This window comes from Nocardioides conyzicola, from assembly GCF_039543825.1.
Classification (GTDB): domain Bacteria; phylum Actinomycetota; class Actinomycetes; order Propionibacteriales; family Nocardioidaceae; genus Nocardioides; species Nocardioides conyzicola.
Map to the genome: position 1 here is coordinate 2706729 of NZ_BAABKM010000002.1, position 57671 is coordinate 2764399.

Genomic DNA, 57671 nt, shown 5'->3' on the forward strand with positions numbered 1-57671 from the left:
ACATCGCCGGTGTCGGTGGCGAGGCGACCAGCACGTCGCTCGCCGTCGCCCCGACCAGCCCGGCGGTCGGTGACACCGCGACCCTGAGCGCGACCGTCTCGCCGGCCGTCCCCGGCACCGTCCAGTTCAAGGACGGCGCGACCACCCTCGGTGCGCCGGTGGCCGTGAGCTCGGGTGCGGCGTCGACGACGACCGTCATCGCCAAGGCCGGCGCCCACACGTACTCCGCCGTCTTCACGCCGACCGACACCGACACCTACGCCGGCTCGACCGGCGACGCGTCGGTGACGGTCGCCAAGGCGACGTCCACGACGACCGCGACCTGGCCGTCGTCCGCGAAGTACGGGACGGCCGCCTCGGCCAAGGTCACCGTCGCCGCCTCGGCGGGCTCGCCGACCGGCTCCGTGACGATCAAGAGCGGCAGCACCACGGTCGGCACCGGCACCCTGAGCGGTGGTGTCGCGACCGTCAAGCTCAGCGCCACCGCCCTCAAGCCCGGCAGCCACTCGCTGACGGCGACGTACGCCGGCAACGCTGACGTGGCCGGCTCCACCTCCACCGCGGGCACGCTGAAGGTCGCCAAGGCCACCGGCAAGCTGACCAACAAGCTGTCGGCGTCAAAGATCAAGGCGTCGGCCAAGGGCAAGCTCACCGTCAAGGCCACCGCGACGGGCACCGTTCCGGCCGGGACCGTCACCATCTACGACGGCAAGAAGAAGATCGGCACGGCCAAGCTCAAGGCCGGCAAGGTCGTCTTCACGCTGCCGAAGCTGAAGAAGGGCACGCACAAGATCCACGCCGTCTACGCGGGCTCCTCGCTGGTGTCGGCGGCAACGGCGTCGACCGTGACGCTCAAGGTCGTCAAGTGAGCTCGACGCTCACCGGCGACCAGACGATGGTCATCGACGCGGTGACGCCGGCGGCGCCGGCGTCACCACGGACGACGCACGGTCTCGAGGCCGACTCGGTATCGGCCTGGTTCGGGCGGCGCAAGGTGCTGGACCGGGTCTCGCTCGACATGCCGGCCGGGCAGGTCACGGCGCTGATCGGCCCGTCCGGCTGCGGCAAGTCGACGTTCCTGCGGATCCTCAACCGGATGCACGAGCTGGTGCCGGGGGCCTCGCTCGCCGGTGAGGTGCGTCTCGACGGCGTGGACATCTACGACCCCGAGCGACGGCTGACCGACGCCCGCAAGTCGATCGGGATGGTCTTCCAGAAGCCCAACCCGTTCCCGGCGATGTCGATCGAGGACAACGTGATGGCCGGCCTCAAGCTGACCGGCACCCGGATCTCCCGCACGGACCGCGAGGCGCTGGTGGAGGAGAGCCTGCGGCGTGCCGGTCTGTGGGAAGAGGTCAAGGACCGGCTCAAGCAGCCGGGGTCGGCCCTGTCCGGCGGTCAGCAGCAGCGCCTGTGCATCGCGCGGTCGCTGGCGGTCCGCCCGGACGTGCTGCTCATGGACGAGCCGTGCTCGGCGCTCGACCCCACCTCGACGCGCGTGGTCGAGGACACGATCCAGGAGATCGCGCGCGACGTCACCATCATCATCGTCACCCACAACATGCAGCAGGCGCGTCGTGTCTCGGACCGCTGCGCCTTCTTCCTGGCCGCCCACGGCACGCCCGGCGTGATCGTGGAGCACGGGGAGACCCGGGCGATGTTCGACGACCCGATCGACTCGCGCACGGCCGACTACGTGAACGGGCGCTTCGGATAACCCGTTGAGGCCGGACGACGGCTGCACCAGGCTGCTGGGATGACCGCCTTCATCTCGCACGTGACCGTCGACTGCGGCAACGCCTACGAGCTCTCCGAGTGGTGGAAGCCCGTGCTCGGGTACGTCGACATCGACGGCGACCCCAACCTCCCCGGGCACGAGGAGTGCATGATCCGCGACCCCGAGACCGGCCAGCAGCTGCTCTTCATCGAGGTCCCGGAAGGCAGGTCGGTGAAGAACCGGCTGCACCTCGACCTGCGTCCCCGCGCGGCGACCCGGGACGAGGAGCTCGCGACGCTCGTGGCCCACGGAGCCACGGAGGTCGCCGACCACCGGGGGATCCACGGCCCCGGCAGCGGCTGGGTCGTGCTCGCCGACCCCGAAGGCAACGAGTTCTGCATCCTGCGGTCGCTCGCCGAGGTGGCGGAGGGGAGGTGGTCTCACCGACCACCGCGCCGCCGTACGAACGGGAGTTGAACGGCCAGCGCGCCGTTCCCATGGCCTGGTTGGCACCCTCGAACCCGTTCGTCTGACCCGTTCGGACTACGGGAAAACGTGCCGCCGGCGAAGTTGGCGAAAGCAGTCGTCGCTGTTCGCCTCTCGTTCACCGTTCGCCGACCGTTCGTTTCGGTGATCTCCCGACACTTCTGGCGTTCCGATGCCTCGCTCGGGCGAGGACGACCAGGTCGCGCTCCGTGCGCGGTCCCCGAATTCCCGAAGAAAGCGTCTGGTGACGACCCACTCCGTGCACGAGGCCCCACCCGGGCCTCTGCCTCGCAAGATCTCGCGAAAGCCCACCGGCGTCGACGCGGTCTTCGTCCACAGCTTTCGCGCGATCGGTGCCTCGGTCCTCGTCATCACCGGCGGCATCGGCGCCTTCCTCGCCTACCAGTCGATCCCGACGCTGCGGCACTACGGCTTCAGCTTCTTCACCGAGACGCAGTGGCAGCCCGACCAGGACACCATCGGCATCGCCGCGGTCCTGCTCGGCACCCTCGAGGTGGCGGTCGTCGCGATGTGCATCGCCTTCCCGCTCTCGCTCGCGACGGCGTTGTACATCTCCGAGTACGCCCCGCCTCGGCTCAAGGGCACGCTCGTGTCGATGGTCGACCTGATGGCTGCCGTGCCGTCGATCGTCTACGGCCTCTGGGGCTTCTTCCTGATCCAGCCGCACGCGAGCGAGTTCGCGCACTGGCTGCACCAGCACTTCGGCTGGGTGCCGTTCTTCCAGGTCAACGCCGACGCGGACGCGGCGGCGTGGGACCGGATCCAGTACACCGCCAGCGCGTTCATCGCCGGCATCGCCGTGTCGATGATGGTGATGCCGATGGCCTGCGCGGTGATGCGCCAGGTGTTCTCCCAGACGCCGCCGGGCGAGAAGGAGGCCGCGCTCGCGCTGGGCTCGAGCCGCTGGGGCATGGTCCGCACCGTCGTCATCCCCTTCGGCCGCGGCGGCATCATCGGCGGCACCATGCTCGGGCTGGGCCGGGCGCTCGGCGAGACCATCGCCGTGCTCCTCATCATCAGTCCCGAGTTCGTGATCAAGGGACGTCCGCTCGAGATCGGCACGGAGACCGTGTCGGCCCTGATCGCGGGCCGCTTCGGTGAGTCCACCGGCATCCAGCTCTCGGCACTGCTCACCGCCGGCTTCGTCCTCTTCGGCATCACGCTGGTCGTCAACACGATGGCCGCGGTCGTCGTCAACCGCAGCCGGTCGGGGGCGGAGACCGGATGACCGTCGTCGTCGATCGTCCGCAGACCACCCAGGTCCCGGGGGGTGCGACCGTCCTTCCCCGGACGGACCCGGACGCCCCGCCGCCGCAGCCCCGCACCGGGCTCGGGCAGGTCCCTGCCGAGAGCCTCCTGGTCGTCTGGGGCTCCCGCGTGGGCGCCCTCTGCCTGGCCTGGATCATCTGCCAGCGCCTCCTGCCGCTCGAGGGCATCGCGTGGTTCGTCGTGGTGTTCGGCATCAGCAACCTGGTGCTGCTCGCGACCACGACCGCCGTGACGGACGGCCTCGTGGAGGTCCGCGACCGGGTCGCCCAGTGGCTGATCTCGGCCGGGGCGCTGCTCGTCTTCGCGACCTTGTTCTCCGTGGTGATCTACGTCTTCTACCGCGGCTGGGACGCCCTCAGCCACATCAACTTCTTCACCGACGACATGACCGGAGTCGGGCCGGACGACCCGCTCGACCAGGGCGGCATCCTGCACGCGATCCTCGGCACGTTGGTCGAGCTGTCGATCGCGATCGCGATCACGCTGCCGCTCGGCATCGGCACGGCGATCTTCATGACCGAGATCGGCGGAGCCTTCGCGCGAGTGGTGCGGACCGTCGTCGAGGCGATGACCGCCCTCCCGTCGATCGTCGCCGGACTCTTCATCTACACGACCTGGATCATCGTGCTCGGCAACCCGCGCTCGGGTCTCGCCGGCGCGCTCGCCATCTCGGTGATGATGCTGCCGATCATCGCCCGCGCCTCCGACGTCGTGCTGCGGGTGGTGCCCGGCAACCTGCGCGAGGCCTCCCTGGCGCTGGGGTCCAGCCGGTGGAAGACCGTCTGGCACGTCGTCCTCCCCACCGCCCGGCCGGGCCTGGCGACAGCCCTGATCCTCGGTGTCGCCCGGGGAGTCGGAGAGACCTCGCCGGTGCTGATCACGTCCGGCTACGCGTCGTTCGTGCACCTCAACCCGACCAGCGGCGTGATGACCTCGCTGCCGCTGTCGGTCTACGTCAACGTCCGCAGCGGGCAGGAGCTGATGATCGCCCGCGGCTTCGGCACCGCCGCGGTGCTGCTCATGCTCGTGCTGATCCTCTTCATCACGGCCCGCCTCCTCGCCCGCCCCGCGGGCAGCAAGCCCCGCTTCGGCACCCGCGTGATGCGCGCGATGCCGCGCGCCACCTGGCGCCCGGTCCGCACGCCCGAGCCGGGCGCGGACGCCGAGACCCGCACCGACGACAAGGAAGAGGTCGCTTCGTGACCGCCCGACTCAGCCTGCACCGCCTGCTCCTGATGGCGCTGCTCTGCTGCCTGGTGACCCTGGCGATGACCGTCCGCCTGGCCGGACCCGCCCAGGCGGTCTCGTACACCTCGATCGAGGGCTCGGGATCGACCTGGTCGCAGGTGATCCTGCAGCAGTGGATCGCGGACGTCTCGTCCAGCGGCATGCAGATCACCTACAACGGCTCGGGCTCGTCGCAGGGCCGCAAGGACTTCGCCAACGGCGTCACCGACTTCGGCATCTCCGAGATCCCCTACCAGGGCGTCGACCCGGTCTCCGGGCAGGCAGACAGCAGCTCGCGGCCCTACGCGTACTTGCCGATCGTCGCGGGCGGCACGGCGTTCACCTACCACGTCGAGGTCGGCGGCAAGCTGGTCAAGACGCTGCGCCTGTCGGGCGAGACGATCGCCAAGATCTTCACCAACAAGATCACCAACTGGAACGACGCGGCGATCACCGCCGACAACAACGGCCACGCGCTGCCCTCGCTGCCGATCCACCCGGTCGTCCGGTCCGACGGCTCCGGCACCACGGCCCAGTTCACCCGCTACCTGGCGACGATGTACCCCTCGATCTGGGGGCCGTTCAACGGCGGCAAGGCGGTGCTCACCTCGCAGTTCCCGCGCCAGGGTGCGCAGGTGGCTGCGTCCGGCTCGGACCAGGTCATGAACACGATCAGCAGCGCGGCCGGCAACGGGACGATCGGGTACGTCGAGTACTCCTACCCGGTCAACGCCCACTACCCGGTGGTCAAGGTCGAGAACAAGGCCGGCTACTTCGTCGAGCCGACGCAGTACAACGTGGCCGTGGCCCTGACGAAGGCCAAGATCAACCAGGACAAGAGCTCGAAGGACTACCTGACCCAGATCCTCGACGGGGTCTACTCCCACCCGGACCCGCGTGCGTACCCGCTGTCGTCGTACTCCTACATGATCATCCCGACGGGCGCCAGCGACCAGCGGATGACGACGTCGAAGCGCCAGACCCTGGCCGACTTCCTGACGTACTCGATCTGTGCGGGGCAGTCGAAGGCCGGTCCGTACGGGTACTCGCCGCTGCCCCTCAACCTCGTCCAGGCGGGCTTCTCCCAGATCAACAAGCTGAAGAAGGCGGACTCCGCCGTCGACCTCACCAACCACGACGTCACGAAGTGCGACAACCCGACCTTCGTGAAGGGCAACCTCCAGGCCAACCACCTGGCGGACATCGCGCCGAAGCCGGCGTCCTGCGACAAGGCGGGCGCGGGGCCGTGCGGCACCGAGACCGGCACCAACACGCCGTCGACCGAGGGTGGCAAGGGCGGCGGTGGCGGCGGCGCCTCGAACACCCCGGGTGGCACGACGCCGGGCGGCACCGCCGGCGGCGGCGCAGGGAACACCCCGGGCGGCGTCGACCCGGTCACCGGCCTGCCGACCGACACCGGCGGGACCGGTACGACGACGGGCGGCGGCGACGTGGTCGCCAACCCGGTCGAGCTGAGCGCCCAGCGCACCGGCGACGACAAGGTCTTCAGCGGGGTCGCGGTGCTGGAGCTGCTCGCGATCATCCTGCTCCCGGGCCTCTACGTCGCCATCGCGCGGCGGCGTCGGGAGGTGTCGCGATGACGATCTCCCTCCGACGGCGTCCCCGCGCCGCGCTCGCCGTCCTCGGCGCCCTCGCCGTCATCGCCGGCGGCCTGGCCCTGACGGCCCCCGCGACGGAGGCCGTACCGACCCCGCTGCCGCGGGCGTCGAGCACCGACGACTCCGTGTCCACCACCAAGACCGTGACCCGGGACTACTACCCGTCGACGTCGAGCACCGAGCCGGTGACGTCGAGCAACAAGGTGACCGTCAAGGTCGACCGCCACACCGACCTGCAGTCCCGCGAGCGGTTGGCCGTGAGCTGGTCCGGCGCACACCCGACCGGGGGCCGCGCCGGCAACCCGTACGGCGAGAAGGGCATCGACCAGGAGTACCCGGTCGCGATCTTCGAGTGCCGCGGCGTCGACGACCCCGACGCCCCCGCGGCGGACCGGATCTCGCCGGACACCTGCTGGACCAACACCATCCAGGAGCGCAGCCAGAGCGACGACGCCGACCGGTCGATCTGGCGTGACGACCGGTACGCCGACCCGGCCGACACCGGCCAGGTCTCGGGCGTCGACGAAGACGACCTGCCGGACAGCTGCCCGACCCGCCAGGACAGCACGGCGTACCACTACACGCCGTTCCGGGCCGCCAACGGCACCTTCTACGCCGCCTGCGACGCCGAGCACCTGCCGCCCGAGGCGGCGGTCGGCTCGGTGGACCCGCCCAACGAGGTCTTCGCCTACACCGGCGTCGACGGCAAGGGCACCGCGCAGTTCGAGGTCCGCACGAAGTCCGAGAACGAGTCGCTCGGTTGCTCCGACAAGGTCGCCTGCACCCTCGTGGTCGTCCCGATCATGGGACTGAGCTGCGTCGACGCCACCGCGTCGTGCAACAAGACCGGTGCCTACCCGCCGGGCTCGCGCAACGACGGCACGACGGGTGCCCAGCAGGCGGTGTCGGGCTCGCTGTGGTGGTCGGCCTCCAACTGGCGCAACCGGATCAGCATCCCGCTGGACTTCGCGCTCCCGCCCAACACCTGCACGCTCCTCGGACAGGGTGCTCCCGTGCCGTTCTACGGCTCCGAGCTGCTCAGCCAGGCCGCGCTGCAGTGGTCGCCGGCCTACTGCCTCAACAAGTCGCGCTTCAACTGGCAGAGCAACGCCATGCCCGACGAGGCCGCGTTCGGCCTGATGACCGCCGGCACGGCCGCGGCGGCCGAGGTGACCGAGCGCCAGGACGCTGACACCGGCGTCGGGTACGCGCCGACCGCGGTCTCCGGCTTCGGCATCGCCTACAGCGTCGATGACCCCTCGACGGGCCTGCAGTACGGCTCGCTGAAGCTCAACGCCCGCCTGCTGGCCAAGCTGCTCACGGAGTCGTACGGCGGGGACGCGGTCGGCGCCAAGCGGCCCGGTATCCAGGACAACCCGTGGGGCCTGCAGACCGACCCCGAGTTCATCAAGCTCAACCCCGACCTCGAGCTGGCCTTCGGCCGGACTCCCTCGGTGGCCGGCGCGGCACTGCTGGCACTGTCCACGGGGTCGGGCGTGATCGACCAGCTGACGTCCTACATCGCGCACGACGCGGACGCGATGGCCTTCATCGACGGCAAGGCCGACCCGTGGGGGATGAAGGTCAACCCGGCGTACAAGAAGGTCGCCGTGCCGGTCAGCACCTGGCCGCTGCTGGACACCTGGGTGCCGTCGAACACGGGCTCGGAGTGCCTCGACCAGAACAAGGCGCCGTACCTGCCGAAGGTCGCGGCTCCCGTCAGCAGCCTGCGGCTGATCGCCCAGGCGATGCTCTTCAACTGGCCCAACGTGCAGACCTCCTGCGAGAAGGACGTCACCACCGGCCTGTGGAAGCTCGGGCGTATCGGGGTCCAGGAGGTCGGGCAGCGCTTCATGCTGGGCCTGGTCACCCTGGGTGATGCCGCGCGCTACGGCCTGCCGGTGGCCGCCCTGCAGGCCAAGAAGGGCAGCTACGTCGAGCCCACTGACAAGAGCATGTCCGCCGCGCTCAAGCTGTCGAAGCAGTCGACGAAGCTCAAGCCGTTCGAGCTCGACCAGGCTGACATCCGCACGAGCCCGATCGCCTACCCCGGCACGATGGTGGTGTACACGGCGGCCAAGACCTACGGCCTCGACCAGGCGTCCGCCGGGCGCGTCGCGCAGTTCATCCAGGTGTCGTCGACCGAGGGCCAGACCGCAGGGCGTGGCAACGGCAAGCTGCCGGACGGCTACCTGCCCATCGCGGCCACGGGTGCGACCGCTCCGTTGTACCGATCTGCTCAGGAGGTCCGCACCGCGGTCCTCGCGCAGAAGAAGCCGAGCACGCCGGCATCGCCGAGCCCGACGGACGGTGCCAGCGCGGGCCCCGGGGGAAGCGGCGGTCCCATCGAGCCTCCGTCCACGCTGCCGACGGCACCCGTCCCCTCGGCGTCGACCTCCGCTTCGCCGACGGCCCCGCCGACCTCCACCGGCCCGATCACGACCGCCGACACCGCGCGGGTCAGCTCCTCCATGGGCGGCGGGCTGCTGCCCTTCCTCCTGGTCGGGGCCGTGCTCGCCGGCGTCGTCGCCGTCGTCACCCGGTTGATGCTCGGGCTCAGGGGTGTGCGATGAGCGTGGCCACCGCAGAGTCGGGAGCACCGGCGCCGACCCAGCCGCCCGAGCCGTCGACGCCGGTCTCGCGCCGGGCTCGGCGGCAGCGTCCGCCTCGCCGGACGCGTCCGACCCGACCGGTCCGGGCCGGGGAGCCGGAGGAGGCGCTGTCGATCCTCTCGTCGGCTCTCACGGTCATCGCCCTCGGGTGCGCGTGGATGCTGCTGCAGCTGCTCGTCCTCGGCGGGCTGTCCCAGGCCCGCAGCCAGGACCTCCTCTACAACGAGTACCGCCAGCAGGTCGCGGCGGCGACCGCACCGACCGGGTCGGTCGACATCGACGGCCACCCGCTCGCCGCGGGCGCGCCGGTCGCGGTGCTCACGATCCCCTCGCTCGGGCTGTCGCAGGTGGTGGTGTCCGGCACCTCGTCCGGTGACCTCCTCGCCGGACCGGGACACCAGCGCACGACGCCGCTGCCCGGGCAGGCCGGCATCTCCGTGGTCATGGGGCGAGCCGCGACGTACGGCGCGCCCTTCGGCGACATCGGGTCCCTCCGGGCCGGCGACGAGATCACGGTCCAGAACGCCCAGGGCGTGGTGACCTACCAGGTCGAGGACGTACGCCGGGCAGGGGACCCGGTGCCGCAGCCCCTCACGGGCAAGCAGTCCCGTCTCATCCTGGTGACCGCCGAGGGCAGTGGCGCACTGTCCGCGCTGCGCGCCCAGAACGCCCTCTTCGTGGACGCGATCACGACCAAGGCCTTGCCCGCGGGCCCGCTGGCCGGGAGCGCGCTCCCCCTGTCCGAGCAGCCGATGGCACGCGACTCCAGCGCGCTGCCGATGCTCGTCCTCCTGCTCGCCGGACTCGCGCTGCTGGTGCTCGTCGTCAGCATCGCGCGCCGGCGGTTCCGGGCCGCGCTGGTGTGGGTTCTCGCCACTCCCTGCGTGATCGCCCTCGCCTGGGCCACGACCGACCAGGTCATGCGCCTCCTACCGAACTTGATGTGACAGCCACATCGAGACAACAAGATCGAGAGATCGGGAGCAACTGATGTCCGTACGCAAGATCTGCGCTGCACTCGGAGTGACCGCAGTGGTCACCTCCGGGCTTGCGCTCGCCGCCACGGCCCCGGCCAGCGCGGACCCTGCCAGCACGCCCGCCGCCGACGCCTACGTCGGCGTCGGCTCCGACACGACCCAGTTCGTGATGACCGACCTGATCAACGGCGCGACGGTGAACGGCACCCCCGTCGCCGGCTACAACGCGGGTGTCACGAGCGGGAACCCGCTGATGGCCTCGTTCGACGCGTGCACCGTCCCGGTGGGCGCGATGTTCCCCTGCACCCCCGGCACCGCCGACTCCAGCACCTTCATCACCCTGCGCGCCGGAACCGCTCCGGTCCAGCGGCCGAACGGCTCGGGCGACGGCAAGAAGCGGCTGTACGGCTCCTCGGACAACCCGGACGTGACGTTCGCACGGTCCTCGGGCGGCCTCAACGACGCCGAGGTGACGGCACAGCTCAAGGCCTACCCGTTCGCCGTCGACACGCTCGTGATGGTGACCGGTCCCCACTCCAACGCTCCGGCCACGCTGACGCCGCAGCAGGTGCTCGGCATCTACAACGGCACCATCACCAACTGGAGCGCGGTCGGCGGCACCGCCGGCGAGATCAACGCACTCAAGCCCCAGTCCGGCTCGGGCACGCTGTCGTTCTTCCAGACCCAGCTCAACACGATCAACGGCGGGACGGCCGTGTCGATGCAGGGCAAGGACATCGAGCTCGCCGACACCACGACCCACCAGCCGTGCGCGACCGAGTCGAGCACCTGCGTCAAGACCAAGGTGCAGGAGCACGACCCGACGCTGATCACCAACGACCCGAACGCGATCGCCCCGTTCTCCCTCGGTCGCGCCAACCTGGCCGGCGTCGACTCGGTGAAGGTCGTCAAGGGCTGGAGCGCCCGCCGTGCGCTCTTCAACGTGCTGCGCAGCAAGGACGCCGGCAACTCCGGCAAGACCGACAACTCCGCCTGGTTCGCCGGCACGCCGGCCATGGACGCCATCTTCGGCAAGAGCGGGTTCCTCTGCTCCGAGGCCGCTCGCCCGCTGATCGAGAACGCCGGCTTCAAGCAGCTGCTCTCCTTCAACGACGGTGGCTCCTGTGGCGCCCAGGTCTCCACGACCGCGGCTCCGGACCTCTCGGTCTACGACGCCGACGGTGTGAACCCGATCGTCTCGGCCACGGCCAGCGGCACCAAGTACGGCGCTGCGCACTCGATCGCCGTCACGGTCTCCGGCGCGGGTGGCACCCCGACCGGCGACGTGAAGGTCAACCTCGGCAGCTGGACCGGCACCGGCACCCTGTCGGCCGGCAAGGCCACCATCACCGCTCCGGCCACCCTGGCCGCGGGCAAGTACGACGCGGCCGTCACCTACCTCGGTGACGACAACTTCACCGACGCCTCCACCGACGTCCCGCTCACGGTCGCCAAGGCGAAGTCCGCGGTGACCGAGGGCTTCGCGGCGAAGATCGCCAAGAAGGCCAAGAAGGTGGCCGGCACCGTCAAGGTGACGATCAGCGGCTCGAAGATCAAGGGCACCGGCCCGGTGACCGTGAGCCTCGGCAAGAAGATCCTCGCCCGCGGCACGGCCAAGGCCGGTTCGGTCAAGCTGAGCCTCTCGGCGAAGCAGCTCAAGAAGGGCAAGAACAAGCTCGTGGTCAAGTACGCCGGCAACAGCAACGTGGCGGCGTCCTCCAAGAGCTTCACCATCACCAAGAAGTGACCGACGGTGGTGGGCCGGACCCTGCGTCCGGCCCACCACCTCGTCCGGATCGGGGACGCGACCCGTCCCCGACCCGGACCGGCACCACCACCCCGCACCAGACCAGAGAGACTTGATGTCATGAGCACCACCCAGCCCACCGAGGTGATCCCCCGCGTGGACCCGGCGCCCGCTGGTCCGGCTCCGACGACCGCGTCGGGAGAGCCAGCCCGTCTCGCCGAGCTGCGGGCCCACGAGATCTCCTGCTGGTTCGGCGACCACATGGTGCTCGACCGGGTGTCGCTGACCATGCGCGCCGGCGGCATCACCGCGCTCATCGGCCCCTCGGGCTGCGGCAAGTCGACGTTCCTGCGCACCCTCAACCGGATGCACGAGCTGGTGCCCTCGGCCAAGCTGGCCGGCGAGGTCCTGCTGGACGGCGAGGACATCTACGCGCCGGACAAGAAGCTCACCGACGCGCGCCGTCACATCGGCATGGTCTTCCAGAAGCCCAACCCGTTCCCCGCGATGTCGATCCGGGAGAACGTCATCGCCGGCCTGAAGCTCACCGGCACCAAGGCGTCCCGTTCCGACAAGGAAGCACTCATCGAGCGCTGCCTGCGCCTGGCGGGTCTGTGGAACGAGGTCAAGGACCGCCTCGAGGCACCCGGCGGTGGCCTGTCGGGCGGTCAGCAGCAGCGGCTCTGCATCGCCCGCTCGATGGCGATCCAGCCGCGCGTCCTGCTCATGGACGAGCCCTGCTCGGCCCTGGACCCGACGTCGACGCGGGTCATCGAGGAGACGATGAAGGAGCTGGCACAGGAGGTGACGATCGTGATCGTCACCCACAACATGCAGCAGGCCGCACGGGTCTCCGACCAGTGCGCCTTCTTCCTCGCCGCCCACGGCACCCCCGGCGTCATCGTCGAGCACGGGGATACTTCTGCCATGTTCCAGAACCCGCAGGACCAGCGCACCAGCGACTACGTCCAGGGCCGCTTCGGCTGATCGGCAGATGTCCCCTCTTCGCATCATCTCGACGCTGGCCAGCGCCCTGGCGATCGTGGCCGGCCTCGGCTTCGTCCTCTCCCAGACCCTGCTCGCGCCCGCGCCGCTGGTCGTCTCGCAGCAGCAGCCGCAGTACGTCCAGGCGCCCAGCCCCGACACCAAGCTGGCGAAGCAGCCGGACGCCCCCGCCGCGCCGACGAAGGTCGACCCCGCGTGGGTGACGAAGATGGCGGGCAGGGCCGGGATCCCGGCGCCCGCCGTACGCGCCTATGCCAACGCGCAGCTCGCCGAGCGGCGCGGCTGCGAGGTCGGCTGGACCACGCTCGCCGGCATCGGCTGGGTGGAGTCGCAGCACGGCACCATCGGCGGCCGCACGCTCGGCGAGGACGGGCACTCGTCCACGCCGGTGCTCGGCCCGGCGCTCGACGGCAAGGACTTCGCCGCGATCCGGGCCACCCCGGAGAGCACCGCCTGGCACGGCGACCCGACCTGGGACCACGCCGTCGGCCCGCTGCAGTTCATCCCGTCGACCTGGGAGACCTGGGGCTCCGACGGTGACGGTGACGGCGTCGCCGACCCCAACGACCTCGACGACGCGGCGTTCGCCGCCGCCCGCTACCTCTGCGCGGACGGTCACGACCTGACCACCGGCGCCGGCTGGGCCGACGCGGTCTTCGGCTACAACCACGCCCAGTCCTACGTCGACGCGGTCTACGCCGCCGCCTCGGCGTACGCCGACCGGACGAGCTAGCCGCCTTCGCCCGTACGGCGATTCGCCACCCGGCACGGGCAGCGGTCGACCCGGCTACCTCTCCGCGACCGCCGCGGTCTCCGCACGCGCCGGCACGCGGCTCCCGGAGCTGAGCGTGATGGCTACCTCCGGGGAGGAGCCACCTCAGATCGAGTGCAACGAGGACGCGGCCTCGGGCGAGGAGGACGACTGACCCCCTCGGGTGGTGTCCGTCCTCTTGCTGGGCGGAGACCATCCGTACTCGTGGGCGAGATTGACGGCACCCAGCCACGACGCGACCTGCAGCTTGTGCAGCGCCGAGTTCACCAGGCCGTGCACGACTCCCGGTGACCGAACCGGGGGTGTCCGGGCGATGTCGTGCACGAGCTCGCCCGCCATCAGCCGGCCGAGCACCCACGCCTCGTCAGGGGAGAGCAGGGCGAACCGGGCCTCGAGCTCGCGCTCGCGGCGAGCACGGTCGTCGACCTCGCGCTGCAGCTCGGAGCGCTGGGTCTCCGTCATCACCGGTTCGCCGGCAGCCAGCCGACTGACGGCGGCGACGACGTCGGAGAGCGGAAGCGTCTTCTGGACCACGCCGATGGCGCCCAGCTCCAGGCACCTCGCCCACTCGAGGTGGTCGTCGGAGGCGGTCAGCACCGCGACGCGTACTCCTTGTCCGACCAGCTGCTCGAGCAGGTCGAGAGCAGACCGGCGGTGGGTGAGGTCCAGGTCGAGGACGGCCGCGCTCGGCGCCGCACGGTCCCCGACGACCCAGGGCATCCCGGCCCGGGTCGCCTCGTCCGCCGGCAGCCAGTCGACGCTGTGGCCCGCCAAGGAAAGAGCGGTGCGCAGCGACTCGGCGAACAACGTGGGGTCGTCGACGATGACGAGGTCAGTGGGCAAGGAGCGCCGCTTCCTGGGGGAGGCCCGGCTGGTCGACGGTGCTGAGCCTGATCACGAAGGCGGCGCCGGGGGCGTGCTCGGGGTCGAGCTCCAAGGAGATGCCGCGCCGGGCCAGCACCTCGTGGGCCATCGCCAGGCCGACTCCCTGGCCGGACGAGCCCGGTTGGCTGTAGCCCCAGTCGAAGATCCGGGTGCGCAGCTCCTCGGGGATGCCGGGGCCGGCGTCGGCGACGACGAGATCGACCGTGCCTCCGTCGCGCCGGGTGAAGATCCGGACCGGCGAACCCGGCGCGTGCTCGGCGGCGTTGTGCAGGAGGATGTTCAAGACCTCGGTCAGCTCGTCCGCGTCGGCCGCCACCCGGAGGTCGCACGGCTCCCACTTCACCTGCTGCCCCTGGACGGTGTGCGTCATCAGCAGGGGGCGCAGGATCTGGTCGAGGTCGACGGTCTGCGTGGACTGCCTCGGACCGGCGTGCACGAGCCGCTGGAGCCGGGCCGTCTCCTGGGCGAGCATCTCGGCGAGGTACTCCCGGTGCTGACGGGTGAGGCGGTCCTCGTGCCGGATCAGGTCGGTGGCGGAGGCGATGCCCGCGATCGTGCCCTTGACCTCGTGGAGCTGCTCCACCCCCTCCCGGGCGTGGTCGCGAAGGGTGCGCAGCTGGTGCTGGAGCTCGACGACGGCGTCGTGGTCGTCACGGACCGCCTGCCAGAGGAGGTCGAGGGACGTGGACATCACCAGCACGCAGGTGGTCAGCGCGGCGACGATCGCGATGACCGACCAGCCGGCGCTGTCGGTCAGTCCCATCGCCCCTACGACGCCGGCGACCGACCACAGGACGACCGCGGGCGCGAGCCGCCGTCGGGCCGAGGTGGGCAGGCAGGACTGCCGCCAGACGGCGACGGCGAGCACGATGCCGATCAGCAGCAGCACCGCGCTCCCGAACCGGATCGCCGGTGCGGCGAGCTGCAACGTCCCGGGCAGGGCCTCCTCGGCCTCCCGGAGCACGATCAGCGCGATCCCGAACCCGACGCCCAGCGGGAAGGGAGAGATCGTGACCTGGTGTGCGTCGGCGATGCTGACGAGCAGCAGCATCGCCGCGCCGAGAGCGATCGCCGACCACAGCAGCATCGGGTCCGACATCCCCTTGGTGCCGGGCGTCACGATTACGGGAAAGCCCTGGGTCCCGACCATCGTCATGGCGGCCGCGAACCAGGCGACGCCGGTCCGGTGGTAGATGCGGCACGCGACGCAGAGGAAGACCGCACTCGCGAGCGCGGCCGGGATCAGGAACTGGCTCGCGGCGGTCGCAGCCTGGCTCCAGGTCCGCGCACCGGCGCCGGCACCGGCACCGGTCAGCATGATGCTCGCGTACGTCGCCGTCACCAGCAGACCCACCAACCCGGCGCTTCCCGTTGCTGGTCGCCCTGCCCAGAGTGGTCTGTCCATCCCCGGTCCCCGATCCCCGATCCCCGTCTCGGGGAGAGTGCTCGCCCCCGAGTGTCTCCACCCGCTGACCCGATCGCGGGTGCGGGATGCCGTAAGTCCGTCGGCTCCCTACCACCTTCCTAGCCCGCGGTCCTGACGAGGGCGAGCGATGACGGAAACCATGCCGAATTTTGGGGATACGGACGCAAATGTCGACGTCACACGTCCGATTCGGCCCGAACTTCTCCCGCGCACGAGGGGGGCTCACCAGCCGCAGTCACCCACCTGATGCCGAGTCGTGAGCGACAACTCAAAGAGAGGACGGCGACGACCATGTGGGGGAACATGGCACCGCCGAGTGGGGCTCTCCCTCCCAGTGCTGCGGCTGGTGAGCAGCACAGCTCCCACCTGCTCGTCCAGCATCCGCCATGTCCGCACGTCTGTGCATCATCAAATTGAAGCAACGACGGTGAGCAACGACGGTGAGGTGCCGGCGCGGCGCCGCCGTGTCGGTGCCCCGCCGTAGACTTGATGGACCACCCCCTGCCACTCGCTGGCCGGGGGCTCTCGTGTTGTCCGCACCACCGTTCCCGCACCACCGATGGAGTCCCTGTGCACCTGTCCGGCCACCTCGCGGGCATCGCCGACGCCGTCCTCGCCGACCCGACCCTCGCCCAGGCGATGGCGGACGCGCGCGATGGCGCCGTCCCCACCCTCGACCTCACGGGACCCGAGGCGATGCGGCCGTACGTCGTCGCCGGGCTGGTCCGCGAGGGCCGCTCGGTGCTGGCGGTGACCGCCACCGCCCGCGAGGCCGAGGACCTGGTCGCGGCGCTGGGTGACCTGGTCGACCCGGCGCTGGTCGGCTACTACCCGAGCTGGGAGACGCTCCCGCACGAGCGGCTCAGCCCGCGCAGCGACACGGTCGGTCGCCGGCTGGCGGTGCTGCGGCGGCTCCGGCACCCCGGGACCGACGCGTCCAACGGCCCGCTCCGGGTCGTCGTGGCGCCCGTCCGGTCGGTGCTGCAGCCCCAGGTGAAGGGGCTGGCCGACCTCGAGCCGGTCGAGCTGGTGTCGGGCGACACGGCCCCGCTCGAGGACGTCGTACGCCGGCTCTCGGCCGCGGCGTACTCGCGTGTCGACCTGGTGGAGAAGCGGGGCGAGTTCGCCGTGCGTGGCGGGATCGTCGACGTGTTCCCGCCGACCGACGAGCACCCGCTGCGGGTGGAGTTCTGGGGCGACGACGTCGAGGAGATCCGCACGTTCTCGGTGGCCGACCAGCGCACCCTCGAGAAGGTCGATCGGCTCTGGGCACCGCCCTGCCGCGAGCTGCTGCTCACCGACGAGGTGCGTGAGCGGGCGGCCGAGCTCGGGCGCCAGCACCCGCAGCTGCTCGAGCTCACCGACAAGATCGCGGCGGGCATCGCGGTCGAGGGCATGGAGTCGCTCGCGCCCGTGCTCGTCGACGAGATGGAGCTGCTCGTCGACCTGATGCCCGACGACACCCACGTCCTCGTGCTCGACCCCGAGCGCGCACGCAGCCGGGCGCACGACCTGGTGGCCACCAGCGAGGAGTTCCTCGGCGCGAGCTGGGCGGCCGCCGCGGGGGGCGGCACCGCACCGATCGATCTCGGCGCGGCGTCGTACCGCGCGATCGCCGACGTCCGCGAGCACACGCTGGCGCAGGGCAAGGCGTGGTGGTCGGTGAGCCCCTTCGGCCTCGACACGGACGAGACCGACGTCGACGTCATCGCCGGTGCCGTGGTCAGCCGCGGACTGTCCGCCAAGCCGGCCGAGGCCTACCGCGGCGAGATGGAGCGCGCGGTCGCCGACATCGCGGGCTGGCGGCGCGACGGCTACCGGGTCGTCGTGGTGCACGCCGGACACGGCCCGGCCGAGCGGATGCGCGAGGTGCTCGCCGAGCACGACCAGGCTGCCCGGGTCGTGGAGCAGGTCGCCGCGGCGGCCGACCTGACCGACGCCGTCGTCACGGTCACCTGCGGCGCGGCGGTGCACGGCTTCGTCGACGACGACAACCGGCTGGCGGTGCTCACCGGCGAGGACCTGTCGGGGCAGAAGGCCTCGACCCGCGACATGCGGCGGATGCCCGCCCGGCGCAAGAAGCAGATCGACCCGCTGGAGCTGAGCGCCGGCGACTACGTCGTCCACGAGCAGCACGGCGTCGGCCGCTTCGTCGAGATGAAGCAGCGCGAGGTCGGGGGAGCGGTGCGCGAGTACCTCGTCCTCGAGTACGGCTCCTCCAAGCGCGGCGGCCCGCCCGACCGCCTCTACGTCCCCGCGGACGCGCTCGACCAGGTGACCCGCTACGTCGGCGGCGAGTCGCCGTCGCTCGACCGGCTCGGCGGCGCCGACTGGTCCAAGCGCAAGAACCGCGCCCGCAAGGCCGTCCGCGAGATCGCCGCCGAGCTGATCAAGCTGTACGCCGCCCGCCAGGCCACGAAGGGCTATGCGTTCGGCCCCGACACCCCGTGGCAGGGCGAGCTCGAGGACGCGTTCCCCTTCCAGGAGACGCCCGACCAGCTGAGCACGGTCGACGAGGTCAAGGGCGACATGATGCGGACGGTCCCGATGGACCGGCTCGTCTGCGGCGACGTCGGCTACGGCAAGACCGAGATCGCCGTCCGGGCGGCCTTCAAGGCCGTGCAGGACGGCAAGCAGGTCGCGGTGCTCGTGCCGACGACGCTGCTGGTGACCCAGCACCTGAGCACGTTCAGCGAGCGGATGAGCGGCTTCCCCGTCGTGCTCAAGGGGCTGAGCAGGTTCCAGACCGACGCCGAGGCGCGCGAGGTGATCGCCGGCCTTGCGGAGGGCTCGATCGACATCGTGGTCGGCACCCACCGGCTGCTCAACCCGGACATCCGGATGAAGGACCTCGGGCTGATCATCGTCGACGAGGAGCAGCGCTTCGGCGTCGAGCACAAGGAGCAGATGAAGCGGCTCCGCACGTCGGTCGACGTCCTGAGCATGAGCGCGACGCCGATCCCGCGCACGCTCGAGATGGCCATCACCGGCATCCGCGAGATGTCCACGATCACCACCCCGCCGGAGGAGCGGCACCCGGTGCTGACCTACGTCGGCGCCTACGAGGACCGGCAGATCGTCGCCGCCGTACGCCGTGAGCTCCTCCGCGAGGGTCAGGTCTTCTACATCCACAACCGGGTCAACTCGATCGAGAAGGCCGCCTCCCGGATCACCGAGCTGGTACCCGAGGCCCGGGTCGCGGTCGCCCACGGCCAGATGGGCGAGCACCAGCTCGAGCAGGTGATGCTGGACTTCTGGGAGAAGCGCTTCGACGTGCTGGTGTGCACCACGATCGTCGAGTCGGGCCTGGACGTCTCCAACGCCAACACGATGATCATCGAGCGCTCCGACACCCTCGGCCTCTCCCAGCTGCACCAGCTGCGCGGCCGCGTCGGCCGCTCCCGGGAGCGCGCCTACGCCTACTTCCTCTACCCGCCGGAGAAGCCGCTGACCGAGACGGCCCACGAGCGGCTCGCGACGCTCGCGCAGCACTCCGACCTCGGCGGCGGCATGGCGATCGCGATGAAGGACCTCGAGATCCGCGGCGCCGGCAACCTGCTCGGCGGCGAGCAGTCCGGGCACATCGCCGACGTCGGGTTCGACCTCTACGTGCGGCTGGTCGGCGAGGCGGTCGCGGAGTTCAAGGGCGACGGCGGCGAGCCCGAGCTCAACGAGGTCCGTGTCGAGCTGCCCGTCGACGCGCACCTGCCGCACGCCTACATCACGAGCGAGCGGCTCCGGCTGGAGATGTACAAGCGCCTCGCCGAGGTGCGCACCGACGAGGACGTCGACCGGATCAACGAGGAGATGCTGGACCGGTACGGCGAGCCGCCGGTCGAGGTCGTCTCGCTGCTGCTGGTCGCCCGGTTCCGGGCCCGGGCCCGGCAGGCGGGCATCGGGGAGATCACGATCGCGGGCCGCAACGTGCGGTTCGCGCCCGTGGACCTGCCCGACTCGCGGGTGGTCCGGCTCAATCGCCTCTACCCGAAGTCCATCGTCAAGGCGCCGGTCAGCACGATCCTGGTGCCGCGACCGGTGACGTCGGGCATCGGGGGTCAGCCGATCTCCGGCATCGCCCTGCTTGAATGGGCCCGGCAGGTGATCGACTCCGTGATCGACCCCCAGGAGAAGAAGTGACGCGCGTGTCCCCCCGACTGTGCACCGGTGCCGTCCTCGCGGCCGCCTCCGCGGTGCTGCTGACCGGCTGCGGCGCCGTACCCGACCTCAACCCGGGCGTGGCCGTCAGCGTCGGCGACGACACCGTGACGACGCGCCACGTCGCCGACCTCGCGGCGGACTACTGCAAGGCCGCCGCACCCCAGCTCCAGGGGCAGGCGCTGTCGCGGCACTACCTCAACGGGCGGGTCGCGGGCAGCCTCGCGGTGCGGTCGGCAGCCGACCAGATGCTGGCCGACCACGACGTCGAGGTCGACGCGTCGTACGCCGCCGCGGTCAAGCAGGCCGAGGCGCAGCTCAAGGACATGACCGGCGCCCAGCGCGACGCGATCGTCGAGGTGCAGGGCAGCTCGGTGTACGTCGCAGCCGCGGAGATCGCCGTCGGCAAGGCGGTGCTGGGCTCGTCGGCGTCGGACGACGAGGTGAAGGCCGCGGGCCAGAAGGAGTTCCTCGCCTGGCTCGACGACCACGACGTCCGGATCGACCCGCGCTACGGCGTCGCGATCGAGAAGGGCGAGGCGGTCCTCAAGGACACCAGCCTCTCCCACGCGGTGAGCGGGACGGCCAAGCAGGCCGACGCCACGACGCCCGACAGCACGTACGCCGCGACGCTGCCGCCGACCCAGCGCTGCGGATGAGCCCGGCCGCAGGCGAGCCGCTCCTCGAGTTCCTCGAGGTGATGCGTCGCCTGCGCGCGGAGTGCGCCTGGAAGGCCGGTCAGACGCACCGGTCGCTGGCGCGCTACCTGCTCGAGGAGACCCACGAGACGCTCGAGGCGATCGACACCGGTGACGCCGCGCTGCTCCGGGAGGAGCTCGGCGACCTGCTGCTCCAGGTCTACTTCCACGCGGTGATCGCCGAGGAGACCGGCGAGTTCACGCTCGACGACGTGGCGGGCGACATCATCACCAAGATGCGCCGCCGCAACCCCCACGTCTTCGCCGACGCACCCGGCGGCACTCCCGGCGAGATCAACGAGGCCTGGGAGGCGATCAAGGCCACCGAGAAGCAGCGCGACTCCGTGACCGACGGCATCCCGCCCACGCTCCCGGCGCTGCTCTACGCCGACAAGGTGCTGGACCGGCTCGCCCGTGCCGGTGCGGAGGCCCCGTCGCCCGGCGACGACCTGGGCGACCGTCTGCTCGCGCTGGTGGCCGAGGCGCGCGTGTCGGGGACCGATCCGGAACAGGCTCTGCGCGACGCCGTCCGTCGGCTGCTGTAGGGCCGACGGGTGGCCTAGGGTCGTCGACATGTCACGGGTACTGATCGTCGAGGACGACGTCGACGTGCGCGACTGGATCGCGCACTGCATGCTCCACGACGGCGACGAGATCCGTGGCGTGACCGACGGCCGGCGGCTGCGAGCGCTGCACGAGGAGGAGGCGGACTACCGGCCGGACCTCGTGCTGATGGACTACGCCCTGCCGGACACCAACGGGGTCGACCTGCTGGCCGAGCTCCGGGGCTTCTGGCCGGACGTGCCGGCGGTCTTCGTGACGGTGCAGTGGACCGGCGAGATCATCGACCGCATCGCCCGGACCGGGTCTGAGCGCATCGCGAAGCCCTTCAACCCCGATGACCTCCGGGCGGCGGCGCGCCGGGCGCTCGCGACCGGGAGGACCTCGGAGTGAACCGGGTACGCCTGCTCGACCTCGGAGCGTTCGCAGGCTACTTCGTCCTTGCGGCCTACCTGGGTCGGCAGGCGGTCGTCGAGGGGAGCGGCCTCGCGCTCGTCTGGCCGGCGGCCGGCGTCGCGGCGGCCTGGCTGGCGGTGACCGGCTGGCGACGCTGGGTCGTCGTGGACTCCCTCGGGGTCCTCGTGCTGACGTGGGGCGTGTACGTCGCGACCGGGACCTCGGCCGGCATCGCGATCGCCCTCGCGATCGCCATGGTGGTGCAGGCCCTGGTGTTCGGGCTGCTGGTCAGCCGGTGGTGCCCGGCCTGGTGGGGCTTCGGTGCGGAGCCGCCCCCCGGCGTCCAACGGCTGCGCGAGCTCGGCGTGCTGCTGGCGGCGGCGTTCGCGTCGGCGGTCGTCTCCGCCCTGGTCGGGCCGGTCGCCGTGATCGTCCTCGTGGCCGACGCCGACTGGTCGGTGCTCGTCTCGTGGGTCATCCGCAACTCGATCGGGATCGTCGCGATCTTCCCGCTCTCGCTGCTGGCCCGCAACGCCGCCCGGGCCAGCTCCCCGGGCCGGAACCCCGCACCCTTCGGGCCCCACCGGGGCAGCACGGTCGAGTTCGTCGCGCTGGTCGTCGGCAGCCTCACCGTGGGGTGGCTGATCTTCTGGGTCAACGACAGCCTCCCGATCCCGTTCCTGCTGCTGGCGACGTCGGTCTGGGCCGGCACCCGCTTCTCGCCGTGGGTCGCCGACGTCCACGCCCTGCTGATCGCCGCCGGGGTGGTGGTCTCCACGGTGCTGGACGAGGGACCGTTCGCGGCGATCTCCGACCCGGTCTCCGAGGTGCTCGCCGTCCAGGCGTACGTCGGCCTCGCGGTCGTGCTCACCCTGGCCTTGTCCGTCGGCCGGCGGGAGAGCGTCGCCCTCGTCCAGCGGATCGCCGCCTCCGAGCGCACGGCGATCGAGCAGGCCGCGACGATGCGCACGATCCTCGACACCATGGCCGACGGCGTCAGCGTCGTCGACGACGCCGGCGAGATCGTCCTGCGCAATCCCGCCGCCGACCGCCTGGTGGGCGAGGTGCGCCGTACCGAGGCCGGCGAGCTGGACCTGGCGGCCTACGACATGCGGCACCCCGACGGCACGGCGGTGACCGCCGAGGACTCGCCGGTCACCCGCGCACTCGCGGGCGAGCTGGTCGACCCCATCGACGTCGTCCTCCGCAACGCCGTGGCACCCGACGGTCGGATGGTGCAGCTCACGGCCCGCCCGATCCCCGACAGCGACCCCCCGCTCGTCGTCATCGTCTTCCACGACGTCACCGCCGACCGCCGCGAGCGCGACGAGCTGGCGTCGTTCGCGGGAGTCGTCGCGCACGACCTGCTCAACCCCCTCACGGTCGTGGAGGGATGGTCGGAGACGCTCCTCGAGACGGCCCAGGCCGGGGTCGTCGTGCCCCCGGAGAAGCAGGTCGTCCAGCTCGAGCGCATCCGGCGCGCGGCGCAGCGCATGCAGAACCTCATCAGCGACCTGCTCGCCTACACGACCGCGCGCGACCTGCGGATCACCCCCGTGCGCGTCGACCTCGCCGCGATGGCCCTGGACGTCGCCCGCTCCCGGGTCGAGGCGAGCCGGGTGAGCGACCAGCCGCCACCGGTGATCACCGTGGACCCGGCGCTGCCCGACGTGCTCGCCGAGCCGGTGCTGCTGCGCCAGGTGATCGACAACCTGGTCGGCAACGCGGTCAAGTACGTCGCGCCGGGCGTCTGCCCGGAGATCGAGGTGCGGGGTCGCCTGGTCGACGGCGACGACGGGCCGTTGGTGCTGGTCGAGGTCGTCGACAACGGGATCGGCATCCCGGCCGGGCAGCACACGCGCGTCTTCGACACCTTCCACCGCGAGCACCGCGAGGGCTACCGCGGCACCGGCCTCGGGCTGTCGATCGTCAAGCGGATCGTCGAGCGCCACGGCGGTACGGCGTCGGCGCGGGACAACGGCGCCGGCGGGGGGACCACGATGACGGTCACCTTCCCGGCGGCCGACGTCGGCTGACGGACCTGTCCTGCTGGGACTGCCCGACCGGCACTAGGCTGGCCGCATGGCATCCATCGAAGCTGTCGGCGCCCGCGAGATCCTCGACTCACGAGGCAACCCCACCGTCGAGGTCGAGGTGCTCCTCGACGACGGCTCGTTCGCGCGGGCCATGGTGCCCAGCGGCGCCTCCACCGGCGCCTTCGAGGCGGTCGAGCTGCGTGACGGCGGCGACCGCTACGGCGGCAAGGGCGTCACCAAGGCCGTCGACGCCGTGATCCACACGATCGCCCCGGCGATCGAGGGCATCGCCGCCGACGACCAGCGCCTCGTCGACCAGACGATGCTCCAGCTCGACGGCACGCCCAACAAGGCCAACCTCGGCGCCAACGCCATCCTGGGCGTCTCGCTGGCGGTCGCCCGCGCGGCCGCGGACTCGGCCGGGCTCCCGCTCTACCGCTACGTCGGCGGACCCAACGCCCACCTGCTGCCGGTGCCGATGATGAACATCCTCAACGGCGGCTCGCACGCCGACTCCAACGTGGACGTGCAGGAGTTCATGATCGCGCCGATCGGCGCCCCCACCTTCCGGGAGGCGCTGCGCTCCGGCGCGGAGGTCTACCACGCTCTCAAGTCCGTGCTGAAGCAGAAGGGCCTCTCCACGGGCCTCGGCGACGAGGGCGGCTTCGCCCCCAACCTCGACAGCAACCGGGCCGCGCTCGACCTGATCGCCGAGGCCGTCGCGGCCACCGGCCTCACCCTGGGCACGGACATCGCGCTGGCGATGGACGTCGCGGCCTCCGAGTTCTTCAAGGACGGCTCCTATGCGTTCGAGGGCGGCTCCAAGTCCGCCGAGGAGATGACGGCCTACTACGCCGACCTGGTCGCGTCGTACCCAATCGTCTCCATCGAGGACCCGCTGGACGAGGACGACTGGGACGGCTGGAAGGCGATCACCGACCAGATCGGGTCGAAGACCCAGATCGTCGGCGACGACCTCTTCGTCACCAACGTCGAGCGGCTCCAGCGCGGCATCGACGGCGGCCAGGCCAACGCCCTGCTGGTGAAGGTCAACCAGATCGGGTCGCTGACCGAGACCCTCGACTCCGTCGAGCTCGCGCACCGCAACGGCTACCGCTGCATGATGAGCCACCGCTCCGGCGAGACCGAGGACACCACGATCGCCGACCTCGCGGTCGCCGTGAACTGCGGGCAGATCAAGACCGGTGCCCCGGCCCGCTCGGACCGCGTCGCCAAGTACAACCAGCTGCTCCGGATCGAGGACGAGCTCGGAGATGCAGCGCGCTACTCCGGCGCGTCGGCGTTCTCCCGCTACGCCGGCTGAGCGACCCTAGGAGCATGCCCGAGTCTCGTCGTACGCCGTCGCGCGCCCCGCGCCCCGGCGGCCGCACCGGACCCGGTCGGGTGGGCGCCCGCCCGGGCACGCGTTCGGGGACCGGCGAGCTCCCGGCCGTGGGCGCCGCGGCCGTCCGGCGGCGCCCGCGCCTGACCGGGCGCGCGACCGTGCTGGTGCTGGTCCTCTCCCTGCTCACGATCTCCTACGCGTCGTCGCTGCGGGCCTACCTGGACCAGCGCTCGCACATCGGCGACCTCAAGAGCCAGATCGCGCTCCGCGAGGCCCGGATCAGCGACCTCGAGCGCGAGAAGCGGCGCTGGGACGACCCGGCGTTCGTCCGCCAGCAGGCCCGCGACCTCAACTACGTGATGCCCGGCGAGACGGCGTACGTCGTGCTCGACGAGGACGGCAAGCCGCTCGACAGCGACGCCGAGCTCTCCGACCCGGCCACGATCGCGCCGAAGCAGCCGACCGCCTGGTGGTCGACGGCGTGGAAGTCGGTGGAGCTCGCCGGTCACCCGCCGAAGGTGGACAAGCAGAAGCCGGCGACCAAGATCGACGAGACGCCCTGAGAAGATGGGGCCGTGATCGACCCCTCCGACGTCTCCGCCATCGAAGCCCAGCTCGGCCGGGAGCCGCGTGCCATCCACGAGGTCGGCCACCGGTGCCCGTGCGGCAACCCCGACGTCGTCACGACGGAGCCGCGGCTGCCCAACGGGACGCCCTTCCCCACGACGTACTACCTGACCTGCCCCCGCGCGGCCTCGCGGATCGGCACCCTCGAGGGCTCGGGCCTGATGAAGGAGATGCAGGACCGGCTCGCTGATGACCCGAACCTGGCCGCGGCGTACCGCGCGGCGCACGAGCGCTACCTGGCGGCGCGGGCGGAGCTCGGTGACGTCCCCGAGATCGAGGGCATCTCGGCCGGCGGCATGCCCGACCGCGTGAAGTGCCTGCACGTCCTCGCCGGGCAGTCGCTGGCGCAGGGTCGCGGGGTGAACCCGTTGGGCGACGAGGTGCTCGACGAGCTCGGCGAGTGGTGGAAGTCCGGTCCCTGCGTTGGGTGACCACGTCGCCGCCATCGACTGCGGCACCAACACGATCAAGCTGCTGATCGGCGCGCTGCCCGCCGTCGACGTCCGCGAGATGCGGATGGTCCGGCTCGGGCAGGACCTCGACCGCACCGGGCGGATCTCCGACGAGGCGCTGGTGCGGGCGTTCGCCGCGATCGACGAGTACGCCGGGCTGATCCGGTCGTACGGCGTCCCTCCTGAGCGGGTGCGCTTCGTGGCGACCTCGGCGTCGCGGGACGCGTCGAACGCCGACGTCTTCGTGGCCGGCGTGCGCTCCCGGCTCGGCGTCGAGCCCGAGGTGGTGTCGGGTGACGTGGAGGCGGGGCTGTCGTTCGACGGGGCGGTGCGCAACCTGCGGGTGCCGCCCGCGACCCCGGCGCTGGTCGTCGACATCGGCGGCGGCTCGACCGAGCTGATCCTCGGCTCGACCGCCCCCGACTCGTCGTACTCGATGGACATCGGCTCGGTGCGCCTCCACGAGCGGCACCTGCACTCCGACCCGCCGACCGCCGCGGAGATCGCCGCGTGCGTGGCCGACATCGACGCCCACCTCGACGCCTGCCCGGTCTCGCCCGCGGACGCCGCGACCGTGGTCGGCGTCGCCGGCACGGTGACCCAGCTCGCCGCCGTGGCGCTCGACCTGCCGGCGTACTCCCGCTCCGACGTGGACCAGCTCGTGCTGCCGGTCGAGCAGGTCGTCGCCACCGTCGAGCGCCTGCTGGCGATGACCGTCGCCGAGAGGCTCGCCCTCCCTGCCATGCACCCCGGCCGCGCCGACGTCATCGGGGCCGGCGTGCTGATCCTCGACCGGGTCCTGCGCCGTACCCACGTCCCGTCCCTGGTCGTCTCGGACTCCGACATCCTCGACGGGATCGCGTGGTCGATCGGCTGACGGCCGGCGGCATACCCACGGTCGAGTTGGTCGTGGTGAGGCCCCTGAGACAACCAACTCGTCCGTGGCTATCGGTCCGTGGCGGGTTTGACCTCCACCCACCCGGGCACCGGAAGCCCATGAGCAAAAGCAGCCTGTTGATCGGTGTCGCCATCGGCTACGTCCTCGGGTCCCGTGCGGGCCACGAGCGGTACGAGCAGATCAAGTCCGGCGCGAGCAAGGTCGCGCAGAACCCGAAGGTGCAGGCCGCCGCCGGCCGCGCCCAGGAGGCCGTGGGCCAGCAGGCCGCCGCCGTCGCTGACGTCGCCAAGGAGAAGGCCAAGGAGAAGGTCGCCTCCGCGACCCACCGGTCCTAGCCTCATCATGAGGCCGTGACCCACGTCCCTCCCGGCACCGGCTGGCCCGGCGACCCCGCGACGCCCGAGACCCCGGTGGCGAGCACGAGAGCGCAGGTAAGCCGGCTCGCGCGCACCGATGACCTCTCCGAGCTCGACGCCCGGGTCTCCGTGTGCCGCGCCTGCCCCCGGTTGGTCCGGTGGCGCGAGGACGTCGCGCGGGACAAGCGCGCGGCGTTCCGCGACGAGACCTACTGGGGCCGCCCCATCCCCGGCTGGGGCTCGCCCACCCCGCGCATCCTCATCGTGGGACTCGCCCCGGCCGCGCACGGCGCCAACCGCACGGGCCGGGTGTTCACCGGTGACCGCAGCGGCGACTGGCTCTTCGCGAGCCTGCACCGGGTCGGCCTGGCCCGCCTCCCGACCAGTACCTACGCCGACGACGGCCAGGAGCTGGTCGACACCCGGATGGTCGCCACCGTCCGCTGCGCCCCGCCGCAGAACAAGCCGACCGTCACCGAGCGCGACACCTGCGCCCCCTGGATCGAGGCCGAGCTCGGCCTCCTCGTCGAGCACGTCCGCGTCGTCGTGGCCCTCGGCGGCTACGGCTGGGACGCCACGCTGCGGTCGTACGCCGCGATCGGCTGGGACGTGGTCCGCCCGAAGCCCCGGTTCGGCCACGGCGCCGAGGCCCGCCTCGTGAGCGGCGACCGGGAGGTCCTCCTGCTCGGCTGCTACCACCCCAGCCAGCAGAACACCTTCACCGGTCGACTCACCGAGTCGATGACGGACGCCGTCCTCAGCCGCGCGGCGGCGTACGGCTTATAGGCTCCCCGCCACCGCCCCTGTATCCCAACCGGTAGAGGAAGCCGCCTTAAAAGCGGTTCAGTCTGGGTTCGAACCCCAGCGGGGGCACCCGAGGCGTCACGCCTCGCGCAGGTCGAGCTCCTGCGCGCGTCGCCAGGCGTACACCGGCTGGTAGCGGTCGTGCAGCGTGGTCATCAGGCTGATCAGGCAGAGGAAGAAGAACGTCGTCCAGCCGTGGCCGCTGCGGCCGAGGGTGAAGTCGATCAGCCCCACCATCGCGACGTTGATCCCGATCCGGACCAGGACGGCCAGCGCCGCCGACTCGATCGACCAGTCACGGCGCGAGAAGAGCAGCGTGACCACGGCGTTGAGGGCCACGAGCGTGCCGATGGAGACGAACAGGTCCTGGGTCGACAGGGAGACGGTCGGCAGGAACAGCCCGTAGATGGCGGACACCAGGCCGACGAGGACGATCTTCTCGAGCGTCATCCACGACACGACCCACCCGCCCGCGACGTGGATGGCCGCGAGCTTGGCGCTGGTGTCGACCGCGTCGGGGACCGGGTCCGACACGATCCGGAAGGAGTGCTCGGGCCGGGGCAGACGCGGGCGTACGCCGAACCACAGGATCGCGGCCAGCAGCACCAGCAGGCCGATCAGCAGCGGCCACGCCCACCAGTAGTCGTGCAGAGTGTCGGTCACGTCGAGCTCTGCGACGTGCAGCCAGTACTCCTGCGGCAGCTTGACGAAGACCCAGATGCAGGCCGCCGTGAGGATCCAGGCGCGCTGGGTGACCGGCCGCGTGCTCCAGCGGGTCCGCCACAGCTCGTAGGCGATGAAGAAGTACTCGAAGGTGTTCGGGAAGACCAGCAGGACCCAGCGCTCGTGGGTGACCTCGAAGGTGAACGCGCCGACCAGCCGGTAGTAGAAGAGGAACCGCGCGACCGCGAACGCGTGCAGGTTGTCCCAGTTGCGCATCGCCGCGAGGTAGGCGATGGACAGGTAGAAGATGTCCATCGCCTTGTCGTAGCTCTGGTAGCCCGGCGGGTCGAAGCCGAAGGCCTGGAAGATCGTCTGGTCCGCGGCGTCGAGCACCAGGCACGCGATGATCGCGGGCAGCGGGAAGCGGGGGATCAGCAGCGGCAACAGGAACCGACCGGCCACGACCGCGGCGAACACCACATGCTCCACGCGCTGATTGTTGCCTATCGGGGCAGTACGTCGTCCCGTGTCGTGACCAGGTCGTCCGGGGCGGTCAGCCGCCAGGCCTCGAAGACCAGCTCCGCGAGCTCGTCGCGGTCGACGCCCTCGAGGTGGACCACCACCCACCCGAAGCCCCAGGCGGTGAACTGCGGCTCGAACACCTCCGGCCGCTCGGCCACCAGCGCGATCTGCTCGGCGATGGTCTGCTTGAGCCCGACGGTGCGCGTCGGCTCCCACAGGTAGGCGAAGACCCGGCGGCGTACGTCGAAGCGCCAGTAGCGGTCGTGGTCGGAGGGCTGGACCTCCGGCAGCTGGTGGACCAGCTCGAGGAAGTCCGATATCTGCGTGCCGGCCACGGGTGCAGTGTGGCGGACGCCGCCGACACTCCACCGGCGATCGGGAACGTTGGGGGTGCATCCGGCGTTGAACCCAGTGAGCCCGCCTAGGATGGGCTTGTTGAGGTGACCCGTCACAGCGACGACACCCCCGGCCTCGAGGAGAGACCAATGCAGAGCAACAACCCGGTGTTCCGCCGATCCGAAGAGTTCAACCCCGCTGGCGCGCGCCAGACCGGTTACACCGACCCGTCGAGCTGGGGCACGGGCACGCCCGGCCAGCCCGGGCTGCAGACCCCGGTCGCCACCGGCGGCCCCATGACGATCGACTCGGTCGTCCAGAAGACCGCGATCGCCCTCGGCGTGGTCATCCTGACCGCCGCCGCGACCTGGATCCTGAGCCCCGGCATCGACGCCGACACGACCCCGTCGGACATCAGCGGCCTCATCGCCGCCGCCACCGTCGGCTCGCTGCTCGCGTTCGTGCTGTCGCTGGTCAACTCGTTCAAGCGGGTGATCAGCCCGGCGCTCGTGCTGCTCTTCTGTGCCGCTGAGGGCGTCGCGCTCGGCGCGATCAGCAAGGTGTTCGAGATCCAGTTCCCCGGCATCGTGATGAGCGCCGTCCTCGGCACGTTCGGCGCCTTCGCCGGCACGCTCGCCGTCTACAAGTTCTTCAACATCAAGGTTACCGACAAGTTCCGCCGGATGGTCTTCGCGGCCGTGCTCGGTGTCGTCGCGATCAGCCTGATCGAGGTCGTGCTGAGCCTCTTCGGCGCCGAGATCGGCCTGTTCGGCGACGGCAAGCTGGGCCTGATCTTCGCGGTCCTCGGCCTCGCGCTCGGTGTGTTCATGCTGGTGCTCGACTTCGACTTCGTCGAGCAGGGTGTCGCCAACCGCATCCCGGACCGGGAGGGCTGGCGCGCCGCGTTCGCCATGACCGTCAGCCTGGTGTGGATCTACACCAACCTGCTGCGCATCCTCGCGATCATGCGGGACTGACCAGACGTACGACGACGAAGGCCCCGGAGAGATCCGGGGCCTTCGTGCATTTCGGCCCTCAGCCGGCGCCGTCCAGCCAGGCGAGAACGGCGAGCACGCGGCGGTTGTCGTCCGGGGCCACGGGCAGGTCGAGCTTGGTGAAGATCGCGGCAGTGTGCTTGCCCACTGCCTTCTCGGAGACGAAGAGGCGGGCGGCGACGGCGGCGTTGGAGCGGCCCTCCGCCATCAGGCTCAGCACCTCGCGCTCCCGCGGGGTGAGCCGCTCGAGCGGCTGCTCGCGGCCCGCGCCGGAGACCAGGCCGGCCACCACCTCGGGGTCGAGCACCGTGCCGCCGGCGGCGACCTGGCGCATCGAGGCGACGAACCCGTCGACGTCGGCCACTCGGTCCTTGAGCAGGTAGCCGACCGCCCCCTCGCCACTGGCGAGCAGCTCGCGGGCGTAGAGCGGCTCGACGTACTGGCTCAGCACCAGCACCGGGAAGCCCGGCCGGGCCCGGCGTGCCTCGATGGCGGCGACGAGGCCCTCGGTGGAGTACGACGGCGGCATGCGGACGTCGACCACGGCGACGTCGATCGTCGGATCGGCGAGTGCCCGGGTCAGCGAGGGTGCGTTGTCGACCGCCTCGACCACGGTGAAGCCGCTCGCCTCGAGGATCCGGGTCAGCCCGACCCGCAGCAGTGCCTGGTCCTCGGCCACGACCGTCCTCAGCGGCTGGTCCGGCACGGCACCTCCAGGGTCATCACGGTCGGCCCCCCGACCGGGCTGACGACGTCGAGTGTGCCGTCGAACGCCGCCAGCCGGCGGGCCACGCCGGACAACCCGTGCCCCGTCGGGTCGGCGCCGCCGCGGCCGTCGTCACCGACGACCAGGCGGAGCACGTCGTCACGCATGCCACCTGTGACCCAGGCGCGCGCGGCCGCGGCGTGCTTGACGGTGTTGGTGAGCAGCTCGGCGACGGCGAAGTACGCCGCGGACTCGACCGGCTCGGGCAGGCCCCCCGGCAGGTCCACCGACACGGTCACCGGCAGCGGGATCGGCAGCGCGAGCGCCTCGATCCCACCAGCGAGGCCGCGGTCGGCGAGCGCCGGAGGGTGGATGCCGCGCACCACCGACCGGAGGTCCTCGAGGGCCGAGACCGTGGTCTGGCGAGCCTCGCGGAGCAGCTCGGCGGCCGCCTCGGGGTCGGTGGCGATCAGCTTCTCGGCGAGGCCGACGTTCATGCCCACCGCGGCGATCCGGGCCTGGGCGCCGTCGTGGAGGTCGCGCTCGATCCGGCGTACCTCGGCGGCGCTGTGGTCGAGGGTCTCGGCCCGGGTGGCCGCGATCGCCTGCACCCGGCGTTCGAGCTGCTCGACGCGGGAGTGGCCGAGGATGTTGCGCTCGGCGACGGCGCGACCGCGGACCAGCGCCGGGGTGGCGCACCACCAGGCCACCAGCAGCGGGCCGTCGAGCAGCACCAGCAGCCACCAGAACGCGCCGCCGTCGACCACCACCCCGATCAGGTGGATGACCGGCGAGACGAGGAACGCGACCGGCAGCAGCGACATCACGAACCCACCCGTGGCCGAGAACCACAGGAACCCGACGTCGCGCCACCGCGCCTTGTCCGTCAGCCAGCGCACCGGCCGGGTGACCACGTTGGTGCCGGTCGTGTCGGCGTACTCGGTCGTGATCGTCTCGCCCAGCAGACCACCGCTGACCCGACGGTGCACCGCGGTGAGCGCCGCCGTCGCCGGGACGACGGCGAGCGCGAGCACGAAGCCGACGACGACCAGGCCCAGAGGCACGCACAGGATCGACAGGATCGCGAGCGCCAACGACGGGGCCATCGACAGCGCGTAGCCGATCGACACGGCGGTCAGCCGGAGCCGCTCGACGAGGGCGTCCCCGTCGACGGGTGCGGGCCGGAGGCTCCGGATCGGCTGGAGTGGCATGACGGCCCAGTCTGTCATCGGACGGCGCCGGTCAGGGGTCCCAGACGCCGTACGGCGGAGCGTGCCGACAGCAGGGTGAGCGCGACCGTCCCCACCACCAGCAGGGGCGGCAGCCACAGCTGACCGTCGGGCACGACGCCCTCGTGGCGGGCCACCGCGAACGGCACGATCGTGGCCAGGGAGGCGACGAGCCCGAGGACGACGCCGATGCCCGCCACGATCGCCGCCTCGGCGACGACCGAGCGCTCGACCTGACGTGAGGTGGCGCCGAGCAGCCGCAGCCGCTGCAGCTCGGCCCGCCGGCCGGCGACCACCGCCGCGAACGCGTTGACCACCATCACGGCTGCGAAGAGCGCGACCATTCCCGTGATGACGTTGTTGAGCAGGTTGATCGTGTCGCCCTCGGGATGGCCGGCGCCGATCGTGCGGTGGTCGATGCCGACCAGCATCAGCACGCCAACGGCGCCCGCGGTGAGCACGATGACCGGGGCGAGCACGCCCCCGAGGAGCTGGGAGCGGCGGGAGGTGTTGTAGGCCGCCAGCCATCCGACGACGCCGGACCGACCGACCGTCGGCGCCACCAGCCGCGAGGCCCACCGCAGCAGCACGGGGGAGAGGACGGCCAGGCCGACCCCGACCAGGATCGAGCTCGACCCGCTGGTGCTCATCGCGGCGTACGGGTCGTCCTGGTGGGCGGTCACGGTGATCGTCACGACCGCCATGCCGACGCCGTAGGCGACCAGCAGCAGCCCGATCGCGCTGCGCCACCAGGGCATCCGGCCGGATCCGCCGCGGGCCTCGGCGATGGCGAGGCTGGCCGGCCCATTGGTCGTACGCCGGGCCGTGACGGCTGCCGCGACCAGGCTGGTCAGCCCCACCAGCACGACGGTCCCGCCGAGGGCGGCCGCACCGCCGCCGTAGGCGACGTCGTCGGCGACCAGCCCGCCGTTGCGCAGCAGCGCGAGGAGGAGGAAGCCGGCCGGCCAGGCGACGGCCGCACCGAGCGCGGCGCCGACCGACGTCACCAGCGACGCCTCGGCCAGCACCAGCCGGCGGGCCTGGCGCGGGGTCGCGCCGACCACGCGCAGCAGGCCGATCTCCTCGCCGCGCTGGCGCACCGTGATGGCGAGGGTCGAGGCGACGGAGAAGAGCACGATCAGGCTGCCCCAGCCGCCCACGACCAGGCCCATGATGCGCAGCGTCTCCGCGTCGTCGGCGGACACGTCGCCGCCGGCGGTCTGGGCGAGGGTCGCGAACGCCCCGATCATCGCGGCACCGAGGAAGATCGACAGGAAGGTCGCGGTGAAGGCGGTCGTGCGGTGCCGCAGCGACGCCCAGGCCAGGGTGGTCATGACAGCGCCCCGACCAGCTCGTCGAGGTGCGCCATCTGACCGGCCACGGCGTCCGCGCTCGGACGGTCCATCCGGCCGGCGACCCGGCCGTCGACCAGGAACACCACCGCGTCGGCGTACGCCGCGGCCACGGGGTCGTGGGTGACCATCACGACGGTCTGGCCCAGGGAGTCGACGCTGTCGCGCAGGAGCCCGAGGACGTCGCGGGCGGTCGTGGAGTCCAGTGCGCCGGTGGGCTCGTCGGCGAGCACGACGGCCGGGTCGGTGACCAGCGCGCGGGCGATCGCCACGCGCTGCTGCTGGCCACCCGACAGGGCGTCCGGGAGGTGTCGCGCGCGGTCGCCGAGGCCGACCCGGTCGAGCAGGTTGCGGATGCGGGCCCGGTCGTGACGACGACCGGCGAGCCGCAGCGGGAGGCCGACGTTCTGCTCGGCGGTGAGGTAGGGCATCAGGTGGAAGCCCTGGAAGACGAAGCCGATCCGCTCGCGGCGCAGCCGGGTGCGGTCGTTCTCGTTCCAGTCGGTGACGTCCTGCCCGTCCAGGAGCACCCGGCCGCCGGTCGGCCGCTCGAGGCCGGCCGCACAGCCGAGGAACGTGGACTTGCCGGAGCCGGACGGTCCCATGACCGCCGTGAAGGTGCCGGGCGCGAAGGCCAGGTCGACGCCGGCGAGCGCGGTGACGGCACCGGCGCCCTCGCCGTACGTGCGGGTCAGGTCGTGGACCTCGAGTGCGTGGATTGAGTTCATGCCTCCGACGCTAGGAACGCGCGAGCGCCGCCTCGATGGGCCTGGACCGCCGGTGGGGGTGGGGCTAGGCCTACCCCTCGGTCGCGTCGGGCGCCTCGCCCTCGGTGTCCGGGTGGCGGCGGCGGTGCCGCAGCTCGACCCAGAGACCGCGTACGCCGCGGCGCGAGCCGCCGACCTCGGTGCCACCCAGCTCGGTGCCGGGCACGTCGACGGCCTGGATCGCGGCGGCGGTGATGGGCATGACGCCCTCGCCCCGGTAGGCCTCCGGCTCGGACTCGTCGTCGGGCGTCAGCCCGAGGGCGGCGAGCGTCGAGGGCAGCAGCACCTGCACCAGCGAGCGGTAGCCGCTGGCCGAGGGGTGGAACTGGTCCGGCCCGAAGAGCACCGCGGGTGCCGCGGCGAACTCCGGCCCGAGGATCGAGCCGAGCGAGACGGTGCGGCCGCCCTCCTCGAGGACGGCGATGGTCTGCGCGGCCGCGATTCGGCGCGACCAGGTGCGCGCGATCTGCTTGAGCGGCGGCATGATCGGCTTGATGGTGCCGAGGTCGGGACAGGTGCCCACCAGGACCGCCACGCCGGCGTCGTGCAGCCGGCGCACGGCCTCCGACAGGTGCCGCACCGAGGCGGCCGGGAGGACGACGTGGGTGACGTCGTTGGCGCCGACCAGGATCACCGCGACGTCGGGGTCGGTCGGCAGCGCGCGCTCGACCTGGGCGCCCAGGTCCGAGGACATCGCGCCGACGACCGCGAAGCCGCGCAGGTGCACGCGCCGGTCGGCGAGCTCGGCGACACCGCTGGCGAGCACGGCTCCCGGCGTCTCCTCGACCCGGTCCACGCCGTACCCGGCGGCACTGGAGTCGCCGAGGATCGCGATCTTGATCGCCGGGCCCGGTCGGCCGCGGCCGTACCACCCGCTGGGGTCGGGCGGACGCACCGAGCTCGCCTCGCCGATCACCCGCCGAGCGGACTTCGCCTCGAACGTCAGCAGCCCGTAGAGGGCCACGCCCAGGGCGGACAGACCACCCCCGCCGTACACAGCGGCGGAGGCCAGCTTGCGCGCGGCTCCGGCTTTTCCCACGCCCACACCCTACGGACGGCTACCAGTCGGTATGCACGGGGTTTACGTGGTGGTGACTCCCGCATCTAGATTGACTCAATGCAGTACGTGAACTCGCTCCTGGACCTGATCGGCAACACCCCGCTGCTCAGGCTGTCCAAGTCCATGGGCTCCCTGGAAGGCGCAACGGGACCGATCGTCCTGGCCAAGGTGGAGTACCTCAACCCCGGCGGCTCCGTGAAGGACCGCATCGCCACCCGGATGATCGAGGCGGCCGAGGCCGCAGGCGAGCTCCAGCCGGGCGGCACGATTGTCGAGCCGACGTCGGGCAACACCGGCGTCGGGCTGGCGATGGTGGCCCAGGCGAAGGGCTACAAGTGCATCTTCGTGTGCCCCGACAAGGTCAGCGAGGACAAGCGCAACGTGCTCAAGGCGTACGGCGCCGAGGTGGTCGTCTGCCCGACCGCGGTCGAGCCCGAGCACCCCGACTCCTACTACAACGTCTCCGACCGGCTCGCGTCGCAGCCCGGCGCGTGGAAGCCCGACCAGTACTCCAACCCCCACAACCCGCGCTCGCACTACGAGACCACCGGGCCGGAGATCTGGGCGCAGACCGAGGGGCGGATCACGCACTTCGTCGCGGGCGTCGGCACCGGCGGCACGATCAGCGGCACCGGCCGCTACCTCAAGGAGCAGAACCCCGACGTGCAGGTGGTCGGCGCCGACCCCGCCGGCTCGGTCTACTCCGGCGGCTCCGGCCGCCCGTACCTCGTCGAGGGCGTGGGCGAGGACTTCTGGCCCGACGCCTACGACCGCGACGTCGCCGACCGGATCATCGAGGTCTCCGACGCGGACTCGTTCGCGACGACCCGACGGCTCGCCCGTGAGGAGGCGCTGCTCGTCGGCGGCTCGTCCGGCATGGCGGCGTACGCCGCGATCCAGCTCGCGCACGAGCTCGAGGGCACGCCGGAGGGCGAGAACGCCGTCATCGTCGTGCTGCTCCCGGACTCGGGTCGCGGCTACCTCACCAAGGTCTTCAACGACGACTGGCTCGGTCAGTACGGCTTCCCGGTCGAGGGCGTCGAGCGCGTCGTGCAGACCGTGGGGGAGGTGCTGCGCGGCAAGGACGGGCGGCTGCCCGACCTGGTGCACACCCACCCGGGTGAGACCATCGCCGAGGCCGTGGCGATCCTGCAGGAGTACAACGTCTCGCAGATGCCGGTCGTCCGCGCCGAGCCGCCCGTGGTGGCCGCCGAGGTCGTCGGATCGGTGTCCGAGCGTGGCCTGCTCGACCTGCTCTTCACCGGCACCGCCCGGCTCACCGACAGCGTCAGCGAGCACATGTCGCCGCCGCTGCCGTCGATCGGCTCGACCGAGCCGGCCTCCGAGGCCGTCGGGTCCCTCGAGGGCGCCGACGCGCTGCTCGTGCACGAGGACGGGAAGCCGGTCGGCGTGGTCACCCGGCACGACCTGCTGGGCTACCTCGCGCGAGGCTGAACGCCGCTCTCGCCTATAGTGAGAACACGTTCTAGTTCTCAGGAGTGCGGATGACGGCGACCCCGGCGATCGACGGCTGGTTCACCACCGGCCCGGACCCGGCGCTGGTCGGGACCCGGTGCACGACCTGCGGGACCGTGTTCTTCCCCCGCAAGGCGGGGTTCTGCAGCAACCCGGCGTGCGCCGGCGACGAGTTCGAGGACGCCGAGCTCTCGCGGCGGGGGACGATCTGGTCCTACACGGACGCGCAGTACCAGCCGCCCGCGCCGTACATCCCCAGCTCCGACCCCTACGTGCCGTTCGCGCTCGCCGCGGTCGAGCTGGCCGAGGGCCTGGTGGTCCTCGGGCAGGTGGCGCAGGGGTACGGCGTCGCCGACCTGCGCGTCGGAGCCGAGGCCGAGCTGGTCGTCGAGACGCTCTACACCGACGAGACCGGCGACCGGACGATCTGGCGCTGGAAGCCCGTCACCGAGATGGGCGAGGAGTCCGAGCAGTGAGCGCACATGACGTGGCCGTCGCGGGTGTCGGCATGCACCCCTGGGGCAAGTGGGGCAAGAACTTCGTCGAGTACGGCGTGCACGCGTCGCGGGCCGCGCTCGCCGACAGCGGCGTCGCCTGGCAGGACGTCGACCTGATCGTCGGCGGCGAGACCGTCCGCAACGGGTACGGCGGCTATGTGGCCGGCGCGACCTTCGCCCAGGCGCTGGGCTGGAACGGCGCCAAGGTCGCCACGTCGTACGCCGCCTGCGCGACCGGCGCCCAGGCCCTCGACACCGCCCGCGCGCGGATCCTCGCCGGCCTGTCCGAGGTCGCCCTCGTCGTCGGTGCGGACACGACCCCGAAGGGCTTCCTCGCCCCCAACGCGGGCGAGCGCTGGGACGACCCCGACTGGCTGCGCTTCCGGCTGCTCGGCATGACGAACCCGGCGTACTTCGCCCTCTACGCCCGGCGGCGGATGGACCTCTACGGCGCCACCGCCGAGGACTTCGCGCAGGTGAAGGTCAAGAACGCCCGGCACGGCCTGGAGAACCCCAACGCGCGCTACCGCAAGGCGGTCTCCGTCGAGGACGTGCTCACCAGCGCCGTCGTCTCCGACCCGCTGCACCTGCTCGACATCTGCGCGACCTCGGACGGAGCGGCCGCGGTGGTGCTCTGCTCGACGGAGTACGCCGCGAGGCACGGGCTCGGCGGCGGCGTGCGGATCAACGCGATCTCGACCGTCACGCCGACCTTCCCCAACACGGTCATGGACATGCCCAACCTCTCGACCGACGCGACGACGGCAGTGCCCGCTGGCGACCTGACGTTCAAGGCGTCGATCGGCGCCGCGGCGTACGAGGAGGCGGGCGTCGACCCGGCCGACGTCTCGCTCGCGGAGGTCTACGACCTCTCGACCGCGCTCGAGCTGGACTGGATCGAGGACCTCCAGCTCTGCAAGCGGGGCGAGGCCGAGCCGCTGCTCCGCGCCGGCGACACGACCCTCGGCGGCCGGATCCCGGTCAACCCGTCCGGCGGCCTCGCCTGCTTCGGCGAGGCGGTCCCGGCCCAGGCGCTCGCCCAGGTGTGCGAGGTGACCTGGCAGCTGCGCGGCCAGGCGACCGGCCGTCAGGTCGAGGGCGCGCGCGTCGGCATCACCGCCAACCAGGGCCTCTTCGGCCACGGCTCCTCGGTGCTCCTCAGCGTCTGACCCCCGCCCCGCGTCGAGTGACGCGAAACGGCCCCCAGAGCAACGTTCTGGGGGCCGTTTCGCGTCACTCGACGATCTCGGGTGGCCCAGGTCACGACCAGAGGGGGTACGACGGACCCCCCTGAAACACCCCTTCCCAGACTTTGAGAAAGTTTTCACAAGCGCGAGGAAGGGACCTTTGGCCCGTTCCGGGGGACCCACGGCACGGGCGCGAAGGGCAGGGTCTTCCTAGCGTTGACCCGTCGCAGTCGCTGCGTAGAAGACTTCTGGGGAGACCACGTTGGACAGCATTCTCGACATCGCCCGGTGGCAGTTCGGCATCATCACCGTCTACCACTTCCTGTTCGTCCCGCTGACGATCGGGCTCACCGCCCTGGTGGCGGTCATGGAGACCCAGTGGCTCCGGACCAAGAACCCCGAGTGGCTCCGGCTGACGAAGTTCTTCGCCAAGCTGATGCTGATCAACTTCGCGATCGGCGTCGTCACCGGCATCGTCCAGGAGTTCCAGTTCGGGATGAACTGGTCGGACTACTCCCGCTTCGTCGGGGACGTCTTCGGCGCCCCGCTCGCGGTCGAGGCGCTGCTGGCGTTCTTCCTCGAGTCGACGTTCCTCGGCCTGTGGATCTTCGGCTGGGACAAGCTGCCGCGCGGCCTGCACTGCGCTTGCATGTGGATCGTCCACGTCGGCACGCTCGCGTCGAGCTGGTTCATCCTCGCCGCCAACTCCTGGATGCAGCACCCGGTCGGCTACCTGTACAACCCCGACAACGGTCGCGCCGAGCTGACCGACTTCTGGGCCGTGATGTTCAACAAGGTGCAGCTCGCGACGTTCCCGCACGTGATCCTCGCGGCGTACATGACCGGAGGCGCCTTCGTCCTCGGCGTCTCCGCCTGGCTCTACGTGTCCAAGCGCCACCAGCCGGACCGCACGACGTACCGGATGGCGATCCGGCTCGGCGCCTGGGTCGTCCTGGTCGCGGGCCTCGGCGTCGCCGTCAGCGGTGACTACCAGGGCAAGATCATGACCGAGGTGCAGCCGATGAAGATGGCCGCGGCCGAGGCGCTCTACGACACCGAGGCGCCGGCGTCGTTCTCGGTCATCACGATCGGTACGCCGGACGGGAAGTCCGAGAAGTTCGCGATCAAGATCCCGCACCTGCTGTCGTTCCTGGCCACCGGGACGTGGGACGGCAAGGTCGAGGGGATCAACGACCTGCGGGCGCAGTACCAGGAGAAGTACGGCCAGGACCCGGGCGCGCGCTACTACGACCCGTCCGGCAACTACTCGCCGATCATCCCGGTGACGTACTGGTCCTTCCGCTACATGATCGGCCTCGGCATGTTCGCGGCGTTCCTCGCGACGGTGATCCTCTTCCTCACCCGCAGGGGCCGAGCGCCGACGACGAAGTGGTTCGGCCGGATGGCCATCGGTGCCCCGATCCTGATGCTGCTCGCCAACTCGGCCGGCTGGATCTTCACCGAGATGGGCCGCCAGCCCTGGGTGGTCTTCGGCCTGATGAACACGTCCAACGGTGTCTCGCCGGGGGTCAGCACGACGGAGGCCTGGATCTCGCTGCTCTCGCTGACCCTCCTGTACGGCGTCCTCGCGGTCGTCGAGGTCGGTCTCATCCTGCGCTTCTCGAAGCGGGGCCTGGACCCGTTCGAGGAGCCACCGGACCCGACGCTCGGCGGCAGTGGCGACGACGACCGCCCGCTGGCGTTCGCCTACTAGGAGAGGAGAGACGACATGGAGCTCACCACCGTCTGGTTCATCCTGATCGCCGTCCTCTGGGTCGGCTACTTCACCCTCGAGGGCTTCGACTTCGGGGTCGGCATGCTGCTGCCCGTCCTGGCACGCGACGACCGCGAGCGCCGGCTGATGATCAACACCATCGGCCCGGTCTGGGACGGCAACGAGGTCTGGCTGCTGACCGCCGGCGGCGCGACGTTCGCGGCGTTCCCGGAGTGGTACGCCACGCTCTTCAGCGGCTTCTACCTGCCGCTGCTGCTGATCCTGCTGGCGCTGATCGTGCGCGGGCTCGCCTTCGAGTACCGCCACCAGCGCCCCGAGGCCGCCTGGCACTCGTGGTGGGACCGCGCGATCGTCGTCGGCTCGTACGTGCCCGCCTTCCTGTGGGGCGTGGCCTTCGCCAACATCGTCCGCGGGGTCCCGATCGACGAGACCAAGGACTTCACCGGCACGATCTTCACGCTGCTCAACCCGGTCGGCCTGCTCGGCGGTCTCGTGACGCTGTTCCTCTTCCTCACCCACGGCGCGATGTTCGTCGCGCTCAAGACCGACGGCGAGATCCGCCACCGCGCGCGGCTGCTGTCGGTCCGGCTCGGGCTGGTCGCCGCGGCGGTCGCGGTGGCCTTCCTGGTCTGGGCGCAGATCCACACCGGCAACGCCGGGTCGGCGGTCTTCTTCGTCCTCGGCGCGCTCGCCCTGGTGGGCGGCATCGGCGCGGCGTACGTCGGGCGCGAGGGCTGGGGCTTCCTCGGCACGTTCGTCTGCATCGCGCTTGCCGTCGCGGGCCTCTTCGTGGCGCTCTTCCCCGACGTGATGCCGTCGAGCACGGACCCGGCGTTCTCGCTCACCACGACCAACGCCGCGGCCACGGCGTACACGCTCAAGGTGATGACGTGGGTCGCGGCGATCTTCACGCCGCTGGTGCTGCTCTACCAGTCGTGGACCTACTGGGTCTTCCGCAAGCGGATCTCCGTGCACCACATCGCCGATCACGAGCCCGAGCGCGTGTCGTGAGACCCACCGATCCGGCGGTACGGCGGCAGCTCGCGCCCGCGCGGCGCCAGCTCGCCGTCGTGCTCGTCGCCGGTGGCATCGGCAGCCTGCTGCTGGTCGGGCAGGCCTGGGCGGTCACCGAGCTGATCCTCGCCGCGCTGGACGACGGCGCCGTCGGCGCCTGGGCGGCGGTCGTCGTCGCGGTCTTCGCGGCCCGGGCGCTGACTGGCTGGACCACCGATGCGATGGCTGCGCGTGCGGCCGCGGTCGTCGGGTCCGACGTACGACGGCGCGTGGTCGGTGCCATCCTGCGCGACGGTGGTGCCGGCGGGTCGACCGGCGAGCTGGCCGGCCTGGCGACCCGGGGTGCGGCGGCGGCCGAGCCCTACCTGACCCGCTACGTCCCCGCCCTGGTGCTGGCCGGCGTGCTGCCGGTCGTGACGCTGGTGGCGATCGCCACGCAGGACCCGATGAGCGCCCTGATCGTGCTGGTGACGCTGCCGCTGATACCGGTCTTCGGGATCCTGGTCGGGCTCGCGACCCGCGACCGGGCCCGGCTGCAGTGGCGCGCGCTGGCGTCGCTGTCCGGTCACTTCCTCGACGTGATGCGCGGCCTGCCGACCCTGGTGGCCTTCCGTCGCGCCGAGGCCCAGTCGTCGACGATCCGCGCGATCACCGACCGCTACCGCCGCAGGACCCTGCAGACGCTGCAGATCGCGTTCGCGTCGTCGGCCGTGCTGGAGCTCGTGGCGACCCTCTCGGTCGCGCTGGTGGCCGTCACCGTGGGCATCCGGCTGTCCAACGGAGACCTCGACCTCCAGACCGCGCTGGTCGTGCTGCTCCTGGCGCCCGAGGCCTACTGGCCGCTGCGCCGGGTGGGCGCGGAGTTCCACGCCGCGGCCGAGGGGGTCGCGACGTTCGAGGCCGCGAGCGAGCTGGTCGACGCGGGGGACCCGACCCCGCACCGGCGTCCCGGCTCGATGCGGCTCGAGCACGTGAGCGTGCTGCGGCCCGGCCGCGCCGTACCCGCCCTCGACGACGTCAGCCTCGCCGTGCCCGACCGGGGCGTCCTGGCCGTCACGGGCCCGTCGGGGTGCGGCAAGTCGACGCTGCTCGCGGTGCTCGCCGGCCTGCTCGAGCCGACGTCCGGCACCGTCCACGGGCCGACCCGCGACCGCATCGCGTGGCTGCCGCAGCGGCCGGTCTTCGTGTCCGGGACGGTCGCCGACAACCTGCGCCTGGCGCTGCCCGACGCGACCGACGACCAGCTGCGCTCGGCGCTGCGGTCGGTTGCCCTGCCGGTCGACCTCGACACCCGGCTCGGTGAGGACGGCACCACGCTGTCCGCCGGCGAGCGCGCGCGGCTGGCGCTGGCGCGCGTGGTGCTGGCGGCGCGGCCGTACGTGCTGCTCGACGAGCCGACGGCCCACCTCGACGCCGCGACGGAGCGGGTCATCGCCGAGACCGTGCGCGAGCTCGGACGGACCTCCTCGGTGGTCGTCGTCGCCCATCGGCCCGCGCTCGTCGCGCTCGCCGACCGGGTGGTCGCCCTGAGCACGCCTGAGCCGGTGCTGGCGGTCCGCGCGGCCTCGGTCGCGGGGGCCATGCCGTCGCCGGAGAAGCCTGTGGACGAGAAGCGTCGCGGGCTCCTGCTGCCCACGGTGCTCGGCGGCCTCGCGTCCGCGTCGGGGGTCGCGCTCACGGCCACCGCCGGCTGGCTGATCGTGCGGGCGTCGTACCAGCCCGCGATCCTCACGCTGGTCGTCGCGATCGTCGCGGTGCGTGCCTTCGGCATCGCGCGCCCGGCGCTGCGCTACGTCGAGCGCCTGCGCTCCCACGACGTCGTGCTGCGGATGCTCGCCGACCGCCGGGTCGCGGTGTACGACGCGGTCGTGCCGCTCACGCCCGGTGCGTTGGGGCGGCGTCGCGGGGACGTGCTCGCGTCCGTCGTGGACGACGTCGACGCCGTGCTCGACCGGGAGCTGCGGGTGCGGATGCCGGTGCGCGGGTTCGCCATCACGGCGACCGTGGCCGTCGCGTTCGCCGCCTTCGCTGCGCCGCCTGCGGTGGCCGTGGTGCTGGGCGTCTGTGCTGCCGCAGCGGCCGCCTACACCCTCGCTCGGGTGGGGGCGACCCGCGCCGAGCGCGCCGCCGTCGCCACCCGCGCGCGGCTCTCCGACGCGGTCGTCGAGGTCACCCAGACCGCCAGCGAGCTCGCGATGTGGCAGGCCGAGGCGCGCGCGGTCGACGTGGTCGTCGGCCTGAGCGCCGACCTCGGTCGCCGTACCGTCGCCGCCGCGACCTGGCTCGCCACGGCCCGGGCCCTGGTCCTGCTCGCGTCCGGGGTGGGGGTCGCGGCTGCTGCGCTCGTGATGCCCGGCGCCGTGTCCGGCCCGATGCTCGCGCTGCTGGTGCTGCTGCCGCTCGCCCTCGGCGAGCCGGCGTCCTCGCTGGCCGACGCCGGCGCGCTCGCGGCCCGGACCCGGGCGGCCGAGGACCGGCTGGCCGCACTGTCGGCGCGGTCGCCGGCCGTCGTCGACGCCGTTGCGCCGGTCCCGCTCGTCGGCGACACGATGCGGCTCGACGCGGTGTCGGCGGCCTGGGACGACCGGATCGTGCTGCACGACCTGGACCTGCTGATCGAGCCCGGCGACCGGCTCGCGGTCGTCGGCCCGACCGGCTGCGGCAAGAGCACGCTCGCGTCCCTGCTGCTGCGCTTCGTCGACCCCGTGAGCGGCGCCGTACGGCTGGGCGACCGGTCCCTGACCGAGCTGTCCCTCGACGACGTGCGCCGGACCGTCGGCCTGGTCGACGACGACCCGCACATCTTCGCCACGACCTTGGTCGAGAACGTCCGCCTGGCGCGCCCGTCCGCGACCGACGCCGACGTCGAGGTCGCCCTGCGCCAGGCGCGCCTCGGCGCGTGGCTCGACGCCCTGCCCGACGGCCTCGACAGCTGGCTCGGCGACGGGCACGCCCAGGTCTCCGGCGGCGAACGAGCCCGCATCGCGATCGCCCGCTCCCTGCTCGCCGACCAGCCGGTGCTGGTCCTCGACGAGCCGGCCGCCCACCTCGACGGCGCCACGGCCGACGAGCTCGCCGAAGAGGTCCTCGGTGGCGAGCGTCGCCGTACCGTCGTGTGGATCACCCACGCCGACGCCGGCCTCGACCGCGTGGACCGGGTCGTCAGCCTCGCCTGAGTCCGCGCCCGGCCCTATGCTGCCGACGTGACGTGGCGTCCCGGCGTGCTCGACGTAGGCGTGCTCTGCCTGGTCGGATTCTTCGGCGTCATCCTCACCTTGGGCGCGATCACGAGTGCCGTGGAGCGCGACCCCACCGCCGTCGTCTGGGCGCTCGGGGCGCTGGTGGTCGTGGCGCTGACGGTGGTGATCTGGCGCAACGGTCGCGGAGCACCGCTGGCCCGGCTGCTCGGTCTCGGTGCGGTGATCGCCGTCCTGGTGATGGCCGGGTCCCTGGTCGTCGCGGCGCTGGTGGGAGCTCTCCTCATCGCCGACCTGCTCCACGGCTCGCGGGTGACGGGTGGGGCCGCCTGACGACGGCACGTCCCATGCAGCTCATGGAAGCTCCTGCGTGCCGACGACGGAGAGCAGCTCGAGCTTCTCGTGGCTCTCACTGCCCGGGACGGCGGTGTAGACGAGCAGCAGATGCGCCTGGTCGGGGTCCTGCAGCGTCTGGCAGCGTAGGTCGAGCACGCCGAGCATGGGGTGCTGGAACTTCTTCAGCTCCCTGGGTCGAACGCCCACCTCGTGGGTCTGCCAGAGGCTCTCGAACTCAGCGCTCTCCTGCCGCAAGCGGGTCGCGAATGCGGCAGCGCGGGAGCCGGGCCCCCGCTTCGTGGCCAGCTCACGCAAGCCGGAGGCGAACATCCGGGACATGAAGTCGTGCTCCTCCTCGACGTACAGCGCCCGGGTGGCGGGCTGCGTGAACCAGCGGTAGCCGATGCTCCGGTCCGGACCTCGGTGCACCGACATGTCGCCGACCAGGGCAACCCCGAGCGGCGTCTGCCGCAACGTCTCACCGAGCTCGGTGACGATCTCTGCGGGGGTGTCGCTCAGCCGGTCCAGGATCCTGAGCATCCCCGGGCTGACGTGCTCGCTGTCCACGCCGCGGCTCGGCGGGTGGTGACCGGCCAACCGGTAGAGGTGGTCGCGCTCGTCCAGGCTCAGGTGCAGGCCCTGTGCGATCGACGCGATCATCTGCTCGGAGGGTTGCGGCCCGCGTTCCTGCTCCAGGCGGGAGTAGTAGTCGGGGGACATGTGGCACAGGACCGCGACCTCCTCGCGGCGCAGGCCGCTGGTCCGCCGCCTCTGTCCCCGCGGCAGACCCACGTCCTCGGGCGGCAGTGCCTCCCGTCGGCCGCGCAGGAACCCAGCCAGCTCTCCTCGGTCCACCCCACCGCCTCCTCTCGTCAGGCGTCCCACCTTCGCAGGTCCCGAAGCGGCTATCCACGGATCGTCGGTCCCCCTCTCGGGCTCTTGGAGGGACCGGTCAACCACGGATCGGCAGACCGTGGATGTGGTCCCGCACGTCTGCGCAGACTCGTGGAGCAACGACCGAGCCACCACCGAGGAGCACGACATGACGACGAACGCCGACCTGACCATCCCCGGACTCAGGGGGCGACGCGCTGTGATCACAGGCGCCAGCGACGGGATGGGGCTGGTGATGGCCCAGCGTCTCGCCGGCGCCGGCGCCGAGGTGATCCTGCCGGTGCGCAATCGCGCCAAGGGAGACGCAGCCATCGCCGCCATCCGCGCCGTGCATCCTGACGCGAACGTCTCCCTGCGCGATCTCGACCTGTCCTCGCTCGCGTCCGTCGCCGCTCTCGGCGAGACCTTGAGCGCCGAGGACCAGCCGATCCATCTCCTCCTCAACAACGCCGGCGTGATGACCCCGCCCGAGCGCCAGACGACCGTCGATGGTCTCGAGCTCCAGCTCGCCACCAACCACCTCGGGCACTTCGCTCTCGTCGGCCACCTCCTGCCGAGCCTTCGCGCGGGAAGGGCACGCGTGACGTCGCAGCTCAGCGTCGCCGCGGCTCGCGGCTCCATCCGATGGGACGACCTGTCCTGGACCAGCGAGTACGACGGCATGAAGGCCTACCGGCAGTCGAAGATCGCGTTGGGACTCTTCGGGCTGGAGCTGCACCGCCGGAGCACGGCCGAGGGCTGGGGCATCGTCAGCAACCTCGCCCACCCCGGTGTCGCGCCGACGAGCCTCCTGGCCGCGCGACCGGAGATGGGTCGGGACCAGGACACCGGTGCGCGCCGCGTCGTACGACTGATGTCTGCCCTCGGCCTGGTCGGAACGGTGGAGACGGCAGGCAGGTCCGCCCTCTACGCCGCCACCTCACCGGACGCCTCGGGCGGGCGGTTCTACAGTCCGAGCGGTGTCGGGCACCTGACCGGGCGCCCCGCGGAACAGAAGCTGTTCAAGCCGCTCCAGGACCAGCAGGCTGCGCAGCGGATCTGGGCGGTGTCCGAAGACCTGACCGGCATCCGGGTTGCTGGCTGAACGCGATCGACCTACGTGCGTCGGTGGAAGGTGACCTTGCCGGTGGGTTGGTGGGTGGTCTCGTAGGTCGGGTCGTGGGCTCGGGCGTGGTGGCGGGGGCAGAGCACGCCGCCGTTGGCGAGGTCGGTGTTGCCGTCGTCGGCCCATCTCTGCCAGTGGTGGGCGTGGCAGAGCCAGGGTGGCCAGTCGCATCCCTCGGCGACGCAGCCGCCATCCCTGATGCCGAGGGCGGTGAGCTGAGCCTTGGTGAAGAACCGCTTGGCTCGGCCGACGTCGAGGACCTCGCTCTTGCCGTCGAGGACGACGGGGAGGATCCGGGCGGTGCACGCCAGCCGGCGGACCTGGCTCGGGCTGATGCGCTCGCCGGTGTCGAGCACCCCGGCCTTCTCGAGCCTTCCGGTCAACACGTCGAGGTCGATGTGGATGACGATGGTGGCGTCGGTGCCGCCCACCTTGGGCAGGTCCTTGGCGGAGATCCGTTCGATGAGCTCGGCGAACGCGCTCCCCATCCGCTGCGGGCCGGGGCGGCGTTCGACCCCGGGCCCGTGGGTCGCGGCCTGATGCTTGGGTGCCGCGATCGCGAGAAGCATCTTCTTGAACATCGCCGCCTGCACGGTCGGCATGGTGAACCGGCCGTGAGTCTTGCCGTGCCCGTCGTCGGTCATCGTCAGCCGCATCGCCTGCGCGGCCTTGGCCTCCTCCTTCTCCAGGAGGTCAGCCTCGTGCTGGTCCGCCAGGTCCGGGGCCACCACTTCCAACAGCCTCCGGCCGAGGATCCGCAACGTCTTCGCGTCATGCTCAGCAGCGGCCTCGACCAGGTGGCGTTCCGCGCGGATCACGAGGTCGGGGTCCAGGTCCTGCGGGAGCTCCTTGACCGCGCGGACGATCACGACCGCCTGCTCCGGCCGGAGGTCGCCGACAGCGAGCGCATCCCGGACGTGGTCGTGGGTGTCCAGGTCGTAGCCGAGGTGCACCACCCCAGCAGCCGCCGACCGGGTCATCCGAGTCTGATGCGCCAACCAGGTGGCGGTCGAGGTGGCACCGACGTCGGTGCCGACCTGCAGCTCGTCCGCGTGCCGCGCGACCCGGGCGCGGAGCTCCACGACCTGCGCCTCGAGCCGGGTCAGCTCCAGCAGCGTCGACGCGGCCTCGGCAGAAGACATGGACCACACCGACGCATCCACCACGGCGTCGACGAGGCCGCGCATCCGCGCGGTCGCCGTCGCCACCTGGTGGTGAGGTGTGGTCATCGCTGTCATGGGACTAGCCAAGCACTGCCCACCGACAGTCAGAGGCCTCAGACGGCTTTATACAGGGTTGTAGGTCACGAAAAGGTCACGATCTCGATGGCGGGAGGGCGGTTGGCTTTCCGGGGTTTCGACACGGGCCTAGCGGCCCTGCTCTACCAGCGGCGGTGGGTTGCGGCCGGAAACCCGGGCGCCAACCGCAACCCACCGCCCGCCGTACCCGCGTAACTGCCTATCGGCGACCAGTTCGAGCAGACCCGCGGGCCGCGCTCATCGCCCTGCCTTCACGTCCGGGGTTTCGAGACGGGCCTGGCGGCCCTCCTCAACCACCGGGATCAGGGACCCGTGGCCGGAAAGTCGGGCGCCGACCGCCACCACCCACCCGCCGTACCCGCGTAACTGCCTATCGGCGACCAATTCGAGCAGACCCGCAGGCCGCGCTCGTCGCCCTGCCTTCACGTCCGGGGTTCCGAGACCGGCCTGACGACCCGAGCGGCCCGCAGGCAACGGACAGTCGGACGCACTCGGGACCTTCGACCCGCGCGCGAGAGCAGACCGGACTGGTACGAATGACCTCATGCCCGAGGAGTCCCGCACGATCCGCGTCTACCTGCTCGACGACCACGAGGTCGTCCGGCAGGGGCTGCGCGCCCTGCTCGAGAGCCATGACGACATCGAGGTCGTGGGCGAGTCCGGCTCGGCGGTCGACGCCGCCAACCGGATCCCCGCGCTGCGGCCCGACGTCGCAGTCCTCGACGCCCGTCTCCCCGACGGGTCCGGCATCGAGGTCTGCCGCACCGTCCGCTCGGTCGACCCGACGATCCGGGCGCTGATCCTGACGTCGTACGACGACGACGAGGCGCTGTTCGCTGCGATCATGGCGGGGGCGTCCGGCTACGTGCTCAAGGAGATCCGGGGCACCGACCTGATCGCCGCGATCCGTCAGGTCGCGGCCGGCAACTCCCTGATCGACCCGAGCATGACGGCCCGGGTGCTGGAGCGGGTGCGGCACCCGCAGACCACCGCGCCCGAGCTCGCCGACCTGACCGAGCAGGAGCTCAAGCTGCTCACCCTGATCGCCGAGGGGCTGACCAACCGGCAGATCGGGGAGCGGATGTTCCTCGCCGAGAAGACGATCAAGAACTACGTCTCCAGCATCCTGGCCAAGCTCGGCCTCGAGCGGCGCACCCAGGCCGCCGTGCTGGCCAGCAAGCTGCTCAGCCCCCGCTGACCCGCAGCGGGACCCGCCACACGAACGACGTCCCCCGCGGCTGCCGCGCGGTGAGCTCCAGGGTGCCCCCCAGGGCGGCCGCCCGGCGACGCGCGTTGCGCAGACCGCTCTCGGCAGCGACCTCCGGGACACCGACGCCGTCGTCGAGCACGCTCAGCCGGACCTCGTTGCCGTCGACGGTCAGCTCGATCTCGGCGTGGTCGGCGGCCGCGTGCCGGGCCACGTTGGAGAGCGCCTCGCGCAGCACGGGCAGGAGGTGGTCGCGGATCTCGGGCGGTACGGCGGTGTCCACGGGCCCGGTCGTCTGCACGGCCGGGGTGAACGTGAGCACCGGCGCGTACTCCCGGGCGAGCAGCCGCAGGTCGGCCCGCACCGACGGCCCGCGGTCGCGGCGCTGGAGCTCGAAGATCGTGCCGCGGATGTCCTTGATCGTGAGGTCGAGCGCGTCGACGGCCTGGTCGATGCGGGCGGCGACCTCCGGGCTGCCCGCCAGGGAGCCGGCCGCCTGCAGCTGCAGCCCGGTTGCGAAGAGCCGCTGGATCACCTGGTCGTGCAGGTCGCGGGCGATCCGCTCGCGGTCCGAGGTGACCGCCAGCTCGGCGCGGTCGCCGATCGCCTGCGCCCGGTCCAGGGCGAGGCCGGCCTGGTCGGCGAAGGACGCCAGCAGCGAGCGCTCCTCGTACGACGGGGGCAGGGCCGCCTTCTCGAACAGCATCACCAGGAGCCCGCCGGCCACCAGGTGGGTGCGCAGCGGCACCAGCGTGGCCGCGAAGTCGCCGAGGACGACGTCCACCGGCGCCACCTCGGGGTCGGGCCACGGGCTCTCGGTGATGGCCGCCAGCGACGCCTCCACGGCGTCGTACGCCGTCGCGTCGGCCGCGACGGTGTGCACCGGGACACCGTCGACGAGCCGCAGCACCGCGGCAGCGCTGGCCCGCGACGTCGACCGGGCGGCCCTCGCGAACTCGTCCAGCGCCCGGTCGACGTCGATCGGCGGCTGCATCGCCTCCGACAGCTGGGCGGAGGCCTCGAGCCACTCCCGTCGACGCTCGCTCAGCCCGTACGCGCGGGCGTTGTCGATGACGAACCCGGCGGTGCTCGCCAGCGCCTCGACGAGCAGCTGGTCCTGCTTGGTGAAGGACTGGTCGCCGGCCTTCTCGGTCAGGTAGAGGTTGCCGAAGACGGTGCCGCGGATCCGCACCGGCACGCCCAGGAAGGACTGCATCGGGGGGTGGTTCGGGGGGAAGCCCGACGACTGGGGATGCTGCGTCAGGTCGTCGAGCCGGATCGGCTGCGGATCGTGGATGAGCAGCCCGAGGATGCCTCGACCGTGCGGCAGGTCGCCGATCCGAGCGCGCTCCTCGTCGGTGAGCCCGGTGGTCACGAACTCGACGAGGAAGGCGTCGCTGCCGATCACGCCGAGCGCGCCGTACCTCGCGTCCGTCAGCTCGGTCGCCGCCTGGACGATCCGCTCGAGCACGGCGTGCAGGTCGAGGTCGGAGGAGATGGCGGTGACGGCCTCGAGCAGGGCCTTGGTGGACGTCGGGAGGTTGTTCTCGTCGCCGGGCACGGGCACAGTCTGCTCCCTGCGGCGCGCGAGCGGGTCAGACAGCGCGACGCACGGGCAGGGTCGCGAGGGGATCCCAGTCCGCACCGACCTGGCGGCCGCTCAACGACGTCCAGCGCAGCCGCAGGTAGAGGTTCCGGCTCCCGGCCGCCCACGGACGGGGCTCCCAGGTCGCGCGGATCCGGTCCAGGTCCATCGGGTCGGTCACGACGTCGGCCCGACCGCGCGCCACCACGCTCCAGCCGCGCCACCGGTCGTGGTCGAACTGGTCGACCTCGAACGCGAGCACGGTGTCGCGGCCGTAGGTGCCGAGGACGCTGTACGGCGAGGTCCGGATGATGATCGCGTCGCCGACGACGGAGAAGTTGACGGGCACGATGTGCGGGCCGTCGGGGCTGGACAGCGCGACCCGTCCGGCGACTCCGGCGCGCAGCAGCTGCTCGCACTGGTCCGGACTCAGGTCGATCACGTCGAGCATGACAGCCTCCTCAGGTGGTCTTCCCACCATCGTGCGTCGTGCCGGAGCGCTGCCGCAGGGCCGTTGGTCCCGAGTTCGTGAGGACGACGCCTACGGGCGACCGCTGAGCGTCATCAGCTGCATGACCGGGAAGTCGTCGGCCAACCACGACGGCTGGACCTCGCCCACGACCGTCCACCCCCGGTGCCGGTAGACCTCGACCGCGCGGTCGTGCACCGGTACGACGTCGAGCACCGGCTGCCGGCCCGACGCGATGATCCAGTCGACCGCGGTGTCGTGCAGCCGGCCGCCGACGCCGGTCCCGATCGCGTCGGAGCCCACGAAGAGGACGGCCAGCTCGGCGAGCTCCTCGGTACCGGTCGCGGCGACGAAGTGCTCGCGGAGGTGACCGCCGAGCGCATAGACGGCGACGTGGCCGACCACTCGGCCGTCGACCTCGGCGACCCAGGCGCGCTCCTCGCCCGGCCGCACCAGGAAGTCCTCGACGGGGAGGGGCAGCGGCCACCGGACGGGGTACTGCGTCGCGGCCTGCTGCTCGGCGAGGACCTGCGCCAGCACCGGGACATCCTCGGCGCGGCGCTCCCGGATGATGACCGTCACGCGAAGTCGCCGTCCACGTAGACCCACCGACCGCCGCGCTGCTCGAACCGGCTGCGCTCGTGCTGCTCCCCGGCCACACCGCCGCGCTCGTACGACGCGGTGAACTCCACCCAGTCGTCACCCGCACCGAGGATGGTCAGCCCGGTCCAGGTCCGGCCCGGGTCGGGGGAGAGGTCGTCGGGCCGCGTGCGCGGGTGCCAGGTGCGGAAGACGTAGTCGGAGTCGCCCACGGCGTACGCCGCGTAGCGCGACCGCATCAGCTCCTCGGGCGTCTGCGCGAGAGCGGCGCCGCGGTGCAGCCGACCGCAGCAGGCGTCGTACGACGCACCTGATCCGCAGGGGCAGTTCTGTTGCAGGGCCACCCCGTGACCCTAGGTGCAGCCGAAACGGAGACGTAACCCGTTTGTGGAACAGCGCAGTAGCGTGAGGGAGTGACTTCCGCACCTGACATCGCCACCGTCGGTCAGCTCCGCGCCTCCGGCCACGTCCAGCAGACGCTCCGCGAGGAGATCCGCACCAACCTGCTCGCGGCCCTGCGCGAGGGACGCGACCCGTGGCCTGGACTGCACGGCTTCCAGGACACCGTCATCCCGCAGCTCGAGCGCGCCCTGATCGCCGGTCACGACATCGTGCTGCTCGGCGAGCGCGGCCAGGGCAAGACCCGGCTGCTGCGCACGATGGTCGGCCTGCTCGACGAGTGGACCCCGGTGATCTCCGGCTCCGAGCTCGGCGAGCACCCGTACGAGCCGATCACCCACGCCTCGCAGATCGCAGCGGCGACGTACGGCGACGACCTGCGGGTCTCGTGGCGGCACCGCGACGAGCGGTACGCCGAGAAGCTCGCGACGCCGGACACGAGCGTCGCCGACCTGATCGGCGACGTCGACCCGATGAAGGTCGCGGAGGGCCGCTCGCTCGGTGACCCCGAGACCATCCACTTCGGCCTGATCCCGCGCAGCCACCGCGGCATCGTCGCGATCAACGAGCTGCCGGACCTCGCCGAGCGGATCCAGGTCGCGATGCTCAACGTGATGGAGGAGCGCGACATCCAGATCCGCGGCTACGTGCTGCGGCTGCCGCTCGACGTGCTCGTCGTCGCGAGCGCCAACCCGGAGGACTACACCAACCGCGGCCGCATCATCACGCCGCTGAAGGACCGCTTCGGCGCCGAGATCCGCACGCACTACCCGACCGAGCTCGAGGACGAGGTCTCGGTGATCCGGCAGGAGGCCGACCTGGTCGCCCAGGTGCCGGACTACCTGGTGGAGATCCTCGCCCGGTTCACTCGCGCGCTGCGCGAGTCCAGCTCCGTCGACCAGCGCTCGGGCGTCTCCGCGCGGTTCTCCATCGCCGGCGCCGAGACGATCGCGGCGGCCGCGCTGCACCGCGCCACCGTGCAGGGCGAGCCGGAGCCGGTGGCCCGCGTGGTCGACCTGCAGACCGCGGTCGAGGTGCTCGGCGGCAAGATCGAGTTCGAGAGCGGCGAGGAGGGCCGGGAGGACGAGGTGCTCACGCACCTGCTCCGCACCGCCACCGCCGAGACCGTGCGCCACCACTTCCGGGGCATCGATTTCGCCGTGCTCGTGCAGGCGGTCGAGGCCGGCGCCATGATCACGACCGGCGAGCAGGTCACCGCGCGCGACTTCCTCACCGGCCTCCCGGTGCTGGGGGAGTCGGAGCTGTACGACGAGGTCTGCGACCGCCTCGGCGCCACCAACGACGGCCAGCGGGCGGGCGCCATCGAGCTCGCGCTCGAGGGGCTCTACCTCTCCCGCAAGGTCGGCAAGGACACCGACGGATCCGAGACCGTCTATGGCTGAGCTGCACGTCGAGGTCGTCCTCGGTGCGGGCTCGCGGACCTTCACCGGAGGAGCCCTGCTCGACCACGGATGGTCGGACGAGGGGATCACCGTCGACGCCGAGCCGACCGGGGCCCACCAGCTGCTGGTGTCGGTCGGCTGCTGTGTCGTCAACGACGTCTACCGGGAGGCCCAGCCGGGCGTGCAGGTCGACGGTGTCACGGTGCGCGTCTCGGGCGAGCTCGACGCCGAGTCCTGGGCGCGGGCCGAGATCACCTACGAGGTCGACATCGACTCCCCGGAGGACGAGGACGTGATCGCGCGGCTGCTGGCCCAGGTCGAGGCCGTCGCGGAGATCCCACGGGTGCTCCAAGGAGAGGTCACGGTGGGCCGGCGATGAGGAACCGCTCCCGTTTCAAGAGGTACGACGGCGGCGACCCGCTCGCCCCGCCGGTCGACCTGGCCGAGGCGCTCGACGCCATCGGCGACGACGTGATGGCGGGCTACTCGCCCGAGCGGGCGATGCGCGAGTTCCTGCGACGCGGCGGCCGCGACCAGAGCGGCCTCGACGACCTGGCCCGCCGGGTCGCGGAGCGGCGGCGCGAGCTGACCCAGCGGCACAACCTCGACGGCACCCTCCAGGAGGTCAAGGACCTGCTGGACAAGGCGGTGCTCGAGGAGCGCAAGCAGCTCGCCCGCGACGCGATGATGGACGAGGGCGACCGGGCGCTGCGCGAGATGCAGCTGGACAACCTGTCGCCCAACACGGCGGCCGCGGTGAGCGAGCTGTCGTCGTACGACTGGGCGAGCCGGGAGGCCCGCGAGGACTACGAGAAGATCAAGGACCTGCTCGGCCGCGAGCTCCTGGACCAGCGGTTCGCCGGCATGAAGGACGCGCTCGAGAACGCCACCGACGAGGACCGCGCCGCCGTCAACGAGATGCTCGGCGACCTCAACTCGCTCCTCGAGAAGCACCGGCTGGGTGACGACACCCAGCAGGACTTCGACGAGTTCATGGACAAGCACGGCGACTTCTTCCCGGAGAACCCGCAGAACATCGACGAGCTGCTCGAGTCCCTCGCCCAGCGCTCGGCCGCCGCTCAGCGGATGCTCAACTCGATGTCGCCCGAGCAGCGGCAGGAGCTGATGGAGCTCTCCGCCGGCGCGTTCGGCTCGCCTGAGCTGATGGAGTCGCTGGGCCGGCTCGACGACAACCTGCAGGCGCTGCGCCCCGACCTCGACTGGGGCGGCTCCGAGCAGATGGGCGGCGAGGAGGGCCTCGGCCTCGGCGACGGGACCGGTGTCTTCCAGGACCTGGCCGACCTCGACCAGCTCTCCGAGCAGATCTCGCAGTCGTACGGCGGCGCCCGGATGGACGACCTCGACCTCGACAAGCTGGCCAAGCAGCTCGGTGACGAGGCCGCCGTCGACGCCCGCACGCTACAGCAGCTCGAGAAGGCGCTGCGCGACTCCGGCACCCTCAAGCGTGGCTCCGACGGCCAGCTCCGGCTGACCCCGAAGGCGATGCGCCAGCTCGGCAAGGCGCTGCTGCGCGACGTCGCTGAGCGGATGTCCGGGCGTCAGGGCAATCGTGACCTCCAGCGGGCCGGTGCCGCAGGCGACCTCTCCGGTGCGACCCGGGAGTGGGCGTTCGGCGACACCGAGCCGTGGCACGTGCCGCGCACCATGCTCAACGGCGTGCTGCGCCGTGCCGGGGACCCCACCGGTCCCCGTCTCTCGATCGAGGACGTCGAGGTGCAGGAGACCGAGGCGCGCACCCAGGCCTGCGTCGCGCTGCTCGTCGACACGTCGTTCTCGATGGCGATGGACGGCCGGTGGGTGCCGATGAAGCGCACCGCGCTCGCGCTGCACACGCTGATCAAGTCGCGCTTCCGTGGCGACGACCTGCAGCTGATCGCCTTCGGCCGGCACGCCGAGGTGATGGACATCGAGCAGCTCACGGCGCTCGACGCGATGTGGGACAAGGGCACCAACCTCCACCACGCACTGCTGCTGGCCAACCGGCACTTCCGCAAGCACCCGAACGCCCAGCCGGTGCTGCTCATCGTCACCGACGGCGAGCCGACCTCCCACCTCGAGCCCGACGGCGAGGTCTACTTCTCCTACCCGCCGCACCCGCTGACGGTCGCGTACGCCGTCCGCGAGCTCGACAACTCCCGACGCCTCGGCGCGCAGACGACGTTCTTCCGCCTGGGCGAGGACCCGGGGCTGGCGCGCTTCATCGAGCAGATGGCCGACCGGGTCGAGGGGCGCGTCATCGCCCCCGAGCTCGATGACCTCGGCGCCGCCGTCGTCGGCTCGTACCTCGGCTCCCGCCGTGGCAGCCGCGGCTCCGGCGGCGGCTCGCTGGGGGACGGCCCCTACCGCGCCGGGGGCTTCGGTGGCTGGGGTGGTGGGCGAGGGTTCTGGGTCGGCGACTGACCGTCGCGGCCGGCGCCCACAGCACCTAGGTCCCGGCCACGTGCCAGGGATCGGTGCAGCCGCAGTTCTTGACCAACGCGTCGTCCGTCGGCCTCGGCTCGGGACACTGCGGTCGCACGCCCCACAGCCGGTCGATCCAGGACAACCTGGCGACCTTCGCCGAGTGGCCGCAGCGCGGACACGCATCCACGGCGCCACCGTACGCCGCCGGCGCCCCGGCGCGACCTAGCCGTGCCGCGGCGGCTGCCAGTCGTCGAGCGGGCGGCGCTCCCAGTTTGCGCACGGCTTCGTCGAGGTGCGGCGTACGCCGGCGCAGTCGGGCATCTCGTCGGGCGCCGACAGCTCGTCGGTCATCAGGTCGCGCACCAGCAGCGCGCGATGCATCCGGTAGCCGCGCGTGACGAGCCTGCAGTCGCAGGTGACGCCGAGGTCGAAGAGCCGCGTCTCCAGCGCCGTCGCCGTGGGCGACTTGAGGTCGCGGAACCACTGCGTCCAGAGCCGCGTGTCGTCGCAACCGACGTCCTCGACCCGCCGCGCGACGAAGCAGGCGAGGCACTCGTAGAGCCCCGGCTCGCAGCCGGGGTCGGCGATCATCTTCAGGAAGAGCTCGGCCTCGTCGGCCACGGACATCTCGGGCATGACAGATGTCTACCCGCGACCACCGACACGACCCGGTCACGCCGGGTGCAGGATCGCGGCGAGCTCCTCGACCCCGTCGACCAGACGCGGGCCGGGCCGCGCCCAGGCCGCGTTGGCGTCGACGGCGTGCACGGGTACCCCGGCGGGCAGCACGCCCGAGGCGACCAGCTCGTCGGCGAGCCGCTGGGCGCCCGGTCCGTCGTAGCCGCAGGGCGCTGCCACGACCACGTCCGGCGCGGCGTCGTGCACCGACTCCCACAGCACCCGCTCGGACCTCGCGCCCGCCCTCCCGAGGAGGCAGGTCCCGCCTGCGGCCTCGATCATCTCGGGCACCCAGTGTCCCGGCGCGTACGGCGGGTCCGTCCACTCGAGCAGCATCACGCGGGGCCGGGCCAGACCGGCCACGCGGGCCTGCACCGCCGACAGCCGCTCGCGGAGCCCGGAGACCAGCTGCTCAGCCGCGGGCGAGCGCCCGGTCGCCCGGCCGAGCACGAGGATCGAGTCGAACACCTCGTCCAGCGTGTGCG

General features: G+C 71.7%; 52 protein-coding genes and 1 tRNA gene (2 of these 53 cut by a window edge). 36 read left to right on the forward strand and 17 right to left on the reverse strand.

Annotated features, from left to right (window positions below; translation table 11 throughout):
- From ABEA34_RS16250 to ABEA34_RS16300, 11 genes are all read left to right on the forward strand, one after another.
- On the forward strand, positions 1 to 869 hold the 3' portion of the coding sequence (locus tag ABEA34_RS16250; protein ID WP_345522433.1) for an Ig-like domain repeat protein. The gene continues 574 nt to the left of window position 1, outside the view; 869 of the gene's 1443 nt are visible here — the last part of the coding sequence; its start codon lies off the left edge, out of view; its stop codon occupies positions 867 to 869.
- Between the two features lie 26 nt (positions 870 to 895).
- Positions 896 to 1717 carry a phosphate ABC transporter ATP-binding protein gene (locus tag ABEA34_RS16255; protein WP_425576887.1) on the forward strand — a complete coding sequence of 274 codons (822 nt, stop codon included), beginning with the start codon at positions 896 to 898 and terminating at the stop codon, positions 1715 to 1717.
- 39 nt (positions 1718 to 1756) lie between these two features.
- Entirely contained in the window at positions 1757 to 2194 is a 438-nt protein-coding gene (locus tag ABEA34_RS16260) for a VOC family protein (RefSeq protein ID WP_345522435.1), read from the forward strand.
- A 253-nt stretch (positions 2195 to 2447) separates the two neighbouring features.
- Positions 2448 to 3452, forward strand: a complete 1005-nt coding sequence (pstC, locus tag ABEA34_RS16265) for a phosphate ABC transporter permease subunit PstC (RefSeq protein WP_345522436.1) — start codon at positions 2448 to 2450, stop codon at positions 3450 to 3452.
- A complete protein-coding gene (gene pstA, locus ABEA34_RS16270) occupies positions 3449 to 4696 on the forward strand; it encodes a phosphate ABC transporter permease PstA (RefSeq protein WP_345522437.1) in 1248 nt (415 codons plus the stop codon). The genes pstC and pstA overlap by 4 nt, the downstream gene beginning before the upstream one ends.
- Complete coding sequence (locus tag ABEA34_RS16275) at positions 4693 to 6321, forward strand: substrate-binding domain-containing protein (protein WP_345522438.1); 1629 nt, start codon at positions 4693 to 4695, stop codon at positions 6319 to 6321. The genes pstA and ABEA34_RS16275 overlap by 4 nt, the downstream gene beginning before the upstream one ends.
- A complete protein-coding gene (locus tag ABEA34_RS16280) occupies positions 6318 to 8912 on the forward strand; it encodes a hypothetical protein (protein ID WP_345522439.1) in 2595 nt (864 codons plus the stop codon). The genes ABEA34_RS16275 and ABEA34_RS16280 overlap by 4 nt, the downstream gene beginning before the upstream one ends.
- Complete coding sequence (locus ABEA34_RS16285; protein WP_345522440.1) at positions 8909 to 9898, forward strand: sortase; 990 nt, start codon at positions 8909 to 8911, stop codon at positions 9896 to 9898. Before ABEA34_RS16280 ends, ABEA34_RS16285 begins: the two co-directional genes overlap by 4 nt.
- A 43-nt stretch (positions 9899 to 9941) precedes the next feature.
- Positions 9942 to 11675 (forward strand): substrate-binding domain-containing protein, encoded by a 1734-nt coding sequence (locus tag ABEA34_RS16290; protein WP_345522441.1) that lies wholly within the window; start codon positions 9942 to 9944, stop codon positions 11673 to 11675.
- Between the two features lie 120 nt (positions 11676 to 11795).
- Positions 11796 to 12662, forward strand: a complete 867-nt coding sequence (locus tag ABEA34_RS16295) for a phosphate ABC transporter ATP-binding protein (RefSeq protein WP_425576878.1) — start codon at positions 11796 to 11798, stop codon at positions 12660 to 12662.
- A 7-nt stretch (positions 12663 to 12669) separates the two neighbouring features.
- Positions 12670 to 13413, forward strand: coding sequence for a lytic murein transglycosylase (locus ABEA34_RS16300; RefSeq protein WP_345522442.1), 744 nt, complete (start codon positions 12670 to 12672; stop codon positions 13411 to 13413).
- A 144-nt stretch (positions 13414 to 13557) separates the two neighbouring features.
- Here the strand turns inward: ABEA34_RS16300 and ABEA34_RS16305 are convergent, their stop codons facing one another.
- Both ABEA34_RS16305 and ABEA34_RS16310 read right to left on the reverse strand, forming a co-directional pair.
- A complete protein-coding gene (locus tag ABEA34_RS16305) occupies positions 13558 to 14295 on the reverse strand; it encodes a response regulator (RefSeq protein ID WP_345522443.1) in 738 nt (245 codons plus the stop codon).
- Positions 14285 to 15679, reverse strand: coding sequence for a sensor histidine kinase (locus ABEA34_RS16310; RefSeq protein ID WP_345522444.1), 1395 nt, complete (start codon positions 15677 to 15679; stop codon positions 14285 to 14287). Before ABEA34_RS16310 ends, ABEA34_RS16305 begins: the two co-directional genes overlap by 11 nt.
- 723 nt (positions 15680 to 16402) lie before the next feature.
- On the opposite strand from ABEA34_RS16310, the gene mfd reads away from it, so the two are divergent.
- From mfd to ABEA34_RS16370, 12 genes are all read left to right on the forward strand, one after another.
- Complete coding sequence (mfd, locus tag ABEA34_RS16315; RefSeq protein WP_345522805.1) at positions 16403 to 19900, forward strand: transcription-repair coupling factor; 3498 nt, start codon at positions 16403 to 16405, stop codon at positions 19898 to 19900.
- Between the two features lie 5 nt (positions 19901 to 19905).
- Positions 19906 to 20577 (forward strand): hypothetical protein, encoded by a 672-nt coding sequence (locus ABEA34_RS16320; protein WP_345522445.1) that lies wholly within the window; start codon positions 19906 to 19908, stop codon positions 20575 to 20577.
- Complete coding sequence (locus ABEA34_RS16325; protein WP_345522446.1) at positions 20574 to 21161, forward strand: nucleoside triphosphate pyrophosphohydrolase; 588 nt, start codon at positions 20574 to 20576, stop codon at positions 21159 to 21161. Before ABEA34_RS16320 ends, ABEA34_RS16325 begins: the two co-directional genes overlap by 4 nt.
- Before the next feature lie 28 nt (positions 21162 to 21189).
- Positions 21190 to 21570, forward strand: coding sequence for a response regulator (locus tag ABEA34_RS16330; RefSeq protein WP_345522447.1), 381 nt, complete (start codon positions 21190 to 21192; stop codon positions 21568 to 21570).
- Positions 21567 to 23609: an ATP-binding protein gene (locus tag ABEA34_RS16335; RefSeq protein WP_345522448.1), complete on the forward strand. Its 2043-nt coding sequence runs from the start codon at positions 21567 to 21569 to the stop codon at positions 23607 to 23609. The genes ABEA34_RS16330 and ABEA34_RS16335 overlap by 4 nt, the downstream gene beginning before the upstream one ends.
- A gap of 46 nt (positions 23610 to 23655) precedes the next feature.
- Positions 23656 to 24933 carry a phosphopyruvate hydratase gene (gene eno / locus ABEA34_RS16340; RefSeq protein WP_345522449.1) on the forward strand — a complete coding sequence of 426 codons (1278 nt, stop codon included), beginning with the start codon at positions 23656 to 23658 and terminating at the stop codon, positions 24931 to 24933.
- A gap of 14 nt (positions 24934 to 24947) precedes the next feature.
- A complete protein-coding gene (locus ABEA34_RS16345; protein WP_345522450.1) occupies positions 24948 to 25517 on the forward strand; it encodes an FtsB family cell division protein in 570 nt (189 codons plus the stop codon).
- 12 nt (positions 25518 to 25529) lie between these two features.
- Positions 25530 to 26012, forward strand: a complete 483-nt coding sequence (locus tag ABEA34_RS16350) for a DUF501 domain-containing protein (RefSeq protein ID WP_345522451.1) — start codon at positions 25530 to 25532, stop codon at positions 26010 to 26012.
- On the forward strand, positions 26005 to 26910 hold the full coding sequence (locus ABEA34_RS16355) for a Ppx/GppA phosphatase family protein (protein WP_345522453.1): 906 nt from the start codon (positions 26005 to 26007) through the stop codon (positions 26908 to 26910). Before ABEA34_RS16350 ends, ABEA34_RS16355 begins: the two co-directional genes overlap by 8 nt.
- 119 nt (positions 26911 to 27029) lie before the next feature.
- On the forward strand, positions 27030 to 27266 hold the full coding sequence (locus ABEA34_RS16360) for a hypothetical protein (RefSeq protein WP_345522454.1): 237 nt from the start codon (positions 27030 to 27032) through the stop codon (positions 27264 to 27266).
- A 15-nt stretch (positions 27267 to 27281) separates the two neighbouring features.
- A complete protein-coding gene (locus ABEA34_RS16365) occupies positions 27282 to 28073 on the forward strand; it encodes a uracil-DNA glycosylase (protein ID WP_345522455.1) in 792 nt (263 codons plus the stop codon).
- A 13-nt stretch (positions 28074 to 28086) separates the two neighbouring features.
- Positions 28087 to 28160 (forward strand) — tRNA-Leu (locus ABEA34_RS16370).
- 9 nt (positions 28161 to 28169) lie between these two features.
- Here ABEA34_RS16370 and ABEA34_RS16375 read toward each other — a convergent pair.
- Positions 28170 to 29243: a hypothetical protein gene (locus ABEA34_RS16375; protein ID WP_345522456.1), complete on the reverse strand. Its 1074-nt coding sequence runs from the start codon at positions 29241 to 29243 to the stop codon at positions 28170 to 28172.
- 14 nt (positions 29244 to 29257) lie between these two features.
- On the reverse strand, positions 29258 to 29611 hold the full coding sequence (locus ABEA34_RS16380) for an MmcQ/YjbR family DNA-binding protein (RefSeq protein WP_345522457.1): 354 nt from the start codon (positions 29609 to 29611) through the stop codon (positions 29258 to 29260).
- Positions 29612 to 29761: 150 nt separating this feature from the next.
- On the opposite strand from ABEA34_RS16380, the gene ABEA34_RS16385 reads away from it, so the two are divergent.
- Complete coding sequence (locus tag ABEA34_RS16385) at positions 29762 to 30589, forward strand: Bax inhibitor-1/YccA family protein (protein WP_345522458.1); 828 nt, start codon at positions 29762 to 29764, stop codon at positions 30587 to 30589.
- A 58-nt stretch (positions 30590 to 30647) separates the two neighbouring features.
- Here the strand turns inward: ABEA34_RS16385 and ABEA34_RS16390 are convergent, their stop codons facing one another.
- From ABEA34_RS16390 to ABEA34_RS16410, 5 genes are all read right to left on the reverse strand, one after another.
- Positions 30648 to 31298, reverse strand: a complete 651-nt coding sequence (locus ABEA34_RS16390) for a LuxR C-terminal-related transcriptional regulator (RefSeq protein WP_345522806.1) — start codon at positions 31296 to 31298, stop codon at positions 30648 to 30650.
- Entirely contained in the window at positions 31295 to 32524 is a 1230-nt protein-coding gene (locus ABEA34_RS16395; protein ID WP_345522459.1) for a sensor histidine kinase, read from the reverse strand. Before ABEA34_RS16395 ends, ABEA34_RS16390 begins: the two co-directional genes overlap by 4 nt.
- A gap of 14 nt (positions 32525 to 32538) precedes the next feature.
- Positions 32539 to 33876 carry an FtsX-like permease family protein gene (locus tag ABEA34_RS16400; RefSeq protein ID WP_345522461.1) on the reverse strand — a complete coding sequence of 446 codons (1338 nt, stop codon included), beginning with the start codon at positions 33874 to 33876 and terminating at the stop codon, positions 32539 to 32541.
- On the reverse strand, positions 33873 to 34622 hold the full coding sequence (locus ABEA34_RS16405) for an ABC transporter ATP-binding protein (RefSeq protein ID WP_345522463.1): 750 nt from the start codon (positions 34620 to 34622) through the stop codon (positions 33873 to 33875). Before ABEA34_RS16405 ends, ABEA34_RS16400 begins: the two co-directional genes overlap by 4 nt.
- 70 nt (positions 34623 to 34692) lie before the next feature.
- Positions 34693 to 35700: an SGNH/GDSL hydrolase family protein gene (locus ABEA34_RS16410; RefSeq protein ID WP_345522464.1), complete on the reverse strand. Its 1008-nt coding sequence runs from the start codon at positions 35698 to 35700 to the stop codon at positions 34693 to 34695.
- A 78-nt stretch (positions 35701 to 35778) separates the two neighbouring features.
- Between ABEA34_RS16410 and ABEA34_RS16415 the strand changes: the two genes are divergently transcribed.
- The 7 genes from ABEA34_RS16415 to ABEA34_RS16445 all read left to right on the forward strand — a co-directional run bounded on the left by ABEA34_RS16415 (position 35779) and on the right by ABEA34_RS16445 (position 45160).
- Positions 35779 to 37176, forward strand: a complete 1398-nt coding sequence (locus tag ABEA34_RS16415) for a cystathionine beta-synthase (RefSeq protein WP_345522465.1) — start codon at positions 35779 to 35781, stop codon at positions 37174 to 37176.
- Between the two features lie 50 nt (positions 37177 to 37226).
- Entirely contained in the window at positions 37227 to 37673 is a 447-nt protein-coding gene (locus tag ABEA34_RS16420; RefSeq protein WP_345522466.1) for a Zn-ribbon domain-containing OB-fold protein, read from the forward strand.
- Positions 37670 to 38863, forward strand: a complete 1194-nt coding sequence (locus tag ABEA34_RS16425; RefSeq protein WP_345522467.1) for a lipid-transfer protein — start codon at positions 37670 to 37672, stop codon at positions 38861 to 38863. The genes ABEA34_RS16420 and ABEA34_RS16425 overlap by 4 nt, the downstream gene beginning before the upstream one ends.
- A 280-nt stretch (positions 38864 to 39143) precedes the next feature.
- On the forward strand, positions 39144 to 40595 hold the full coding sequence (locus ABEA34_RS16430; protein ID WP_345522468.1) for a cytochrome ubiquinol oxidase subunit I: 1452 nt from the start codon (positions 39144 to 39146) through the stop codon (positions 40593 to 40595).
- Between the two features lie 15 nt (positions 40596 to 40610).
- Positions 40611 to 41627: a cytochrome d ubiquinol oxidase subunit II gene (gene cydB / locus ABEA34_RS16435; protein ID WP_345522469.1), complete on the forward strand. Its 1017-nt coding sequence runs from the start codon at positions 40611 to 40613 to the stop codon at positions 41625 to 41627.
- Positions 41624 to 44806 (forward strand): thiol reductant ABC exporter subunit CydD, encoded by a 3183-nt coding sequence (cydD, locus tag ABEA34_RS16440; protein WP_345522470.1) that lies wholly within the window; start codon positions 41624 to 41626, stop codon positions 44804 to 44806. The genes cydB and cydD overlap by 4 nt, the downstream gene beginning before the upstream one ends.
- 27 nt (positions 44807 to 44833) lie before the next feature.
- A complete protein-coding gene (locus tag ABEA34_RS16445; protein WP_345522471.1) occupies positions 44834 to 45160 on the forward strand; it encodes a hypothetical protein in 327 nt (108 codons plus the stop codon).
- Between the two features lie 21 nt (positions 45161 to 45181).
- On the opposite strand, the gene ABEA34_RS16450 is transcribed toward ABEA34_RS16445, so the two are convergent.
- On the reverse strand, positions 45182 to 46018 hold the full coding sequence (locus ABEA34_RS16450) for a helix-turn-helix transcriptional regulator (RefSeq protein ID WP_345522472.1): 837 nt from the start codon (positions 46016 to 46018) through the stop codon (positions 45182 to 45184).
- A gap of 187 nt (positions 46019 to 46205) precedes the next feature.
- Between ABEA34_RS16450 and ABEA34_RS16455 the strand changes: the two genes are divergently transcribed.
- Positions 46206 to 47141, forward strand: a complete 936-nt coding sequence (locus tag ABEA34_RS16455; RefSeq protein WP_345522473.1) for an SDR family oxidoreductase — start codon at positions 46206 to 46208, stop codon at positions 47139 to 47141.
- A gap of 11 nt (positions 47142 to 47152) precedes the next feature.
- On the opposite strand, the gene ABEA34_RS16460 is transcribed toward ABEA34_RS16455, so the two are convergent.
- Positions 47153 to 48400, reverse strand: coding sequence for an HNH endonuclease signature motif containing protein (locus ABEA34_RS16460; RefSeq protein WP_345522474.1), 1248 nt, complete (start codon positions 48398 to 48400; stop codon positions 47153 to 47155).
- A gap of 565 nt (positions 48401 to 48965) precedes the next feature.
- Here ABEA34_RS16460 and ABEA34_RS16465 point away from each other — a divergent pair.
- On the forward strand, positions 48966 to 49619 hold the full coding sequence (locus ABEA34_RS16465) for a response regulator (RefSeq protein WP_345522475.1): 654 nt from the start codon (positions 48966 to 48968) through the stop codon (positions 49617 to 49619).
- On the opposite strand, the gene ABEA34_RS16470 is transcribed toward ABEA34_RS16465, so the two are convergent.
- The 4 genes from ABEA34_RS16470 to ABEA34_RS16485 all read right to left on the reverse strand — a co-directional run bounded on the left by ABEA34_RS16470 (position 49606) and on the right by ABEA34_RS16485 (position 52626).
- Positions 49606 to 51189, reverse strand: a complete 1584-nt coding sequence (locus tag ABEA34_RS16470; RefSeq protein WP_345522476.1) for a GAF domain-containing sensor histidine kinase — start codon at positions 51187 to 51189, stop codon at positions 49606 to 49608. The two genes, ABEA34_RS16465 and ABEA34_RS16470, sit on opposite strands and share 14 nt — an antisense overlap.
- Positions 51190 to 51223: 34 nt before the next feature.
- The gene (locus tag ABEA34_RS16475) at positions 51224 to 51664 is read right to left on the reverse strand and encodes a pyridoxamine 5'-phosphate oxidase family protein (protein ID WP_345522477.1); all 441 of its coding nucleotides are present in this window, start codon (positions 51662 to 51664) and stop codon (positions 51224 to 51226) included.
- A 90-nt stretch (positions 51665 to 51754) separates the two neighbouring features.
- Positions 51755 to 52264, reverse strand: coding sequence for a GNAT family N-acetyltransferase (locus ABEA34_RS16480; RefSeq protein WP_345522478.1), 510 nt, complete (start codon positions 52262 to 52264; stop codon positions 51755 to 51757).
- Positions 52261 to 52626, reverse strand: coding sequence for a YchJ family protein (locus ABEA34_RS16485; protein ID WP_345522479.1), 366 nt, complete (start codon positions 52624 to 52626; stop codon positions 52261 to 52263). Before ABEA34_RS16485 ends, ABEA34_RS16480 begins: the two co-directional genes overlap by 4 nt.
- Before the next feature lie 69 nt (positions 52627 to 52695).
- On the opposite strand from ABEA34_RS16485, the gene ABEA34_RS16490 reads away from it, so the two are divergent.
- From ABEA34_RS16490 to ABEA34_RS16500, 3 genes are read left to right on the forward strand one after another with little or no spacing between them, the layout of a single operon-like run.
- Positions 52696 to 54084 (forward strand): MoxR family ATPase, encoded by a 1389-nt coding sequence (locus ABEA34_RS16490; RefSeq protein ID WP_345522480.1) that lies wholly within the window; start codon positions 52696 to 52698, stop codon positions 54082 to 54084.
- A complete protein-coding gene (locus ABEA34_RS16495) occupies positions 54077 to 54463 on the forward strand; it encodes an OsmC family protein (RefSeq protein ID WP_345522481.1) in 387 nt (128 codons plus the stop codon). The genes ABEA34_RS16490 and ABEA34_RS16495 overlap by 8 nt, the downstream gene beginning before the upstream one ends.
- On the forward strand, positions 54460 to 56505 hold the full coding sequence (locus ABEA34_RS16500; RefSeq protein ID WP_345522482.1) for a vWA domain-containing protein: 2046 nt from the start codon (positions 54460 to 54462) through the stop codon (positions 56503 to 56505). Before ABEA34_RS16495 ends, ABEA34_RS16500 begins: the two co-directional genes overlap by 4 nt.
- A 225-nt stretch (positions 56506 to 56730) precedes the next feature.
- Here the strand turns inward: ABEA34_RS16500 and ABEA34_RS16505 are convergent, their stop codons facing one another.
- Together ABEA34_RS16505 and ABEA34_RS16510 are read right to left on the reverse strand one after the other, a co-directional pair.
- Positions 56731 to 57144, reverse strand: coding sequence for a DUF2695 domain-containing protein (locus ABEA34_RS16505; protein WP_345522483.1), 414 nt, complete (start codon positions 57142 to 57144; stop codon positions 56731 to 56733).
- Between the two features lie 36 nt (positions 57145 to 57180).
- Positions 57181 to 57671: the 3' portion of an ABC transporter substrate-binding protein gene (locus ABEA34_RS16510; RefSeq protein WP_345522484.1), read on the reverse strand. The gene runs 358 nt beyond the window's last position; 491 of the gene's 849 nt are visible here — the last part of the coding sequence; the start codon falls outside the window, past its right edge; its stop codon occupies positions 57181 to 57183.

Bases quoted from the DNA above. Each gene is read 5' to 3' on its own strand.
- ABEA34_RS16295 (WP_425576878.1), top strand. From the start codon at position 11,796: ATGAGCACCACCCAGCCCACCGAGGTGATCCCCCGCGTGGACCCGGCG.
- ABEA34_RS16455 (WP_345522473.1), top strand. From the start codon at position 46,206: ATGACGACGAACGCCGACCTGACCATCCCCGGACTCAGGGGGCGACGC.
- ABEA34_RS16290 (WP_345522441.1), top strand. From the start codon at position 9,942: ATGTCCGTACGCAAGATCTGCGCTGCACTCGGAGTGACCGCAGTGGTC.
- cydB (WP_345522469.1), top strand. From the start codon at position 40,611: ATGGAGCTCACCACCGTCTGGTTCATCCTGATCGCCGTCCTCTGGGTC.
- eno (WP_345522449.1), top strand. From the start codon at position 23,656: ATGGCATCCATCGAAGCTGTCGGCGCCCGCGAGATCCTCGACTCACGA.
- ABEA34_RS16415 (WP_345522465.1), top strand. From the start codon at position 35,779: ATGCAGTACGTGAACTCGCTCCTGGACCTGATCGGCAACACCCCGCTG.
- mfd (WP_345522805.1), top strand. From the start codon at position 16,403: ATGGCGGACGCGCGCGATGGCGCCGTCCCCACCCTCGACCTCACGGGA.
- ABEA34_RS16325 (WP_345522446.1), top strand. From the start codon at position 20,574: ATGAGCCCGGCCGCAGGCGAGCCGCTCCTCGAGTTCCTCGAGGTGATG.
- pstA (WP_345522437.1), top strand. From the start codon at position 3,449: ATGACCGTCGTCGTCGATCGTCCGCAGACCACCCAGGTCCCGGGGGGT.
- ABEA34_RS16385 (WP_345522458.1), top strand. From the start codon at position 29,762: ATGCAGAGCAACAACCCGGTGTTCCGCCGATCCGAAGAGTTCAACCCC.
- ABEA34_RS16420 (WP_345522466.1), top strand. From the start codon at position 37,227: ATGACGGCGACCCCGGCGATCGACGGCTGGTTCACCACCGGCCCGGAC.
- ABEA34_RS16465 (WP_345522475.1), top strand. From the start codon at position 48,966: ATGCCCGAGGAGTCCCGCACGATCCGCGTCTACCTGCTCGACGACCAC.
- ABEA34_RS16495 (WP_345522481.1), top strand. From the start codon at position 54,077: ATGGCTGAGCTGCACGTCGAGGTCGTCCTCGGTGCGGGCTCGCGGACC.
- ABEA34_RS16260 (WP_345522435.1), top strand. From the start codon at position 1,757: ATGACCGCCTTCATCTCGCACGTGACCGTCGACTGCGGCAACGCCTAC.
- ABEA34_RS16255 (WP_425576887.1), top strand. From the start codon at position 896: ATGGTCATCGACGCGGTGACGCCGGCGGCGCCGGCGTCACCACGGACG.
- ABEA34_RS16285 (WP_345522440.1), top strand. From the start codon at position 8,909: ATGAGCGTGGCCACCGCAGAGTCGGGAGCACCGGCGCCGACCCAGCCG.
- ABEA34_RS16280 (WP_345522439.1), top strand. From the start codon at position 6,318: ATGACGATCTCCCTCCGACGGCGTCCCCGCGCCGCGCTCGCCGTCCTC.
- ABEA34_RS16345 (WP_345522450.1), top strand. From the start codon at position 24,948: ATGCCCGAGTCTCGTCGTACGCCGTCGCGCGCCCCGCGCCCCGGCGGC.
- ABEA34_RS16330 (WP_345522447.1), top strand. From the start codon at position 21,190: ATGTCACGGGTACTGATCGTCGAGGACGACGTCGACGTGCGCGACTGG.
- ABEA34_RS16395 (WP_345522459.1), bottom strand. From the start codon at position 32,524: ATGCCACTCCAGCCGATCCGGAGCCTCCGGCCCGCACCCGTCGACGGG.
- ABEA34_RS16360 (WP_345522454.1), top strand. From the start codon at position 27,030: ATGAGCAAAAGCAGCCTGTTGATCGGTGTCGCCATCGGCTACGTCCTC.
- ABEA34_RS16300 (WP_345522442.1), top strand. From the start codon at position 12,670: ATGTCCCCTCTTCGCATCATCTCGACGCTGGCCAGCGCCCTGGCGATC.
- ABEA34_RS16400 (WP_345522461.1), bottom strand. From the start codon at position 33,876: ATGACCACCCTGGCCTGGGCGTCGCTGCGGCACCGCACGACCGCCTTC.
- ABEA34_RS16405 (WP_345522463.1), bottom strand. From the start codon at position 34,622: ATGAACTCAATCCACGCACTCGAGGTCCACGACCTGACCCGCACGTAC.
- ABEA34_RS16500 (WP_345522482.1), top strand. From the start codon at position 54,460: ATGAGGAACCGCTCCCGTTTCAAGAGGTACGACGGCGGCGACCCGCTC.
- ABEA34_RS16505 (WP_345522483.1), bottom strand. From the start codon at position 57,144: ATGCCCGAGATGTCCGTGGCCGACGAGGCCGAGCTCTTCCTGAAGATG.
- ABEA34_RS16475 (WP_345522477.1), bottom strand. From the start codon at position 51,664: ATGCTCGACGTGATCGACCTGAGTCCGGACCAGTGCGAGCAGCTGCTG.
- ABEA34_RS16460 (WP_345522474.1), bottom strand. From the start codon at position 48,400: ATGACAGCGATGACCACACCTCACCACCAGGTGGCGACGGCGACCGCG.